At 50.5% G+C, this 57,671-nt stretch carries 45 protein-coding genes (2 of these 45 only partly in view); 27 read left to right on the forward strand and 18 right to left on the reverse strand.

The window, feature by feature from the left end:
• Positions 1-1,113: the 3' portion of a hypothetical protein gene (locus tag Pan161_RS04170; RefSeq protein ID WP_145224330.1), read on the forward strand. The gene continues 78 nt to the left of window position 1, outside the view; the window shows 1,113 of its 1,191 coding nt (coding positions 79-1,191); its start codon lies off the left edge, out of view; the stop codon is at positions 1,111-1,113.
• Between the two features lie 49 nt (positions 1,114-1,162).
• Here Pan161_RS04170 and Pan161_RS04175 read toward each other — a convergent pair whose 3' ends face one another.
• The 4 genes from Pan161_RS04175 to Pan161_RS04190 form a co-directional block, all read right to left on the reverse strand.
• The gene (locus Pan161_RS04175; RefSeq protein ID WP_145224331.1) at positions 1,163-1,720 is read right to left on the reverse strand and encodes an HdeD family acid-resistance protein; all 558 of its coding nucleotides are present in this window, start codon (positions 1,718-1,720) and stop codon (positions 1,163-1,165) included.
• A 432-nt stretch (positions 1,721-2,152) separates the two neighbouring features.
• A complete protein-coding gene (locus Pan161_RS04180; RefSeq protein ID WP_145224332.1) occupies positions 2,153-3,028 on the reverse strand; it encodes a DUF1559 domain-containing protein in 876 nt (291 codons plus the stop codon).
• Between the two features lie 295 nt (positions 3,029-3,323).
• Positions 3,324-4,454, reverse strand: a complete 1,131-nt coding sequence (locus tag Pan161_RS04185) for a prolyl oligopeptidase family serine peptidase (RefSeq protein WP_232103614.1) — start codon at positions 4,452-4,454, stop codon at positions 3,324-3,326.
• A 143-nt stretch (positions 4,455-4,597) separates the two neighbouring features.
• Positions 4,598-5,422 carry a HEAT repeat domain-containing protein gene (locus Pan161_RS04190; RefSeq protein WP_145224334.1) on the reverse strand — a complete coding sequence of 275 codons (825 nt, stop codon included), beginning with the start codon at positions 5,420-5,422 and terminating at the stop codon, positions 4,598-4,600.
• A 183-nt stretch (positions 5,423-5,605) separates the two neighbouring features.
• Here Pan161_RS04190 and Pan161_RS04195 point away from each other — a divergent pair, with 183 nt between their 5' ends.
• Positions 5,606-6,520 carry an alpha/beta hydrolase gene (locus Pan161_RS04195; protein ID WP_145224335.1) on the forward strand — a complete coding sequence of 305 codons (915 nt, stop codon included), beginning with the start codon at positions 5,606-5,608 and terminating at the stop codon, positions 6,518-6,520.
• Between the two features lie 81 nt (positions 6,521-6,601).
• Here the strand turns inward: Pan161_RS04195 and Pan161_RS04200 are convergent, their stop codons facing one another.
• Positions 6,602-8,122 carry a DUF4185 domain-containing protein gene (locus Pan161_RS04200; RefSeq protein WP_145224336.1) on the reverse strand — a complete coding sequence of 507 codons (1,521 nt, stop codon included), beginning with the start codon at positions 8,120-8,122 and terminating at the stop codon, positions 6,602-6,604.
• 194 nt (positions 8,123-8,316) lie between these two features.
• Between Pan161_RS04200 and Pan161_RS04205 the strand changes: the two genes are divergently transcribed.
• Positions 8,317-10,041 carry an FAD-dependent oxidoreductase gene (locus Pan161_RS04205; RefSeq protein WP_145224337.1) on the forward strand — a complete coding sequence of 575 codons (1,725 nt, stop codon included), beginning with the start codon at positions 8,317-8,319 and terminating at the stop codon, positions 10,039-10,041.
• 43 nt (positions 10,042-10,084) lie between these two features.
• Here the strand turns inward: Pan161_RS04205 and Pan161_RS04210 are convergent, their stop codons facing one another.
• A complete protein-coding gene (locus tag Pan161_RS04210; protein WP_145224338.1) occupies positions 10,085-11,212 on the reverse strand; it encodes an NAD(P)/FAD-dependent oxidoreductase in 1,128 nt (375 codons plus the stop codon).
• Entirely contained in the window at positions 11,212-12,570 is a 1,359-nt protein-coding gene (locus Pan161_RS04215) for an SAM-dependent methyltransferase (RefSeq protein WP_145224339.1), read from the reverse strand. The genes Pan161_RS04210 and Pan161_RS04215 overlap by 1 nt, the downstream gene beginning before the upstream one ends.
• A 503-nt stretch (positions 12,571-13,073) precedes the next feature.
• Here Pan161_RS04215 and Pan161_RS04220 point away from each other — a divergent pair.
• From Pan161_RS04220 to istB, 11 genes are all read left to right on the forward strand, one after another.
• A complete protein-coding gene (locus tag Pan161_RS04220; RefSeq protein WP_145224340.1) occupies positions 13,074-14,414 on the forward strand; it encodes a DUF1501 domain-containing protein in 1,341 nt (446 codons plus the stop codon).
• A gap of 112 nt (positions 14,415-14,526) precedes the next feature.
• Positions 14,527-16,365: a DNA helicase RecQ gene (gene recQ, locus Pan161_RS04225; protein ID WP_232103615.1), complete on the forward strand. Its 1,839-nt coding sequence runs from the start codon at positions 14,527-14,529 to the stop codon at positions 16,363-16,365.
• A gap of 353 nt (positions 16,366-16,718) precedes the next feature.
• Positions 16,719-17,606 (forward strand): DUF1559 domain-containing protein, encoded by an 888-nt coding sequence (locus Pan161_RS04230; RefSeq protein WP_145224341.1) that lies wholly within the window; start codon positions 16,719-16,721, stop codon positions 17,604-17,606.
• A gap of 164 nt (positions 17,607-17,770) precedes the next feature.
• Positions 17,771-18,172, forward strand: a complete 402-nt coding sequence (locus tag Pan161_RS04235; protein ID WP_145224342.1) for a hypothetical protein — start codon at positions 17,771-17,773, stop codon at positions 18,170-18,172.
• Between the two features lie 41 nt (positions 18,173-18,213).
• The gene (locus tag Pan161_RS04240) at positions 18,214-18,996 is read left to right on the forward strand and encodes a DUF3386 family protein (protein WP_145224343.1); all 783 of its coding nucleotides are present in this window, start codon (positions 18,214-18,216) and stop codon (positions 18,994-18,996) included.
• 42 nt (positions 18,997-19,038) lie between these two features.
• Complete coding sequence (locus Pan161_RS04245; RefSeq protein WP_145224344.1) at positions 19,039-20,697, forward strand: Kelch repeat-containing protein; 1,659 nt, start codon at positions 19,039-19,041, stop codon at positions 20,695-20,697.
• Between the two features lie 116 nt (positions 20,698-20,813).
• Complete coding sequence (locus Pan161_RS04250) at positions 20,814-21,614, forward strand: hypothetical protein (protein WP_145224345.1); 801 nt, start codon at positions 20,814-20,816, stop codon at positions 21,612-21,614.
• Positions 21,615-21,685: 71 nt separating this feature from the next.
• Positions 21,686-22,114 carry an RrF2 family transcriptional regulator gene (locus Pan161_RS04255; protein WP_197995686.1) on the forward strand — a complete coding sequence of 143 codons (429 nt, stop codon included), beginning with the start codon at positions 21,686-21,688 and terminating at the stop codon, positions 22,112-22,114.
• Entirely contained in the window at positions 22,104-23,447 is a 1,344-nt protein-coding gene (locus Pan161_RS04260) for an outer membrane protein assembly factor BamB family protein (protein ID WP_232103616.1), read from the forward strand. The genes Pan161_RS04255 and Pan161_RS04260 overlap by 11 nt, the downstream gene beginning before the upstream one ends.
• Before the next feature lie 460 nt (positions 23,448-23,907).
• Positions 23,908-25,611, forward strand: a complete 1,704-nt coding sequence (gene istA, locus Pan161_RS04265) for an IS21 family transposase (protein ID WP_145223926.1) — start codon at positions 23,908-23,910, stop codon at positions 25,609-25,611.
• A complete protein-coding gene (gene istB, locus Pan161_RS04270) occupies positions 25,529-26,239 on the forward strand; it encodes an IS21-like element helper ATPase IstB (protein WP_145223927.1) in 711 nt (236 codons plus the stop codon). Before istA ends, istB begins: the two co-directional genes overlap by 83 nt.
• Before the next feature lie 315 nt (positions 26,240-26,554).
• Here the strand turns inward: istB and Pan161_RS04275 are convergent, their stop codons facing one another.
• The 3 genes from Pan161_RS04275 to Pan161_RS04285 are packed head-to-tail and all read right to left on the reverse strand — an operon-like array spanning position 26,555 to position 29,500.
• Positions 26,555-27,997: a hypothetical protein gene (locus Pan161_RS04275; protein ID WP_145224348.1), complete on the reverse strand. Its 1,443-nt coding sequence runs from the start codon at positions 27,995-27,997 to the stop codon at positions 26,555-26,557.
• A gap of 60 nt (positions 27,998-28,057) precedes the next feature.
• On the reverse strand, positions 28,058-28,477 hold the full coding sequence (locus tag Pan161_RS04280; RefSeq protein ID WP_145224350.1) for a hypothetical protein: 420 nt from the start codon (positions 28,475-28,477) through the stop codon (positions 28,058-28,060).
• Between the two features lie 54 nt (positions 28,478-28,531).
• Entirely contained in the window at positions 28,532-29,500 is a 969-nt protein-coding gene (locus Pan161_RS04285; protein ID WP_145224352.1) for a DUF1559 domain-containing protein, read from the reverse strand.
• 371 nt (positions 29,501-29,871) lie between these two features.
• Here Pan161_RS04285 and Pan161_RS04290 point away from each other — a divergent pair, with 371 nt between their 5' ends.
• The 4 genes from Pan161_RS04290 to Pan161_RS04305 all read left to right on the forward strand — a co-directional run bounded on the left by Pan161_RS04290 (position 29,872) and on the right by Pan161_RS04305 (position 33,570).
• Complete coding sequence (locus tag Pan161_RS04290) at positions 29,872-30,321, forward strand: GNAT family N-acetyltransferase (RefSeq protein WP_145224354.1); 450 nt, start codon at positions 29,872-29,874, stop codon at positions 30,319-30,321.
• Positions 30,322-30,489: 168 nt separating this feature from the next.
• On the forward strand, positions 30,490-31,203 hold the full coding sequence (locus tag Pan161_RS04295) for a DUF1003 domain-containing protein (protein ID WP_390620743.1): 714 nt from the start codon (positions 30,490-30,492) through the stop codon (positions 31,201-31,203).
• An 86-nt stretch (positions 31,204-31,289) separates the two neighbouring features.
• On the forward strand, positions 31,290-32,693 hold the full coding sequence (gene rimK, locus Pan161_RS04300) for a 30S ribosomal protein S6--L-glutamate ligase (RefSeq protein WP_145224358.1): 1,404 nt from the start codon (positions 31,290-31,292) through the stop codon (positions 32,691-32,693).
• A gap of 94 nt (positions 32,694-32,787) precedes the next feature.
• On the forward strand, positions 32,788-33,570 hold the full coding sequence (locus Pan161_RS04305; RefSeq protein WP_145224360.1) for a hypothetical protein: 783 nt from the start codon (positions 32,788-32,790) through the stop codon (positions 33,568-33,570).
• 4 nt (positions 33,571-33,574) lie between these two features.
• On the opposite strand, the gene Pan161_RS04310 is transcribed toward Pan161_RS04305, so the two are convergent.
• The 3 genes from Pan161_RS04310 to Pan161_RS04320 form a co-directional block, all read right to left on the reverse strand.
• The gene (locus tag Pan161_RS04310; protein ID WP_197995687.1) at positions 33,575-34,915 is read right to left on the reverse strand and encodes an outer membrane protein assembly factor BamB family protein; all 1,341 of its coding nucleotides are present in this window, start codon (positions 34,913-34,915) and stop codon (positions 33,575-33,577) included.
• 138 nt (positions 34,916-35,053) lie between these two features.
• The gene (locus Pan161_RS04315; RefSeq protein WP_145224363.1) at positions 35,054-35,803 is read right to left on the reverse strand and encodes a 3-keto-disaccharide hydrolase; all 750 of its coding nucleotides are present in this window, start codon (positions 35,801-35,803) and stop codon (positions 35,054-35,056) included.
• Positions 35,804-36,077: 274 nt separating this feature from the next.
• The gene (locus Pan161_RS04320; RefSeq protein ID WP_145224365.1) at positions 36,078-36,524 is read right to left on the reverse strand and encodes an SRPBCC family protein; all 447 of its coding nucleotides are present in this window, start codon (positions 36,522-36,524) and stop codon (positions 36,078-36,080) included.
• 872 nt (positions 36,525-37,396) lie between these two features.
• Here Pan161_RS04320 and Pan161_RS04325 point away from each other — a divergent pair.
• A complete protein-coding gene (locus Pan161_RS04325; protein WP_232103617.1) occupies positions 37,397-38,134 on the forward strand; it encodes an SGNH/GDSL hydrolase family protein in 738 nt (245 codons plus the stop codon).
• A 26-nt stretch (positions 38,135-38,160) separates the two neighbouring features.
• On the opposite strand, the gene Pan161_RS04330 is transcribed toward Pan161_RS04325, so the two are convergent.
• The gene (locus tag Pan161_RS04330; protein WP_145224367.1) at positions 38,161-39,573 is read right to left on the reverse strand and encodes a sigma-54 interaction domain-containing protein; all 1,413 of its coding nucleotides are present in this window, start codon (positions 39,571-39,573) and stop codon (positions 38,161-38,163) included.
• Between the two features lie 526 nt (positions 39,574-40,099).
• On the opposite strand from Pan161_RS04330, the gene Pan161_RS04335 reads away from it, so the two are divergent.
• From Pan161_RS04335 to treZ, 3 genes are read left to right on the forward strand one after another with little or no spacing between them, the layout of a single operon-like run.
• Positions 40,100-42,328, forward strand: a complete 2,229-nt coding sequence (locus Pan161_RS04335) for an HAD-IIB family hydrolase (protein ID WP_145224369.1) — start codon at positions 40,100-40,102, stop codon at positions 42,326-42,328.
• Positions 42,325-44,292: an alpha-amylase family glycosyl hydrolase gene (locus Pan161_RS04340; RefSeq protein ID WP_145224371.1), complete on the forward strand. Its 1,968-nt coding sequence runs from the start codon at positions 42,325-42,327 to the stop codon at positions 44,290-44,292. Before Pan161_RS04335 ends, Pan161_RS04340 begins: the two co-directional genes overlap by 4 nt.
• Positions 44,293-44,308: 16 nt before the next feature.
• Positions 44,309-46,939 (forward strand): malto-oligosyltrehalose trehalohydrolase, encoded by a 2,631-nt coding sequence (gene treZ, locus Pan161_RS04345; protein WP_145224373.1) that lies wholly within the window; start codon positions 44,309-44,311, stop codon positions 46,937-46,939.
• A gap of 13 nt (positions 46,940-46,952) precedes the next feature.
• Here the strand turns inward: treZ and Pan161_RS04350 are convergent, their stop codons facing one another.
• The 3 genes from Pan161_RS04350 to Pan161_RS04360 all read right to left on the reverse strand — a co-directional run bounded on the left by Pan161_RS04350 (position 46,953) and on the right by Pan161_RS04360 (position 50,925).
• Complete coding sequence (locus Pan161_RS04350) at positions 46,953-48,392, reverse strand: alkaline phosphatase family protein (RefSeq protein WP_232103618.1); 1,440 nt, start codon at positions 48,390-48,392, stop codon at positions 46,953-46,955.
• A 65-nt stretch (positions 48,393-48,457) separates the two neighbouring features.
• On the reverse strand, positions 48,458-49,888 hold the full coding sequence (locus Pan161_RS04355) for an MFS transporter (RefSeq protein WP_232103619.1): 1,431 nt from the start codon (positions 49,886-49,888) through the stop codon (positions 48,458-48,460).
• Positions 49,889-50,526: 638 nt separating this feature from the next.
• Positions 50,527-50,925, reverse strand: coding sequence for a DUF1353 domain-containing protein (locus Pan161_RS04360; protein WP_145224375.1), 399 nt, complete (start codon positions 50,923-50,925; stop codon positions 50,527-50,529).
• A gap of 182 nt (positions 50,926-51,107) precedes the next feature.
• Between Pan161_RS04360 and Pan161_RS04365 the strand changes: the two genes are divergently transcribed.
• The 5 genes from Pan161_RS04365 (at position 51,108) to Pan161_RS04385 (ending at position 57,388) form a co-directional block, all read left to right on the forward strand.
• Positions 51,108-51,719: an SOUL family heme-binding protein gene (locus tag Pan161_RS04365; RefSeq protein ID WP_145224377.1), complete on the forward strand. Its 612-nt coding sequence runs from the start codon at positions 51,108-51,110 to the stop codon at positions 51,717-51,719.
• Positions 51,720-51,767: 48 nt separating this feature from the next.
• Positions 51,768-52,208 carry a hypothetical protein gene (locus Pan161_RS04370; RefSeq protein WP_197995688.1) on the forward strand — a complete coding sequence of 147 codons (441 nt, stop codon included), beginning with the start codon at positions 51,768-51,770 and terminating at the stop codon, positions 52,206-52,208.
• Positions 52,209-52,314: 106 nt separating this feature from the next.
• Positions 52,315-53,196 carry an alpha/beta hydrolase gene (locus tag Pan161_RS04375; protein ID WP_145224379.1) on the forward strand — a complete coding sequence of 294 codons (882 nt, stop codon included), beginning with the start codon at positions 52,315-52,317 and terminating at the stop codon, positions 53,194-53,196.
• A 135-nt stretch (positions 53,197-53,331) separates the two neighbouring features.
• Positions 53,332-54,567: a carbohydrate porin gene (locus Pan161_RS04380; RefSeq protein ID WP_145224381.1), complete on the forward strand. Its 1,236-nt coding sequence runs from the start codon at positions 53,332-53,334 to the stop codon at positions 54,565-54,567.
• Between the two features lie 442 nt (positions 54,568-55,009).
• Positions 55,010-57,388: an ATP-binding protein gene (locus Pan161_RS04385; protein WP_145224383.1), complete on the forward strand. Its 2,379-nt coding sequence runs from the start codon at positions 55,010-55,012 to the stop codon at positions 57,386-57,388.
• Between the two features lie 191 nt (positions 57,389-57,579).
• On the opposite strand, the gene Pan161_RS04390 is transcribed toward Pan161_RS04385, so the two are convergent.
• Positions 57,580-57,671, reverse strand: the end of a protein-coding gene (locus Pan161_RS04390) for a PVC-type heme-binding CxxCH protein (RefSeq protein WP_145224386.1). The gene runs 5,068 nt beyond the window's last position; only the last 92 of its 5,160 coding nucleotides appear in the window; its start codon lies beyond the right edge, outside the window; it ends in the stop codon at positions 57,580-57,582.

The raw sequence follows: 57,671 nt of genomic DNA on the forward strand, positions 1-57,671 counted from the left end.
AGAGCCACTAGCCCGGCTCCCGATATCACAGGCACCGAAGACTTGGAGTCTCCCGAAGAACTTCTACAGAAAGTGGAACAGGCGATTGAAGTCGCCCGCCAGCATTATCTGGAATCCGAGCAGCGCTCCCCCTGGGAATTATACCACGGGATGCTGGCATTTCGGAAAGACTATGAGATCAAAAAGGATGGCAAAGTTGTCAATGCGCTGGAGTGGATTTCTACCGGCCCTACTTTTGAAAATGAACCCTGGTTCCAGAAAACCGAGTTTGGTGGCCGCGCACATCCCTATACTAAATCTAATGCCTTTGAGGGTCATAAAAATCAATCACTGGCGATTCTAGCCATGGCTGATGTTCCACTTGATCATCAGTTCCAGACTCCTGATGGGCCCATCACAGTTGCGGATATCGTTGCCAATGCACAAAAAGAAATCCAGGAGAACGAAGAAGTCACCTGGTCACTCTGGGCCCTGGTGCATTATCTTGGCCCCGACGCCGTCTGGGAAGACAAAAAGGGGGAAGAATGGCACATGGAAGATCTGGTTTACATGCAGAATGCCACACTTTCGAACGAATCGGCCTGCGGGGGAACACATGCCTTGTTCGCTCTGGCCTACGCTAGAAACACTTATCAGAATTCAGGACAACGCCTGCGCAGTTACTGGCTGGAAGCCGATCAGAAAATCCAGAAACACATTGAAGAAGCCAAAGCAATGCAGAACCTGGACGGATCTTTTTCTTACGACTACTTCTTCCAGAAAAGTGCCAGTGAAAATTTTCAGGAACGGCTGGAAACGACTGGGCATACTCTGGAATTCCTGATGATGGCACTCCCGGATGATCGCCTCAATGAAGACTGGGTGCGAAAAGCACTTTCATTGCTGGCGAATGATATCATTAACAATAAAGATGAACCCGTCGATTACTCAGCCCTGTATCATGCCATCGATGGCCTGGTAATCTACCGCAACCGGATGTCACCCGATCACACAGCACAACTGGGAAGCAAAAACTTTCCGACACAGGATCAGTCCAAGACGGATGTGAAAGTTCTCAAGCCAGTTGTGCCACCCGCGATCCCCGAACTCCCGGAATTACCCCCCAAGCCGTAAGGGGGACAGTTGAGAGCTGGAGTTTTCCATCCACATCAAGCGTTTCGCGTTACACATCGATTGTTTCTGAAGTCCCGGAACCTCCGCCTGTCGACTGATTTGCCAGGCTGATCAGGAAAAATCCGGTCAGTAGAAAATCGACTCCCACCAGTGTTCCCACTGCCCACATTCCAGAAACAGGCCACTGGCTCCAGATCAGACCTCCCAAGAGTAATGAGATCATTCCACTGAAGAGAATTCGGCTCCAGCCAGCAGCAGGGCGGATTCCCAGCGACATGATAATTTTCCAGACTCCCTCGAAGACAAAAAACATCGCCATCATTAAAGTCAGTAATTCCAATCCATAAAACGGATGGAATAACAGAGTGAGCCCGCCGAGCATGATTAAAGCTCCCAGGATCACATGAAATATTTTCCCTGCGACATCTCCCATCTGCATCGCCTGCAAAACATACAGAATCCCCCCCAGCAGTAAAAATGCCCCAATTATATAAACAACAGTGATACCGGTAATCAGCGGTATCAGCAGAGAAATAACACCAATGACACAAAGAATAATTCCTGTCAGTTTAAAGTCTTTGATCGCAGGCAGGGCGGGTTGAGTCATTTGGAACTCTCTTCCAGTAAAGTAAGTTAAGAAGGATAAAAACTACTGCTATTTGACCGAATCTCCTGTACAAGACAGATAACCCTGTCTTACTGCTGCTTAAAAACAAAGCAGTTTTATGTGTGTCATAGTCAGTTGAAGCTGCTCTTTACTTAGTCGGAACCACTGCAGCCTCGACTGGAGAAAATTCATAAAGTTGTTTTTTGAACTGATAATACCTAAAACGAGGGCCAATTTGAGCTCTTCTGAAAATTTTCGAAAAGTGCTCTGGTTAAGAAAGATGGTTTCTACACAAGTTAAACAATGCCATTACAGCAGATTCGATCTGGCAGACTTAGTTTTGGTTCAAAAATAGAAAACCGGCGCATAAAAAAGCCCGTTGACCACTGTCAGGTTAACGGGCTCAATGATGTTTATAGATTTCGTTAGCAATTAGAATTCGCCAATAATTTCACCTTCCGAGATCGTCCCCAGAGCCGCCCACGTGCGAATACTCATATTCTCACTCAGATATCTGACCGTGCCATCCCCCAGTAGTACATGGGCGCCCCCCGTATGCGTACTGCTGATGGTCCAGGCGTAATTGCCATTGATAATATATTCCGTGTCGCTGGTATATCGGTCTACCCTGGCAACAATATGAGCGATTTCAGTACTGGCTGAACCAACCCAAAGCGCTCCATTCGGAGTCCCCTTGGTTGTCTTTTCACCGATATGAATCGTATTGGACAGGCCATCGGTATAATCTCGAATTCGACGTTTTGAGTTTTCGTAGAATGAAGCGGGGATATCGGCGGTATCAGCTGCATTGGCTGCGCTACGCGTTCCCACATAGTTCGACTTACCATAATTACTAATCTCAGTATTAATCCCCCCCATAGGATCGGAAGGGCACTGAAATACTGTGATAGAAGTCTTGGCCAGGGGAGGATTACCAGTGGTAGCCATAGCTGGCACACCATACCAGCGAATGTTTGTTGATGTCGCCGTCGTGTCAAAAGCACCTGACGCACTGATCTGGTTATACAGATTTGCCTGATCGAGGAAAGGCAGAATCATTGTCCCAAAACCCAGCAGACTTGTTTCAACTCGACCGGGTGGAAACACGCGATGGGTGTCATGGTAATTATGCAAAGCCAGTCCAATCTGCTTCAGATTGTTTTTGCAGGAACTACGGCGGGCTGCTTCACGAGCCTGCTGCACCGCAGGCAGGAGTAAGGCGATCAAGATCGCGATAATCGCAATCACAACCAGCAACTCAATTAATGTAAAGCCTTTTTTCTTTATTGAAAATCCAGACAAATTCATAATTCCTCTCCTGAGACAAAGGTGTTTTAGAGGAAATCAATTTCGCTCGAGCAGCCAGCTACTATGAAGTTCCTATATGAATGTTCTGAATTCTAAACTTACACAACTATAATGTAAAATTAATAATCTAATTTAATTAAATATTACTAATTTTATAACCGGCGTCAATTATCTACATAACTGGCAGGATGTTACTTAAACGCAGCTGGGAGCGAAATCACTCCGTTTGAGAGGAAGGATTCTATCCACAAGTACACAAGACGGTTCTCATGTTTATCTCCAGTCCCTGCACCACTTAGTTGGATTTTATGGGATTGTGCTTGAGCCAGTATTCAAAGAACTGATACATTTGCTCATTCGACTGAGGATTCGGGGCATGATCTTTGCGGTTGGTCATGGCCACACGGTTTTCATAGCCGAGAAAGCGATTCACGGCGATTGTGTGATTCAAAGCCCGCCATTGCTTCGGCCGATCTTCAGCCCCTCCGGAAACCAGGAACGGACGGGGCGCCATCAAAGCATGCAGCTCATGCAGATCGTGCCCCTCTTTGATGAGATCTTTGTACAAACCGGTGCGGGGATTCTCCTTTGTCGGCAAGCCGCGTTTGCGAAAATCGGGGCCCGCATATCCCAAATACCAGGGCTCCCAGTAATTGACACTGGGGCGAGTTTCATCAAACACAATGCCTCCGTCTGACCAGGCAGCACATGCAAATTTGTCATACAGACAGGAAGCAAACATCGCCCATTTACCACCATAGGAATGCCCGACAATCCCAATCCGGTCAGGGTCCACTTCGTTTCGATTTGCGAGAACATGAAATGCATTCGCGGCTCCATAAGCCAGGGCAGACAGCGGTTGAATTTCAGCATGTTCCCGATTGGGATAATACAGTGAGTAATCGTGACCAACAGAAAAAGTCACGAAACCTCGCTTTGCTAACTGCAGTGCAAAATCCCGATTCTCTCCCTTCAAACCGACGCCGGTCTCCGGTTCATAATAAACTACGAGTACTGCGGGCGTACTGTGATCGGGTTTTGCCCCCTTAGGAATTAAGAGATAGCCCGTATTAGGATGACCGGGTGCAATATCAAAACGTACGGTGTATTGAGTGATGTCCCCCCGTTCTTTCTGTTTCAGATATTCCACCTGGGGACGCTCATTCACTGGAGGCCATGCTCCCATCTTCTGATGCCAGGTCTTCAGAATTTCCTGACGGCGCGCCTGCCAGTCTTCCGGAGTCCTCACGGGGCGACCATCATAAAATTTTAACGGAGATTCATAATTACCCAGATCACCTTTGAATTCTGCAGCAGGTTCGAAGAAGGGGGCAATCTGCTTCCAGAGTTGCTGTGCATTTTCAGAATCGGGACTCTTTGATTTCTCACCCGCTTTAGAGCAGGGGGCGGTAGCCAAGAAAATCATGCACACGATTCCACAATAAGTCACGGGTTTCATCTCTATTTACTCCACTCAAGCATATCGAATTGGCTTTTTTTGACAGAATTGCACAGGCTTATCATAACCTGATAAAACAGCAAAAGAAACTACCCAAGAGGAGAACTGGATCACATTGGGAAAGTGTCATTTTCACCATCCTGAAGTTTGTGATGATATCGAATGCACTCAATCGATTCGGCGGCAATCGAGGATACGGTACCGATACCGGGACAGATCTCAAAATCACTTTCAACCAGAAACTCCAGCTGTTCCAACGCCCTTATCTCGTTGAGATATCCTAAAGAATAAGCAGCATCGCCTCGCACCCCTGCGGAATCGTCAGTGAGCAAACTGAGCAGGAATTTCACGCCGCTCCGATAATCTTTTGTCCGCCGATCAAGGTAATCCAGAGAGTGACTCAGACCTTCCGCAGCCATACCCCGACAACTATCCGCATCCTGTCGATCCCGGTCAGTGACAACTTCAGCCGAGGGTCCGTTCTGGGCAATCTCGCCTAATCGCTCTGTCAGAATCCTGGCAGCATCCACACTCAGTTTATCAATCCACTTGAGTGCATATAATACATGATAGTGAATCCTGATCTCAGAATGTTTCGAAAGCAACTTCAGCAACTTTCTGAGAACCTTATCTCCACCAATCCGGCCTAATGAACTTCCACAGAGTCCTGGTAAAAAGGCATCTTGGGAATACAACCCCTGAAACAGAATCGGCAGGGACTTAACAATTTCAAATTCGCCAAAAATGAGGACAGCAACTTGCTGACTTTGGGAATCATACTGATCAAAACGATCAAGTAAATTTTTAATAGAGTCAATCTTCAACTTACGAAAAACGCGTTCGGCTTTTGAGAAATTAATCCCCGAATCTGTCTGTCGAGAAATCTGCTCTTGAAAATACTTTTCTAACAACTCACGTTCGTCGAGTGAACTCATTTCAGCATACTTTTTTAAAATTGATTCAGCAGACAACAGTCTAAACCCAGACTTGCCGTTCGCAAATTATCTGATCAGCATACACATTCACTTTGATTCCGATATAATAAATTTCCAACTGTTTCTGAGAAACAAATTCTATACATTTTATAACTTTCCACTATATGTAAAGGATACGATGACATGCTGCGACTCCTGTTTTCCTTACTGCTGACGATCTCATTTACCTCTTCCGCGATATTCGCAGCTGACAAACCCAAGAATCCTCCGCCGACACAGGCTGACGTTTCTTATGGTCCCGCTAAGATGAACAAGCTGGATTTCTGGCAGGCAAAAGGCGACGGACCTCGTCCGCTTCTGGTTTACATTCACGGCGGTGGCTGGATCGGTGGCGATAAGGACCGAATCAGAAACATTCAGCCCTTTCTTGAAAAAGGGATCTCCATTGCTTCGATCAACTATCGATTAACAGGTGAAGCGCCACTTCCGGCTCCCGTACACGATGCCGCCCGTGCCATTCAGTTCATTCGTTCCAAAGCCGGTGAATGGAACATTGATAAAGAACGCATCGCCTTAACAGGCGGCAGTGCCGGTGCCTGCACTTCAATGTGGCTCTTACTGCACGATGACCTGGCGGACCCCAAAGCCAAAGATCCGGTGCTAAGGGAATCCACACGTGTTACCGCTGCTGCGGTCGCAGCGGGGCAGACATCCATTGACCCTAAAGTAATCGAACCCTGGCTCGGTCCCAACGTCCTTAAACATGCAATGATCTACAAATCGGTAGGCGGAAAAAGCATGCAGGACGTCATGGACAACTACAAACAACACGAAGCGCTCTACAAAGAATTCTCACCTTACAATCACTTGACCACCGATGATCCTCCATTGTTGATGACGTACAACAATAACATGAAGCTGCCTTCTGAAAATGCAGGTCATGGAATCCATCACCCTGTATATGGCGTCAAAATGAAAGAGAAAGCGGACAAAGCCGGAACCGAGTGTCACCTGTTGATCCCCGGCGTCTCAAAATCAAAAAAATACGCGACTTCCGATGAATTCCTGATGGACAAACTTTTAAACAAAGATTCCTGAACACAAACTTCAGAACAATCAGAACACAGAGACGTCTCCACCGATTTCGTCTCTGTGTTTTTTTATTGCTCTCCAGCAGACTCATTTCTCAAATAAGTCTGCCGCCAGACGGGGATCGGATAGATCAAGTTGGTACATGATCTGATTGTAATCATAGCGAGGCGTCTTGACCTCATTTCCTGAAAACAAGGCGGTATAAGTTCCTTCGAAGTAAATCAGACGTCCGTTCTCCCGGGCAAACAGCGGATGCTGCTTCGGATTATAGAAACTGTACTTGTCGTGTGTGACGATTTTCCGTGCCCATTTCCACGGTCCCAGCGGGCTCGCGGCTTCGGAATACCATATTTCTCCCAGTACGGAAGTACCAAATTTCTGTAGTCCGATCATCGTCCATTTCCCTCGATACGTATTCCAGGCTACAGAGCTGTTCTGAATCTCGACTCTCTCTTTTGTTTCAATATCACGAAGTTGAAAATATTGTTCCTGTTTTGTCAGCTGTCCTTGCTGAATCAGTTTTTCCTCCAGCTCGCTGGTTAAAGGGGGAATCTGCTTTCGCCACTTGTAGCGTAACTGTCCCTCTGCATTCCGATCCACAATCCAGTTTTCAGCTTTTGTTCCCGGCTTCAAATAAGAATAAGTTTCATACTGTTTCAAGTCAGCCAGATCAGCAGGATTCGCCGGGACACGAATCAGTGGGGCTGCCAGGCCGAACAGAATATATTCGTCTCCTGACATTTCATATTTCACGGGATGTCCGACCGGATAGAGCGGGGCATTGAAATCAAACACCTCTCGCTTTTCAAATGCTTTCAGCTCATCATTAAATTCGACCAGTCCCCGTTCATAAACGGTCAGAAGATCCTTAATTTTGACGTATTTCGCGAACAGTCGTTCGTTGCCCTGCTCATCACGAATCGCTACCAGGCCATCAATCCAGGTCGGCCCCGTGCCAGGCATATCACAAGTTTTCTTTGCGAGGCCGTTCTGATCCAGAAAATAATTTAGATTGACGCCTTGTTGAATCGGTAGTCCTCCCTGACCTGGTAGATCAGAAACGGCACCTGGCACGGAAAAGTTCCCCAGAGGATAGCTGGGTTTTTTCGTATCCCCCCAGAACCAGTACATCCGATTATTGAACTTCGCATTAACGACACTGTCAGAACCGAGCACGCGTCCATTCAACACAGGCTGCACTATTGGAATCGCAGCGCCTGACAGCAGACTGTCTCGATAAATCCCTTCCCCCGTCACGCGATACAATCGTTCTGCCAGGTTGACCCGCTTCATTTCCAGGACGGCTTTTCCTCCAGGAGTGACCTTAATTTTTTTACCCTTAAATCCAAACCCGTCTGCAGGAAATTCGTATCCGTGACTGCGAACAAAAAAGTAGACTTCCAGATTCATTAATCCTGGTTCGTTGATCGCAGCGATGCCATTACTGTCAGTGACAAACAGAATCTGATTGACCGTCTCCAGTTCAACCAGTGGTATGCCTCTTCGTGACTCTGCATCGATTACCTGGAACTGAAAATATTCCGCAGCTATAATCACGCGAGGTATAGCCATCAACAGTACACAAAGCAGACATCGATTATATTTCATTGAATTTCCTGTTCGTTAATCTCCATATTTTTCCGCTCTTGAACAACCACATCTCCGCATTTAACACTTTCAACAGTCAGGTGAGCCACGATATACTTAAGCTTATGATAAAACAGCAGCTTATAGTGGCTGATCCTCCAGTTTGAGCCCACCTGATCATAATCACCTTCCTTATAGTCTTGAAAATCAATCTCATGAAACGACGATGTTTTTTACAGCAATGTGGTATCTACGGCTCCGGAATCTTCAGCCTCAATTTTCTCCATGCATTAGAATCACGCTCCTGTTCCGCAGCTATCCCACGTGAGCAAACTGCAGACATTGTCATCATCGGCGCCGGGCTGGGAGGCTGTGCTGCAGCGCTGTCAGCCTGTCGCAATGGTGCTCGTGTAATTCTGACCGAACCGACTGACTGGATCGGCGGCCAGATCTCTCAACAGGCGGTTCCCCCCGATGAACATCAATGGATCGAGACATTTGGTCGCACCGAGTCGTATGCAAAGTTGCGTACGCTGATTCGAGACTATTATAAACAATACTACCCGTTGACGAGCAAGGCCCGAAAGACGCTCAACCTGAATCCGGGCAATGGTTCTGTTTCCCGAATCTGTCACGAACCGAAAGTCGGGATTGCAGCACTGCAGTCAATGCTGGCTCCCGCCATCAGCAGTGGCCAACTGACACTCCTGCTGAATACGCAACCGCGGTCTGCCGAACTATCCGGTGATAGAATCACCGCTGTCACCTGTCAGACACAGGGAGCAGGACATCCCGTTGCCCTCTATGGAGCGTACTTCATTGATGCCAGCGAAGAAGGGGACCTGCTTCCATTAACAAAAACAGAGTACGTGCTCGGTGCAGAATCCCAATCAGAAACCGGGGAACCACACGCTCCCGAGAAAGCGAATCCCCAGAACATCCAGTCTTTCACACATTGTTTCGCCATCGACCATCAGGCAGGGGAAGATCATACCATTGAACGCCCCGCGATGTACGACTTTTGGAAAGATCATACACCGCCATTAAAGCCTGCCTGGTCAGGTAAACTACTCTCGCTCGCATATTCCTCACCACGAACATTAGAGCCGAAAGCTCTCTCGTTTGTTCCGTGTGGAAAAGAGACTCCTGCTCCGAAGACCCGGTCTCTGAATCTCTGGCTCTACCGACGGATGATTGACCGCAATAATTTCACGCCGGGATCTTATTCCAGTGATATTACCGTCATCAACTGGCCCCAAAACGATTACATGCTGGGCAACATCACCGATGTCTCTCCTGCCGAACGGGAAAAACATATCACCGCTGCCAAACAACTCAGCCTGTCTCTTTTCTATTGGCTGCAGACTGAAGCACCGCGGCCTGATGGAGGACTTGGCTGGCCAGGTCTGCGTCTACGGCGTGACATCACAGGTACTGCAGACGGTCTGGCTAAATATCCTTATATCCGTGAATCACGGCGTATCCGCGCAGAAACGACAATCAAAGAACAGGACCTGACTCATTCAGAACGCCTCAAAGCTCTGGGCAAAGATCACAAACCACTGCTGGCAAAACCATTTCCCGATACAGTGGGGATCGGCTACTACCATCTGGACCTGCATCCCAGTTCAGGCGGTGACAATTACATCGACATGGGAAGCGTTCCCTTCCAGATTCCTCTGGGAGCCATGATACCAGAACGGGTGGAGAACCTGATCCCGGCTTGCAAAAACATAGGTACCACTCATATCTCGAACGGCTGCTATCGACTGCATCCAGTGGAGTGGTCCATTGGCGAAGCAGCCGGTGTGCTCTGCTCACATGCCATTACCAGTCAAGCAACACCACGGCAGATTCGGAATACACCACAAAGGCTCCAGGAATTTCAGTCAACGCTCACGAAGCAGGGGCTTGAACTCGAATGGTCTCGTCTCAGTTAATATGAATGAATCACTGAATCCGGGATCCGAAAGCATTCTGAATTCAACTGCGTACCAGTGGTGGCAGATGCTGTTGTAAAAACCAGCGTCCCAGCAGAACATTCCGGGTAAACCAGTGTGTGGATATGAGATGTCTGCCTAAGAACTGACGCACAGGCGCGGGGACAATGCTGCCTGCAGGTTTGTCAGGCCAGGGTCCAAAACGATCCAGTATTTTCTGTTGATAATCTGTCAACCGGGATTGGACATACTGATTTTCACACTGTCGCAAAACATCAGCTGCCATCAGTCCAGACTCAATCGCAGGCCGGATTCCCTCTCCACTTTGCGGAGAGGCCAGACCGGCAGCATCCCCAATCAGTATGACTCCATCATCCACAATCGTGCGTTTCTGCAGTCCATACAGTCGATAGGCGTGCCCTTTGAATTTCCCGAGGATCTCCCGGGGAACCCGTCCTTCCAGATCCAGAAACTGAATGAATTCGTCTCGCGCAGCAGAAAGCTGTTTTTCTCCTTCTCGACCGATGCCCACATTGAGAAATCCGTCTTTTAAAAAGCACCAGGCATATCCCCGTAAATCAGGGCTGAAATACAATTCAGGCCGTTCCGGTTGCACACGACAGGCTTTTAACTGTTCCGAAGTCAGTGGAAATTCAGTCTCCTGAGCCAGCACGACAGAATGTTCGGATCCTTTGTCCGGGTTTAACCAGCGGGCCACAGGACAAAAATGTCCCCCCGCACCAATGATGACTTTCGCCCGCAGCGTTCCATTCACCAGCCAGCCAGATTCCGTTCGTTCAAGTGAGTGAAATTTTTCCCCCAGTCGCGTTCTTGCTCCACAACGGTTTAAGAGATACTCATCAAATTCACAACGCCGAATCCCATAACTGACGGTCTGTGTAAACTCTGTTTGAACGGCAGCTCCCCCGATGATCCCGGTTCGAAAGCGGGTTATAGGTTGCAGGACATGAGATTTCTGATAGTCAGATAAATCCAGTCTCAGCAATTCTGCGACTGCTGGTGTGATCCAGCCGGCACAGACTTTATCTCTCGGAAAGGTCGCCTGATCGAGGATCAGAACATCCAGGCCTGAGTCTCGTAAGCCCCACGCGCAGGAGGAGCCTGCCGGACCGCCTCCCACAATCAATACATCACAGCGATCGGTTTGCATCAGGTCTGCTCACCTTGTCTGGACTGTGCTTGTTCTTCCGCATACAGATTAGCACGTGTCCAGGGAATTTTGTTATTTTCCCCGTTTGCAAAAACGACTTGAAACAGCTGCAGCGAACCGGATCGGAATGCGGCAACAGAAGCAGACAGATACAGCCGCCAGGTACGAATGAATTTTTCGTCGAACATTTCACTCACCTCATCCACATGCTGCTCATAGCGTTGCAGCCAGTGTTCCAGCGTGACAGCGTAATGCAGCCTTAGATTTTCCACATCCAGGACGGAGAATTTATGGGGTTCAAATATCTGCATCATTTCACTTAAGCTGGGAACATGAGCACCAGGGAAAATTCGACGTGTCGTCCAGCTATCCAGCGTGCGCGGCGAATTACAACCGATGGAATGAATCAGCCCACGCCCCTGAGGGTTCAAACAATGTGAAATCACTTCACCAAGTTGCTCATAATTTTTCAGTCCCACATGCTCCAGCATTCCGACTGAGACAAACGCATCATAATTCCCAGTAATATTACGCCAGTCATCTTCAACAAATTCCACCTGCTGCGAAAGCCCCTCCCGCTGGGCTCGATCTCGGGCATAAACAAGCTGCTCTCGTGAAATATTAAACGCCCTGACTTTCGCACCATAATACCTGGCCATATGCAGTGCCAGAGCCCCCCAACCACACCCCGCTTCCACGACCGTATCACCGGACTTAAGACCCACCTTGCGACAGACGTGATCCATTTTTGCAATTTGAGCCTCTTCCAGAGTCATCTCCGGATCTGCAAAATAAGCACAGGTATAAGCTAATTGCTCATCCAGCCAGAGCTGATAAAAATCATTGCCAATATCGTAATGATGATGGATATTGCTTCGGGCTGCATCAATGGTATTACGTTTCAACCACTCCAGACTGCTGCGCACCCCGTCTCGATAAAAGTGTTTTGTATCTACAGCATGTGTGCAATGATCGATCGCTTCATTGAAGGCAACCAGACCACCTTCCACCTCGATCAAACCCTGAGCGTAGCCATCTCCAAAATACAGGCTGGGATCGATCAGCATTTTATAGAGCGTACTGCGATTGTGTATCACCGCACGAGCCCGGGGTGGAACAGGAGATGTGCTGATCACTGACCGATCCCAGAGCATGACTTCAATTTCTGGATTGCCAGCCTGATTCAGCATCGTCCGCATCAGCCAGCGGTCAAATGCCGTTGACTTCGATAGAGGGGAAGGGGAATTGCCAGAAAGCTCAGGCAGCATGGTCTGATTTTCCCTGCCCGGCGACTCGTCCCCGGGCTGGTTCTCTCCGGGAGCATGTTTGGGTGTCACTTCCGATTTGGGTGGATTCACTTTTGATCTCCCGAACTGTAACGATCAGAATCTCTCTGTAAATAAACGCTTTCAATTCCCTGTTTTTGAATTAATTATCTCTCTATGCCTGTGAGCTATTTTCGCAGTACTCTTGCGAATTTCAAATTATTTTTAGAATTCTCAACAGGAATCCTCCTTTTTTTATCGTTAGTTACATTTTCTACTTCAATTTTGATCAGATCTGAGGTGCCGGCAATCTTTTGACATTAACGATTGGATAAACTATTTCAGCAATCCTCTATTTTCGGCGAGATCCAGTTCCGCAGTACTGATTTCACATCACCGGTCGATAATACATGAACAATCTGCTAGCGATTATTTTTCTCGCTTCCAGCGACTCTTTTAGTATTTGGGCTTGGAAAGCACTGATCGGAAGTGCTACAATTCAATACATCAATAAACCTTGATCATTGATCCACACCAAAATCGCTCACCACAAAAACTCCACTAAACTCCTGCCTGTCCTTGAGAAAGGAATGCCGATGCTGTCAATCTGGGGACCAGAGAAGAAGCTCTGTGATCGTATTTCGCGGCGGGAAATTCTGAAAATTGGCGCTCTGGGACTGGGCGGAATGAGTCTGCCACAGTTACTTCAGGCGGAGTCACAATCGGGTAGCACTAAACGCCAAAAAGCGGTCATTATGATTTACATGTGTGGTGCTCCCTCGCATCAGGACATGTACGACCTGAAAATGGATGCCCCTGCAGAAATTCGTGGCGAGTTTCGACCGATCGAAACCCGTGTCCCCGGGTTCCAGATCTGCGAGCACCTACCTCGCTTGGGAAACATTGCCGATAAAATCATTCCCCTGCGTTCCGTGCATGGTTCCCCCAATGGTGCCCACGACTCCTTCATCTGCTATACCGGTCGTACCACCCGTAATCAGCCGGCTGGTGGCTGGCCTTCCATTGGTTCTGTCGTTTCAAAACTTCAGGGTCCTGCGAACCCTGCTGTTCCTCCGTTCGTCGGGCTTTCTCCCGACACGAGACATCCTCCCTATGGCTCTCCCGGTCTTCCCGGATTTCTGGGAGTCAGCAACTCCGCATTTCGTCCTTCGGGCCCCTCGCGTAAGAACATGGTTCTGAATGGGATCGATGAATCACGACTGAATGACCGCAAACAACTGCTGGCCTCTTTCGATCAGTTTAAGAGAGAAGCTGACTCCAGCGGTTCCATGCAGGGTATGGACGACATGAATCAGCAGGTGTTCAATATCCTGACTTCCAATCGACTGGTCAATGCACTTGACCTCTCTCAGGAAGATCCTGCCGTCCGCGAGCGCTACGGTAAAGGGGATTCAAGAAACTTCGGCGATGGTGCTCCCAGAAACCTGGAACATTTCCTGATGGCGCGACGTCTTGTCGAAGCTGGTGCCCGCATCGTCACTCTGAATTTCGGACGCTGGGATTTTCACAGTAACAATTTCGGTGGCTTGAAAGATACGCATCTCCCGCAGTTTGATCAGGGCTTAGCCACTTTGATCGAGGACCTGCATGAACGGGGCATGGCGGATGACGTCGCCGTGGTCGCCTGGGGAGAATTTGGCCGGACCCCAAAAATCAATAAAGATGGCGGACGCGATCACTGGCCCGCAGTGGGTGGTGGACTGCTGGCAGGCGGCGGATTTAAAACCGGTCAGGTCATCGGCAGCACCGATCGAATGGGAGCCCAGGTCGCCGATCGTCCCATACACTTCGGTGAAGTCTTCGCCACACTGTATCGCCATCTGGGCATCGATTATAACACTGCTCCCATTCAGGACCTCTCAGGGCGTCCGCATTATCTGGTAGATGGATACGACCCTCTTCCTGAAGTATTTTAAGCCTCTTACCATAGCTCAAGAAATCCATCCTTTAGCTTTTCTGCGCAACCCGTTACGATATGTATCGACACGCTGACTGCCTGAATCAGACGATACAGATAATACGGAATTAATGATGACCCGCGCTGGAATGGATGACGCTTTACTGGATGTGCTGCACGAATACTGGGGCTATGCGGAGTTCCGTCCCCTGCAACAGGAAGCGATGACCGCCGTATTGGATGACCGGGATTCACTCGTCGTCCTGCCTACAGGCGGAGGAAAATCACTCTGCTATCAGGCTCCTGCGCTCTGCAGGGAAGGGACTGCTGTCGTAGTCAGCCCTTTGATTTCACTCATGAAAGATCAGGTTGATGCACTACGCGTTTGCGGCATCTCTGCAGCCTGTCTTAATAGTTCACTGGACCAGGAAGAATCTCGCCAGGTCTTACGCGACGTCCGGGCCGGTAAGATCAAACTCCTGTATGTCGCCCCCGAACGACTGATGCTGGAAAACATGCTCTGCCTGCTGGCAGAGATCAACCTGTCTTATATCGTCATCGATGAAGCGCATTGTGTCAGCATGTGGGGACACGATTTTCGCCCCCATTATCGTGAACTGTCGGAATTAAAAACCATCTTCCCACAATGCGGAATCCATGCTTACACAGCGACCGCGACGGAAGAGGTTCGCTCCGATATCGCCGTACAACTGGGGTTAAAAACCCCCGAAATTCTGATCGGTTCCTTCGATCGTCCCAACCTGACTTATTCCGTCGCACGACGCGCAGACCGCTTTAACCAGGTTTGTACGGTACTGGACCGTCACCCCGGAGAACCTGGAGTAATCTATTGTATTTCCCGCGCTGATGTTGAATCGTTGAGTGAATCGCTTAACGATTCTGGTTACGAAACACGTCCTTACCACGCTGGATTACCGGATGGAGAACGCGCGGCAAATCAGGAAGCCTTTATTCAGGATCGGGTCGACGTCATCGTAGCAACCATCGCGTTCGGCATGGGCATCGACAAGCCCAACGTACGATATGTGATTCACGCCGGTTTGCCCAAATCGCTGGAAAATTATCAGCAGGAGAGCGGCCGAGCAGGGCGAGATGGTCTGGAAGCAGAGTGTGTGCTGCTTTATTCAGAACAGGACGCGATGATCTGGAAGCGAATTCTGGAAGACCAGCCCGATGAATCGAAAACCAGCGCGCTACAGTCACTGCGGGCCATGCAGAACTACTGCCATTCATTTGATTGTCGGCACCGTTACCTAATGCAGCATTTCGGTCAGGATCTGGAACAGGATTGCGAAACGGGCTGCGATCTCTGTCGTGGTGATTTTCAGAAAGTAGAGGATGCTCAGATCATCGGACAGAAAATCCTCTCTTCCATTTTCAGACAGGATCAGAATTTTGGCGCTTCCTACACGGCTGCCGTTCTGAAAGGTTCCAAAGATAAAAAAGTTCTGGCAAATGGGCATAACAATTTAAGTACGTACGGATTGCTCAAAACAGAAAGTCTCTCGACGATCCGAAACTGGATCAATCAACTGGCATCTCAGGGGTACTTAACCAAAACTGCCGAATATCAACAGCTACGCATTACCAAAACCGGCAGGTTACTGCTGAAAGGTGAAATCACTCCCCAGCTCATGCGAACAACAGAGACCGGCAAATCTGAGACGAATCGCAGCTCTAAGAACGATTTATCCAATTTGAACTGGAAAGGTGTCGACCAGGACCTCTTCGAAAGCCTCCGCTTACTGCGCAAGCAGATCGCCGGGGAAAAGGGGATTCAACCGTATATGGTGTTTGGCGATGCGACACTCCGAGAACTGGCACGACACAAACCCCAAACACTGCCTCAGTTCCTGGAAATCTGGGGGGTAGGCCAGAAAAAATGTGACGACTTCGGGCAGCAGTTTCTCGACTGTATTGCTTCGCAGTCAGAACCACACCCTCAATAAGCCCTTTCACTCATTACCTTTATGATAATGCTTCTTCCACCCCATGGTAGCGGGTCGCTTAACGGACACGATTCCTCTTCGGAATGGACGTAACCCGTAGATTCCTTTCCCAATTTCACCAGAGCCGAATCCTTTTTCGATTTTTTCCACAAAATCGATATAGAAAACTTGCAGGACAGGGGATCTCTCTATACGATCCCCTTATTGAGATTGAGTTTCAATTTCAATCAGCCAGCAAGCCAAGATGGCATTTCTCCATTAGTAGCCAGCCAGCCAGACCCAACGGGCATTGAAAGATCCAGCAATCTTTCAAATTCATCACACTGGTAATTTTCTACGAATCAGGAGAAACCATGCTATCCCGCTATCGCAAGAAACGCGCCTTCACACTGATTGAGCTACTCGTCGTCATCGCGATCATCGCAATTCTGATCGCCTTACTGCTCCCCGCCGTCCAGCAGGCACGCGAAGCAGCCCGCCGTAGCCAATGTAAAAATAATCTGAAACAAATTGGCCTGGCGATTCATAATTATCACGATGCTCATACAGCATTACCTCTGGGAGTTCGTTTTCCGAATTTGGTGAGCCCCCTTGTGGCGATCCTTCCTTTTCTAGATCAGGCGAATGTCCAGAATATCTATGACTTTGATTTAGGTTACAGTGATCCATCTAATATCGAAGCAATCAATAAAACGCTACCGGTTTACCTCTGTCCTTCCATGGTAATTCCTCGTGCTGTTCCGACTCAAATCTGTGGTGAAGAAGGGGGGCCTACCAGCTACGGCCTTTCTACTGGTACCGACGAACAAGGCGATGACGGTTTGTTCGAGGGACGCGGCGGAATGGGAACAGGATACATGCCTCCTTATATCACCCGTGTTTATCGCTTCCGTGATATTACTGATGGTATGTCGAACACGATTATGGGCGGAGAGTTTAACTATAATTTAAAAGATTATACATGGAGCAGCTGCAGTGGTGATGCCAGTAAAGTTGGCACAACACGCTGGGGTTATTCACGCTGGTCATCTTCCTACCCGGGTGCTTCATTAGGTAATACTGGTGGTCAATTCAATGCAAAAACAGGATCGGGTATTTCACTCTGGCGAAGCGACCATGTCGGCGGGGGGCATTTTGTCCTGGCGGATGGTTCCGTACGTTTTGTCAGCGAAAATATTGACGCAGGCACACTAGACGCTTTAGCCACTCGTGCTGGTGGTGAAGTCATTGGAGAATTCTAATCAGATCTAATGTGATTTTGATTTAAACTCAGAGATTTGATTGACCGTCGTTTTCCAGTGTGTACAGAATCGATCATTCTGTCAGAGCGAGCAGAGATATGCTTATTATGTTTGATTATCAAAGATCAATAAAATCAGTTTTATTATTTACAGCATTAGTATGCATGAGCTTCAGTTGCAGTGATAGTTCAAGTTCTTCAGTAGAACGCGTCAAAGTATCAGGAACCGTACTCTACAATGGAGATCCACTCTCCAGTGCCAAAATTCTGTTTATCTCTGAAACACCGGAAGGAATCATCAAATCTTCTGGCATCGTGCGACAGGGGATTTATCAGATTCCCGCAGCAGGGGGCCCCCCTGTCGGAAAGGCGCGAGTCGAAATTGTCCCTAGAACTCCGGAGTTAGAAGAATTAACCCAAATTAAGGCAGAAATCAAATCTGGCAAAATTCTTTCTAATCCACTCGATCTCAAAATCCCCGACATTTACAACAAAAAGAGTCAGCTGACTGCGATGATCACAAGAGACGGTCAAAACTCCTTTGAGTTTAAAATTGAATCAAAATAAACAGCCGCCGCTAAACTATTTAACATCTGCGGAGCAAATTTATGAAGTTGTATGAACTAATTCAGAAAGAGTTAAAATGTTGGGGGCTGGCTGGCTTAATTGTCCTGCTCACACTGTCCACAACCATTCAGTGGTCACCAGCCCGGGATCAACCCAGGCTGGTTTCCAATCCCAATAAAGTAGCTGCCACTCAGTTGTACCAGAAAGTCCGGGAAGCCCGGGCCACCTGGCGCGACTTCCCCGGCTTCACAGCCGATGTCCGCGTCCAGTACAATGGTAAAAGTACGACTGGCAAGCTCACGGCTGACAAAGATTTCAAACTGAATCTGACCCTGAAAGACAATTCGTTGTCCGAGTGGAGCCTGCCTAAACTGAACTCCGTGATCGGTCATCGTAAGTACCGCAAGCAGGAACCCATCCCGGCTACGTTTGCTGATGATGAAGTGAATCACCCCCTGGGCCGACTGGTCAACATTGATGGCAAAAGCGTATCGTTTCGACTGCGGGGTGATGTCATGACCGAAGTCCATCGTCGTTCGGACAAATCCTGGTTCACGATTTCCACCTTGGATGTCTGGCGTACGAAAGAAAATGAAATACTGCCCCGCGATACCTCAGTGATCTATCGCGATCCCAAATCAGGGAGCATTACAGGCAATCGCAGCAATACGTTTGCATTCACCCGCATCGGAAACTTCGATCTGCCATCCCACATGCTGACCGTCGAAACCGGTGAGAAATTTGAACGAAATGTCGGTTCAATCACACTCTCCAATCATCGTTTAGCTTCGCCTGAATCATTGTCTCAGGCTCAATCCAGATAAAATTCCTACTACCACTTTCACCCGTTAAAGAAGAGTAACCTTATGAAGACTTTTCAATGGACCGCAGCTGTCATCTGTCTGCTGGCTGCTTCAATTACTAATCAGGCATTCGCGCATTTTCTCTGGCTCCTGCCTCAAGCAGAAGGAAAAAATAATGCCGCCAAGGTTCAACTATATTTCGGTGAAGCAGCCGAACCCGATGATCCGGATCTGCTCAAACCACTGACCGGTATTAAAGTCTGGGAGAAAAACGCCAAAGGCAAGCTGGAAACGTACTCGCTCACCGCCGGTGATGACTCACTGTTCATCACACCAGCCCCCAAGGGAGCAGGACGCGCCGCTTACGGTCTGAGCCACACCTATGGCGTTATCACTCGTGGAGAGAGTCAGTTTCTCCTCCAGTATTATGCCAAAACCTATCCCCAGAAAAGCCAGCGTGTCTGGAGTAAAATCTCCTGCACCGAACAACTGCCGCTGGATATTGTCCCTACCCTCAAAGGGGACGAAGTCACTCTGCAGGTTAACTGGGAGGGCAAACCACAGGCAGATATCGAACTCAAAATCATCGGCCCCAAAACCAGTGATTCCACAGTCACTGCTGCCACCAACGCCAAAGGCCAGCATCAGTTGAAACTGGCTGAAGGTGTTTACTCCATCCGGGCAAAATTCGTCCAGGAGAAAAAAGGCGAACACAAAGAGGACAAATATGATAGCGTGCGTCATTACTCCACTTTGACTCTCCCCTTTGTCGCAGTCGCTGAAAACAACAAAACAGCAGCCGCTTCTGAAGCTGCTAGCGACAGCAAATACCCTCACCTGCCCGAAGGGATTTCCAGTTTCGGTGCCGCCGTCAGTGGAGATTATCTCTACGTTTACAGCGGTCACATCGGTCGTGCTCACGCTCATAGTGCTGAAAACCTTTCGAAGAATTTTCAGCGTCTCAATCTCAAACAACCTGCCAAATGGGAATCACTGCCGATCAAAACCCCGCTGCAGGGTTTAGCGATGGCTCCTCACGGTGAAAGCGTCTACCGTGTTGGCGGACTCTCTGCTTACAACAAAAAAGACGAAGACTCCCTGATGGAATCGCTGCCGACCGTCGAACGGTTTTCTCCTGATAAGAAAGCCTGGGAAGCTGTCACAGACATGCCCACCGGTCGGTCTTCTCATGACTCCGTCTTTTTAGGCGACAATTTATATGTTGTCGGTGGCTGGACCATGCGAAAAGGGGACGAATCAATCTGGCAGGATGAGATGCTGGTTCTCGACGCCACTCAGGAAAAACCAGAGTGGAAAACCATCAAACAACCATTCCAGCGTAGAGCACTCTCCGCAGCTGCACATCAGGGTAAAATCTACGCCATGGGGGGCATCGACGCTGATGGCGACATCAGTCATGAAGTCGACGTCTTTTCTCCTGAAACCGGAAAATGGACCAAAGGCCCTGAGCTTCCCGGAAGCACGATGAATGGCTTCGGAACCACTGCCTGGAGCATTGATGGCAACCTGTATTTCAGTGGCATGGATGGTGGCGTCTTCCAGCTGGATCAGAAAAATAACAGCTGGAAAAAAGCAGGTACTCTGGCCACACCACGCTTTTTCCATCGACTACTGCCTGATGGTAATGGTGGTCTGCTCGCCATCGGCGGTGCTTCCCGAAAAGGACACCTCAAAACTATTGAGCAGGTCAAACTGGATTAGTGCAGACACTCTCTGTTTGAAGAGACAAGAGCTCTGCTCTGGATACGCCCCATTTCCGGGAGCTCTTGTCTCTCCTCTTTTTTGTTACATACTGATTCTTTACCGGAGAGTGCGAGATGGACCATCAAAACACACTACAGAAAGCAATCGGCCTGTTTCGACAGGGTCTGCAATTTCAGGCACTCGAATGCCTCGCAAAACTGTTCGAGGTACAACCTGACTCCGGTAAAGCGTGGGAACTCAAAGGATTGATTGAAGACTCTTTGAGCTGGCAGCATGCTTCCATTCACTCACTTGAAACAGCGACTACTCTGATTCCACTGTCTAGCTCGGGACAGTACATCCTGGCAAAAAACTACCTGGAAACCGGCAAAACGGCTCTGGGAAGTTCTGTCTTCGCAATAATACTGCAACGTGACGATATCCCGACTCGTCTGCTACCAGCCATCGCTGCTTATCTTAGTCGATACCCTGACCTCACCTACCTGGCATTGTCCGCCTGTCGCAAAGCAGTCGAACAGGACCCCGAATGTGGAGACTCCCTGCTGGGTATGGCTTATTTTATGGAGAAGCTGAATTACCCTTATCAGCAGACCGCTGGCGTACTTCGCAAAGCTGTCTCCCTTGATCCAGACAATCGACACTATCGGATGGCCCTTAGTAACATCCTGGTTCAATCAGATCAGCTGGAAGAAGCCTGGCGAACTGCCAAAGAAATCAGCCAAACCCAACTCAAGCAGATTCAATGTTCCAGTTGTCTGAATAAACTGATTCATATTTTTACGGAAGCGGAAGACCACGGCCGACGCGATTACTGCCTGAGCCTCCTGCAGCAACTGTCATCAACAGAGGCAACGTCCCCTCGTAACCCGCTGCCAGACAGTACATCCAGGCCTTATAAATTTCTGAATCGGTGAATTGTTCTCAGCCCGTGGTGGCTGTTCGAATTCGATTCGTATTCAACATGAACCAGGAACAAGTCATTGACATGATATCTCAAACCGAAGCATATGCTCTGCGAGCTATGACCTGCCTGGCATTTCGTTTTCCCGATTATATGACTCGAAATCAACTGTCCGAGGCGGCAGACGTCCCCCATGCCTATCTCCCAAAAATCATGCTGGAACTGAATCGCACTGGCCTGATCCGCTCGCAGCGGGGACAGAATGGCGGCTATGCTTTGATTCCGACTCCACAGGAAATCTCGTTACTCGATGTGATTAAATCAATCAAAGCAGGATCTCAGCGCGAGTTGTATCAGTGGAACTCGGATACTTCGAACGAAATCCGACAACTCGATCAGCATCTGAATCACACTTTTTCCATGTTGGAGACCAGTCTCGAACAGACATCCCTGGCCGACATCTTTAACAATTCAAACCGACCAACGACTGAGGTAACTGATCGTGTTCAATAATAAACACTGCCTGCTCTTAACTACGATCGTCTTGATGAACGCTGCATCTACACAAGCTGCAGACACCTGGACCGGATTCCGTGGCACGGGCTCCAACATTTCCACCGCCACAAATCTCCCATTAAACTGGTCTCCCGCTCAGGGAATCCGCTGGAAGCAGACCGTGCCCGGTTATGGGCAGTCTTCACCCGTCGTCTGGAAAGATCACATTTTCGTCACTTCCATTGAAGGCCCTCAACAGGAAAAATGTTTCATCCAGGCCTTTGGACTGACGAACGGAAAACTGCTCTGGAGCAAAGAATACCCGGCCAGCCAGACTAAAAAGACTTCGTCCATGGTCTCGCGTGCTGCACCCACGCCCGCTGTGGACGAGCAGGGTATCTATGCCTTCTTTGAAAGCGGTGACGTCATCGCCTGTTCGCATGACGGGGAAACACTCTGGCAGCGGTCCCTGGTAAAAGATTACGGTCCCTTTGTCAGTAATCACGGGATCGGCAATTCACTCGCGCAGACGCAAGATCAGCTGATTGTCTTAACCGCCCATGATGGTCCTTCCTATCTCTTGTCGCTCGATAAAAAGACGGGGAAGAATCTCTGGAAAACCGACCGGGAAGAAGGCGTCGCCTGGACATCCCCCGTCATCGCCGATCGTGCTGGCACCCCCGAAATCATCGTCAGTGCCAAAGGGACGGTCACAGGCTACCAGGGAATCACCGGCGAGCTGCTCTGGACTCTGTCCGGAATCAGCGGAAATACCATTCCTTCTGCTTCTGTCTTTGATGACTATATTCTGATCGGTGCCGCCACCGATCGTCGTAACCCCAATGCAGCCAAAGCCAGTGAATCCAACTGCTGTCTGAAACTGGTTACGAAAGATGGTAAACCAACCTATGAAATCGTCTGGAAAGCGGAAAAAGCCGTCTCCTATTACTGCACGCCACTCGCCTATGAGGGCTGTGCCTACTTCGTAAATAAAGTCGGTGTCGTCTATTGCCTGGACCTTAAAACCGGTAAGCAGATCTATGCAGAACGACTGTCCGGCCCCTGCTGGAGTTCGCCGCTCGCCGCTGGTAACAGAATCTATTTCTTCACGAAAAAAGGGACTACTGATGTCGTTAAGCCCGGCTCCGAATTCAAATTGCTGGCCTCCAATGAACTCTTTGCTGACGAACCCGAAAAACCAGCACCCAAAGATAGTTCGCAAACAGGACGCGGCTCAGGAGGCGGTTATCCGCAGCTGGGGCCGACCATTTATGGCGTCGCAGCAGTAGACCAGGCCCTCTTGATTCGTACGGGCACAGAACTCTACTGCATCGAAGCGCAAGGTAAATAACCATCGTCATGCGGAATCCAAATCCACTCTGAAATGTTCAGGGTGTTTTTTTTTGCATCGCTGGATGATCACCACACATTATTGCAGTTGACAGCTCCCCGCGGCTCGAGATACTGCGCAAACTGTGTCGCGCGCGTGTCCACTTTTACAAGAACTGCTTATCGCGAATCACTGAACCGATTCGTCTTGTATTGTACTGGGCATCCATTGTTTTTCTTTTCCTTCAGAAAAATATTCGGTGAATTTACCTGCGGATCAACACACATCCGCCGACATGGCACTGGAATCGTTACCACATCGGCATATATCACCACTATATCGCTTCCTGTCGCCATATGCTTGCTTGGAGATTGGCGTGCAAAGCGGACCCACTTTGGGGGAGTTATTGGCGCGTAAAATGGACCCATCGTAGCAAGTTCCTGATACTGGAGGCTTTTGACCTTCAGTTTCGGGGTGAAGGATGCTTACGGTGGACGATTACGGACGTATACGGCGTGCTCATCGCGACGGGATGAGCATCCGGGAAATCGCTCGGACATTTCATCATTCACGGCGAAAGATCCGCGAAGTATTACACGGTGCAGGGCAACCGCAACAATATTCGCAGCGCCAGACTCAGGCGGCTCCCCGACTGGGCCCCTTCCATGAGACCATCCGACAGATTCTCGCCGATGATGAATCGCAACCACCCAAACAGCGGCACACAGCACAACGAATCTTTGAGCGACTGCGGGACGAGCACGGCTATCTCGGCGGTTACGATGCAGTTTGTCGATTCGTGCGGAAGCACCGAACCAATAAACGTGAAACATTCATCCCGCTTGATCACCAACCGGGCCAACGGCTGGAAGCCGACTTCGGCAAGATTTATGTCGATTTTCCCGACGGACGACGACGGGTTTCAGTGTTGATTCTGGTCTGGTCGTATTCCAACGCCCCCTTTGTGATCGCTCTACCGACGGAACGGACCGAAGCGATTCTGGAAGGCATGGTGCAGGCGTTCGAGTATTTTGATCGCGTTCCCAAAGAAGTCTGGTGGGACAACCCGAAAACGGTAGCCGACGCGGTGCTCAGCGGGCGGAGTCGCAAAATCAACCAACGTTATGCAGCCCTGGCAAGTCATTATGTCTTTGAACCACTGTTCTGCCTGCCGGCCAGCGGGAACGAAAAACCGGTCGTTGAGAATCGCGTGAAGACGTTGCAGCGGAAATGGTCGACTCCGGTTCCCAAGATGGAAGATTTCGAGGAACTCAACAACTATCTTCGGCAATGCTGCCTCCAGGAACAGCAGCGTCTCAGTAGTGGTAAGACAGAAACCATCGGCACACGATTGGAACAGGACAAACAAAACGCCGCCGGGTTGCCCAGGCACCGCTTTGATCCGTGCATCCGCCGGGAAGTAAAGGTCAACAAGTATCAGTTCGCCCGGTTTGAGAACGTGGATTACAGCGTGCCGCGACAGTGTGCGTTTCAGACGGTGAGCGTCAAAGGTTACGTTGACCGTGTGGAAATGGTCTTTAAGGGAACTGTGGTGGCAACCCATCAAAGAAGCTATGAGAAAGGGTGTCAGATTCTTAACCCGTTGCATTACCTCGCAGCTTTGGGGCGGCGACCGGCTGCGTTAGATCATTCCAACGTCTACCGTCAGTGGAAGCTACCGCCGGTGTTTGACGAACTTCGCGAACGGCTGGAAAACCGGCATGGCTTATGTGCGGGAGCAAAACAATATGTACGAGTGCTACAGCTATTGTCCGCACATCCAGTCCAGCGCGTCCAGAAAACCATCGAACAGTTGCGTGGCCCCGAAGGAGCGGATGCCGACCGGATCATTCGCCGGGTCAAACGCAGTACCGCGCATGCCCGCAATCAGCCTGATTTCTCTCCGGCAACTCTGAGCAAAGAAGAATTGAGTCGTCCGGAGGTCTTGTCGGTACAGGTTCCCTGTCCGAGCCTGAACCATTTTGATTTGTTTCTTTCTACGTCAACACAAGGAGATCATCGTGCCCCCACAAACAATACAGAAGAAAAACGATCCGAATCTACTGCTGCAGAGCAATCTCAAGCAGTTAAGGTTACCGGCCATGAATGCGGAGTTCGAGAAGTTGGCCCACGAAGCGGCCAACTCAAATCAGACGTTCGAGCAATATCTGCTGCAGTTGACTGAACTGGAAGTGGCGGCACGGTCCACGAATGCGCTGACCAGCCGGATCAAACAGGCTCAGTTCCCAGTGGAAAAAGGGCTGGAAGATTACGACTTCGCGGCCATGAAATCAGTCAACAAACAGAAGGTGTTGGAGCTGGCCCGTGGTGAATGGGTCCGGCAACATACCAATCTCTGTCTGCTTGGTCAGCCGGGAACGGGCAAAACCCATCTGGCGATTGCACTGGGCCTGGCCGCCTGTCGTGAAGGAATCCGAACGAAATTCTTCACCGCTGCGGCACTCGTCAATCAACTGGAAACCGCGCAACAGCAATACAGTCTGGAGCGTCTCCTGAACAGGCTCGACAAGCTCGATCTGCTGATTGTCGACGAGCTGGGTTATCTGTCTTTCAGCCGTGCTGGTGCGGAACTACTGTTCCAGGTGTTTGCTGATCGTTATGAAAGACGAAGTCTGCTGATCACCAGCAACCTCGCCTTCAGCGACTGGGGCCAGATCTTTCAGGGCGAACGGATGACGGCAGCACTTTTGGATCGATTAACGCACCATTGTGAAATATTTGAGATGAATGGTGAAAGCTATCGGTTCAAAGAGTCGATGAAACAAAAGAAGCCACCTCGCAAAAAAGCCTGAGTCGCTTCCACACTTTGGCATACTGACCACCACGTTACCCCACGTGGTTAACCCAACCCCAGGTGGGTCCCATTTCCGCGCCAAAGTGGGTCCGCTTTACACGCCAATCTCCACTTGCTCTTGACCTGCTGTTGTCCTTAACAAAAATAGTATCCATATCTTGACCTCTCCCTGACAACTGATTCTGACATCGAAATAGAAAACCCGCAACATACCATTCGCGCGGCGCAGGATCGGAAATGATCCACTGGGATTCTACTCGATCTGTCGTTCTCAGCCGTAGATGAAGATTCAGCAGTAGTCGATTGACAACCCTCAGTCTCCCCGATCCTGCTGACCGACCGCGATCACCTTCGTGGGCACGCCTGTCACAGAAAATTCGCCCACCGGTACCAATGTCTTCAGTGACAGCGCTTTAATCATCCCCGTACCCGGCTCCGACCAGAATCCATAGCGGCCCGCCTGATCGAATGCGATCGTGTGATGTCCATAATGCCCCTCCACTTTGCTGGCTCCCACTTTCATTGTTTTCAGTAGCGTGGCATCCTGAAAATTCAGATCTCCATCAGGGTCCAGGTCGATCACACTTAAAAATTCATCCTGATCCAGTTCCTGCGGATGATTGTGAAATACAAACGCCAGCCGTTTCCCCCACGCAGTTTGACAGACCTCTAATGAGACAGGGGCGTTCCCTGCCAGCATTGATAGTGGTATGGAAATCAAAGCTGGTGTATCATGTTTTGCATCCAGCAGACACAGGCGCGCTTCCGGTCCTTTTCCGGATACAAACAGGACATAATTTCGATGCGTTTGGAAGGCCCCCGTACGCTGGGGCTTCTGAGTTTCGGTATCAACACCTAACGTAATATGCTGCACATTTACCTGCTGCTGCTCAGAGGGCAGGGGATTCCGATCTGCTTCACACCAGCAGATCCCATCCGCGGGCGCAAAAAAGACTTTCCCTGCACAGGTCGTCACACCGTGAATGGCCCCCGTGGGCAGCGAGAAGGAATAACAGATCTCCGAATTCCCCTCTGGTAGAACTCGGGTGACATCGATTAGACCTTTCTTTGGTCCACCGCCGGCAATCCAGGACGCGTACCCGGTCGTCCCCTCTACTACCGCCAGAGTGATATGCTGGCCGCCGCCTCGATGAAATCCCGCCATGATCGGTGATTCCGTTCGATCCCGGTATCTTCGCGGGTCAATCCGCGTGTATCCCGAGTTCCGATCGTTGGCCAGGTAATAGACGCCCTGGTAACAATACAGGTGCGCCGGATTCCCCTGTTGATCGTCCAGTTGAGACTCCACAACGCGTGGCTCCTGTTTGAATTTCCAATGCGCGTGGTCTCCGTGAGATTCTTCCTCTACACCCGTTTCCAGAAAAACCCAGCCACTCTGATGGGTCCCGTCCTTCCGATCACGTACCCCGACCAGCATTGTCTGCAAGGAACTTTCCATCTGTACCAGATTCTGCTGCTCCGCATCCAGCCTGGGAAAACCAGGAACGACAGACGGCGTCGACATTTCCAATGTTTCACCTTTCAGAATATCCGCCCAACGGACCGTTTTTCCTGCATGATCCTGAATAAACAGGCGACACACCGTCGGCTTATTGTTCGTGGATTCAGCGATTCCCTCCTTTTCCTTCGTCTCAGCCTTTGATCCTTTCGAGTCGGCATCGGCGGTGACACACCCTGAAATCGTCCATGATATCAGTAACAAAATAGAACATCGCTTCCAGAATCCGGAATTCATTTTGCACCTCTTCCATTGTTTCAAATCTTGTAAATTCAATCTTAAAGATAATTCACTCACTCATTGCGAATCCGACTGATAAGGATTTCCTGTCCCCTCCAGCAACTGATAACGCCCGCGATGAAATTGCACGCACGACCAGAGTGGTTCCTCAGCCGTTCCCTGAATCCAGTAAAACCGCCTGCGATTCTGAATTCCGTGATAGATCACAGGTATGCCTGCGACTGCGGGACTGCCCTGCATTCCGGGTTGTAACTGGAAGAAACGGGATAACACGGCGGCATCGGAACCGCTGAAGCCAGCTTCACGCTGCCAATTCAATCCGTCAGCTTTAAACGTCTCCGGTGCTTCAAATCGGGGAGCGACAGATAAAGTCGTCCTCTCTTCAGCACAACCGCCTCCTGTGAGGAGACAGCCCATCAATAGACAGCCTATTAATAACAGGTCATAACGGAGGGACGGCGCTTGAATTAAAATCATGTTCAACTTTCACTGCTTTCGAATCAGCTCTCTGAAATGAGTTCAAGGGGTCTGTCAAAATTCGCCGAGTACATTCCCGTCCGCACGACCAAACAGGTCACGTAGCGTCTGCAGATGAACATTCTCGCTCACAAACCGCACACTCCCGTCGCAAAGCAGAACATTCGCGCCGCCAATATGCAGACTGCGTGCCCCTGAAATCACCTCCCCATGATGTGTCACATCCGGGTGGGGAGAATTGGGCGGATAATAGCCGTGTACCAGCGTGTTATAGCCCAGAGCACGAATCCAGCTCGCCGCGCGTCTTCCCTCATATTGAGTCGCGCCTCGTCCTGTGAGATCGTCAGATGTTGCAGAGCAGGGGCCACCACCACTCACACGTTTCATTTGACGATCCGCATTCAGCAGAGTCGCCGTATCCGGACCTCGATCTCCAAACAGAGTTTCCGCCATGAAAATCGTGTTCGATGTCCCGTCCGTAATATCGCGAAAGCGGGTAGAAGAGCCGCGCCAGAACAACCCGTCGTTTTCGCTGGTGCAATATGCAAGACTCTGCCCCGAGCCACCATTCACCATATAATTTGATCCGGCCCAGATCGTTCCATTCTCATCAGCGTAAAAAACCGAGCCCGCATCACTGGGACACATAAACACGGGCAAAGCCTGCTGCGCCACGACTTCCAGCGCCGGATTGATCGTCGCCGCCCAGGCAGGCCCCGTTAACAGCGGTTCCCGGAAATCAATCAGATCATGCAGGTTTCCCTGTTCAAGATGAGGCAGCAGCTGCGCCGAAGGAGAATATCCATACAGCGAATCAGCGGCTAATAAAGGCAGACGCGAGTGTGTTTCATGATAATTATGCAGCGCCAGTCCCAGTTGCTTCAGATGGTTCTTGCATTGAGTCCGCCGTGCCGCCTCGCGCGCCATCTGGACAGCCGGCAGCAGTAACGCAATCAGAATCGCAATGATGGCAATCACTACCAGCAACTCAATCAAAGTAAATCCTCTTCGCAGACGTTTCATTTCCCCTCCCGATATCGGTCTATCATTTTTCAGACGGAACCACACAGCACAAACAAATTCTGCCTGTTTCCAGTCCTGACTTCATCACGGGAGACATCCTACAACAAAAACAACAATTGTAAATACAATTGCATTGCATTTACATATTTTATTCATATATTTTTCGAATCCTTGAATTTCTGATGAAAGCGGATCGTTAAGGTTGTCTCTACTCACCGATTTCCAGTAAAAGCAGTCTGCTGCTACTTTTACACAGCTACGATTTGACCAGTTGACGGGGTTGATGTGGTCCCGCTGCAATAGAAGAACGAGTAGATTTCATCAACGTCTGTTTAATCAACCCGCATGAAAACAACTCTATTGAGAGTCCTATGAAACCGATCACCATCAGACAGGCTGTTCTCTCCGACCTTGATGCGCTCGCGCCTCTGTTCGACAGTTATCGTCAGTTCTATGGACGCGCCAGCGACATCACTGCCGCCCGGGAGTTCCTGCTGAACCGCTTTCAACAGGAAGAGTCTGTCCTGTTTCTCGCCAGTCAAGAAGAAAAACGTCTGGGCTTCACTCAGCTGTATCCTTCATTTTCATCAGTTTCGCTCGCCCGCACCTTCCTCTTGAATGATCTGTTCGTGATTCCGGAAGGGCGGCGCAAGGGTATCGCGACGCGACTCCTCTCAGTAGCTGCGGATTACGCGCGCGGTGTCAACGCAATTCGTCTTTCTCTCTCCACTGAGGTCACCAATGCAACAGCGCAAGCCCTCTATGAGTCCGCTGGCTGGAAACAGGATACACAGTTCCTGGTCTATCATTTCCAGCTTTAGTCAGGCCAGAATGCCTCAGAACACAATCAAATAGCATTCGTGTCAAACATATTGATATACTTGATCCCATCGTCTGTGAATACCCGGAGATGCGGGGAAGCAGATGCGAAGATCAGATGGACGGAAATGCTTCTTCAACATAGGTGAATTCCAGCTGCAAGATACCAAATCATGACAAACACCAGAACATACATGTGTGAGGTCTGCTCGAAAACGTTTCACCACCGTGGAGTGATTTCAGCCCCCCTGGTGAGAAAGCCGATCACAGAACTGATCCAGCTTGATTTCCCCAACTGGTCGGACACCAGTTATTTCTGCCATGTTGATTTATCCAGCTACCGCGCGAAGGGTGTGCACACTCTGCTGGAATCGGAACGGGGTGAGCTGAGCCGGCTTGATCGAGAAATCTTAGCCGCGATGCAGAATCATGATCTGATCTCATCGAACGTGGAACATGAATTTGATCAGTCATGGTCGCTAGGCGACAAGATGGCAGACCAGCTTGCAACCTGGGGAGGCAGCTGGTCCTTTCTGATTCTGTTTGCTATCTTTATGACCATCTGGATCCTGCTCAATTCCGTCGTACTGCTCTGGCAACCCGTTGACCCTTATCCCTTCATCCTGTTAAACCTGCTGCTCTCCTGTCTCGCCGCCATCCAGGCTCCCATCATTCTCATGAGTCAGAATCGGCAGGAAACAAAAGACCGACGTCGCGCACAAAATGACTATCAGATTAATCTGAAAGCAGAGCTCGAAATCAAACTGATTCATGAAAAACTGGACCATATCCTCTCCCGGCAGTGGGAAAAGCTGATGCAGATACAGGAACTGCAGATTGAACAGCTCTCTGAGATAAATAATATTAAAAAGCGGTCATCCTGACTGTTCTGGCTGTAAGCAAATCAGCAGACGGCTAAGATGACAACCGATTTCCAATTAGATTATGATAGAAATGAACCATCAGTTCCATGAAAGAGAATCCAACCAAGCAGATTATTGGCTGTGAAGAATGGTGTGCCTTTCCCGACCTCGGTCTCCCGGCAATTAAAGCCCGCGTTGACTCAGGCGCCAAGACGTCCTCCATTCACGCGTTCAACGTGCAGAAATTCCGCAGACAGGGGGAGACCTGGGTCAGTTTTGAAGTCCACCCTCTGCAGAACAACCGCCGGATTGTTGTTCGCTGCGAACGACCGATTGTCGATAAACGGGTTGTCAAAAGTTCCAGTGGCATCTCGGAGACCCGCTATGTCATTCTGGCCACACTTAAAATCGGCGATCAGGCCTGGGAAATTGAACTGACGCTGGCTAACCGCGACTCCATGGGATATCGCATGCTGCTTGGACGCGAAGCCATGAGCGGTCGCATGCTCGTGGATCCCGCCATCAGCTTCTGCATGGGCCAGGTAACCAGCGAGACCCTCAACCAGCATTACGGCAAACGCGAACAGGCCCGCAGTGGAATGAAAATTGCGCTGCTCGCCAGCAACCAGGAACTCTACAGCAATCAACGTATTCTGGAGGCGGGAGAAGAGCGTGGACATGTCATGGAATTTCTGGACATCAAACAGTGTTATATGAAACTCGACGCGGTCGAGCCCGAAGCACATTATCGTGGCGGCTCTATTCTGGATGACCTCGACGCGGTCATTACCCGCATTCGTCCCAGCATTACTTATTATGGTTGTGCACTCGCGCGTCAATTTGAAAGTATGAACGTACTCACCGTGAACAACTCCACGTCGATTACGCAATCCCGTGACAAACTCTATTCGCTGCAACTGATGCTCAAGAGCGGCATCAACATCCCCACCACCGGTTTTGCGAATTCCCCCATCGATACCAACGACCTGATCGAAATGGTCGGCGGTGCACCGTTGATCGTCAAACTGCTGGAAGGCTCACAGGGAAGAGGCGTCGTGCTCGCGGAAACACGTAAAGCAGCCGAGTCGGTCATCAACGCCTTCAAGGCCCTTCGCGCCAATCTACTGGTTCAGGAGTTCATCAAAGAAGCTGACGGTAAGGACCTCCGCTGCTTTGTCATCGACGGGAAAGTCGTCGCGTCGATTCAGCGCGAAGCAGCCCCTGGGGAATTCCGCGCCAACATTCATCAGGGGGGTACCGCCTCGGTAGTCAAAATCACCCCCACCGAACGCCAACTGGCCGTCAAAGCCACCAAAGCCCTGGGACTGATGATCGCCGGCGTCGACATCATCCGCTCCAAAAATGGTCCGCTCCTGCTCGAAGTCAATTCCTCACCCGGTCTGGAAGGCATCGAAGCTGCCACCGGCAAAGACATCGCCGGCATGATGATCGCCGCCATCGAGAAAAAGCTGGAATGGAAGCGAGAACTCAGCGGCAAACGCCATAAATGACAATCTGCTCTCGGCGGATCACATTTCCTTAGTTAAAATAGAACAGAGTTCATCGACTAATGCAGGAGTACTCAGTTTCCCTGGAGCCGATTCCATGCAAAAGACAGCAATCCCGCGTTGGTTCAAATTACTGCTGTTCCTGATTTCTCTGTCTCTGCTGCAGATCACTGTTCTCGCAGCGCAGAAAACAGAGACACCCCCGCGCGAACAAATCGGCACCTGTCTGGGCAAACCGGTCTACCGCGACCAGATCGGGATAAGCCTGGAATTGAGTGAAGAACTACAAATTCTTTTCGGCTATCCTGTTTTCAGCCAGTTTCACCAGGAGCACCAGGCGAAATTCAAACCGACTGAAAAAGAAATCGCCGCCGCAATTGCCTACTACTCCAGAGACGAATCGGTGATTAAAGATTGTCAGGAAATCGATAAATTAACTCAAAGTGAACTCGAAGAAAACAAAAATCAACTGAAGCGTTCTGACCTCAAACCAGCAGAGCGAAAGCGACTCGAACAAAAACAGCAACAGCTGCAAAGGGAATTAAAGAATGGCGCTCTCAAATGGATGCTGCTCGGAATGCTGGAATACTGGAAATTCGAAAAGCACCTGTATCTCACTCAAGGCGGCGGTCGCATTCGTTCAATGATGTTCGGAGAAGAAGCCTTCGATGCACGATTCAAATGGCTGGAAGCTCAGGAGAAACGGGGAAAATTCCAAATCACCGACCCCCAACTCCGTACCACATTTTTTGAATTTTGGACTGACAAAAATAATCGAGGCTATAACACAACCAGTCAGGAATCGATTCAGGAGTTTCTCGAACCTCAGTGGCAGAAAGAACTGAATGCGGATAAACCACTTACAGCAAAAAAGCCTTGACCGCTCACTCGGCTGATTTTTCGGTTGGGTTTTCCGGTGTTTCGGCTGCGATACACACCAGCTGTTCCTGGCGTTTGTCGCCGACCTGTTTGCCAACCCGGAGAAAGATTTCACCATCGACTACAGCCGGACTGGCGTAGCTGTCGTCGCCAAGCTTGTTGAACGCGACCTCCTGATAGCTGTCCGGACTCGCCTTAAATACGAAGGTTTCGCCTGACAGGTTCGAAACATAAATCAGTCCGTTACACAGAATCGGAGAGCCACTGAAGGAACCCCGCAGACGATTTCGCCAAAGCACATCTCCTGAGTCGATCGACCAGCAGTATGCGATCCCGTCATCGGTCACGCCATACAGTTGCCCGCCATCCACCAGCATCGACGGTTCATAAATCTTGGTCTCGTTCGACCACAACAGTTTTCCATCGGCAGAAAGACAAACCGTCTCCCGTTTGGGATAGCCACCGCTGGCAAAGATTTTATCGGCACTGGTCACAATCGTGCCACATGTCGCTTCGGCCAGACAGGGGGTGCTCCAGATTTCTTTCCCGGTCGCCGGATCATAGCTGGCGACTTTATCACAGCCGCTGATCAGTAACTGGTCGCGGCCACCCACATGCGCCACGATGGGGCTGGAATACGTACTGACCGCAGGCCGCGATACACGCCAGGCAATGTCTCCTGTTTTGCGGTCGAGCGCCGCCAGGTAACCGCCGCCCCGATTGTCTGCCGCAATAATCACAAATGATTTGTAGAGCAGGGGGGAAGGGGCATAGCCGAACTTGGAATTAAATGCTCCCAGTTCCTTCTGCCAGACTTTCTTACCTTCCAGGTTGAGGGCCGTCGCAATGATTTTCCCTGAGTTCAGAAAGACCGCGTAAATCTGATTCCCGTCAAACAGGACAGTCCCGTTGGCATTCGTCCCTTTTTTATGCAGTTCCCCTGGTCCGGGAAAGCCTCCTTCATGCAACACCGTTTCCCAGCGCACCACACCGTCCGCGCGATTATAAGCGATCACCATCTGTTCCTGATCCTGGTCATCCGCAGTGGCCAGGACCACCATGTCTTCCGTAACGACAGGGGAACTGTGGCCGCGCCCGGGGATATCCGTTCGCCATTTGACATCTTTTGTCTCGTTCCACACGGTTGGCAATGGCTGATCAGGCACATGACCATTTCGCTCAGGTCCACGCCAGCCAGGCCAGACATGGGACAGATCAGGCAGGTCGGCATCTGTTAAAGAGACGCCACTCGCTTTCACCGAGATTTCTTCGACCGGGGTCGTCTTCGTACAGCCGACTACCAGCAGCATTCCCAGCAGGAACCATCTGTGTGACATGCGAACCATACGTGAACTCCTCCGTGATCGAGTTGAGTGATATTGAAATCAAATTCCAGAACACACAACCGGTATCCCATCCGGTCGGCACTCACCCTGCCGGAGCGACAGAATGAGTGTTTTTCCAGAATCCGTTTTCTGTCCTGTTTATAGTTTTTTCAGAAAGACATTCTTGAAGCGAATCTCGCCGCCATGTGTCTGTAACTGAATCGGACCCGTTTCATAAATCGGATCGTCCTTCTCATAATAATTATCCATCTTTTTGTTGTCTACCACGAGTTTACCATTCATGTAAACGGTAACCTTGTCTCCCTTCATGATAATCCGGAAATGATTCCATTCACCAAAAGGTTTGTCGGCGTGGACCAGCGGATATTTTCCTTCGCCTTTATTATTAAATAATCCTCCCGATCCCAGATTGGCTTTGCGGTCCCATTTGCCACCTTCTTTTGTGGTATCCCAGATCTGAACCTGTGGCACGCCACGCAGATAGATCCCGCTGTCCGCTTTCGCTACGGTTTTGTAATCCAATAGCAGTTCAAAATCGCCAAAGTCTTCTGCAGTCGTCAGGTAAACCCCATGTCCGTCGTTGACCAGTTCGCCATCTTCCACCGACCAGTGTTCCAGTACATCTTCCCAGTTCTTTTTCAACAGTTCTTTCCGCTCAGCGGCAGGCATGTTCTTGACAGCCACAGGGCTTTTGCCTTTGACTTTGTGGTAGTTCATTCCAATCCAGCCAGACAGGTCTTTCCCGTTAAACAGAGCAATAAAACCTTCCGGAGGCTGATTCAGCTTTTCCGCTTCCTTTTTATCCCCGGCAAAACCAGGGGCACTCCCCAGCAGGGAAAAAACCAGCAGGGAATACAGACTCTGTTTGATAAACGACGATGGATTCATTATTTGTTCCTCTTAATGCCCGCTGTTGCGCAACAGCGAATTAATTCAGACCAGCCGAAGATTCAGCAACCTTCCTAAGTAATTACTCTAATTGGGCCAGTGAGGAAATACAATGAGTCTGTGAAAAACAGTGGGATTTTTCGAAACCCGCAGTTGAACCAGCAGCCTCTCTGTCTTTACGGGCTGGAGCGCATCACATTTCACGATAGCGACTCTCAATCTAATATACTTGAGCCAAACAGCCCTGGAGATGCTACAGTCAAACTGGACCAGTCTAATCTGTTATTTCTGGTTCGACCAGTTTCGCCAGATGAACCAGTGAATCCTGCCAGCCCAGATAACAGGCCTCCGGGGGGATCACCTCCGGAATGCCTGACTGCTCAATTTTGATCTCTGTGCCACACGAAACCAGTTTCAGATCGACGCTCGTTTTCATTTCACCAGGCAAGTTGGGATCGTCAAATTTCGACGTATAACAAATGCGGGTATGGGGTACGAGTTCGAGATACGTGCCTCCAAAAGAATGGCCGTGGCCAGTAGTAAAATTCGTAAAAGACATTTTATAGCTCCCCCCCACCTGAGGATCCATTTCGTATACTCTGGCAGTGAATCCATCTGGGGGAAGCCAGCGGGCCATCGCATCTTCTTCCAGAAAGGCACGGTAGATTTTTTCAGGCGTCGTTCGCAAAACGCGGTGCAGTCGGACGGTATTGTTGGACATGATTTCATTCCCATTCTTAGAGTGATGGTGAAAATCGGGTTAATGCCAGCAGGCAACGTTATGTAGTCGCTGAGTAATCGCCGGTTTCGACAACTTTCTGTCAATAATCATGGAATCTCAAATTTAATTTTATTGGGGAGCCGCCAGTACCTGCAATCGACAGTACCCAAAGTGCAACAGATTGCACCCCTCATGCAATTTATTGCAGATCCAAACCTGGTATTGCAGATATTTCACCAATTTCTGGAGAAACAAAACCAAATATTTCTATTAGTTTACCAGCCTGCAATCGCAGAAACTCACTACTTCGGCGTCTTTTTTTTCAACTTATACTCAACTGGTATGCGAATTGCCTTAACAGGCTTCGTGCATTCGAAATTGAACGGGAGATGGGTAATCATTTCCGTGATCTGGGAATCAAAGGCTTTACCTGTATGAATTGCTGAAGGCAGGGTCACCAGCAGGTCTATGATGAGCCATTCCTACGTCACTCACAGACACGCATCGAAATCATCACAACTGATGAGGTCGCTGATGCCATCGTCGACTACAGCCGTCAAGCTCGTTTTGAAAAACATACAGTCGCCGCTTACCTGGAATCGGTACGCGTGCGCGATACCGCTCAATTTATTGCCTGATCAATCTTGTATTTCACCATCGGACAGGATTTAGCGTAGTTTGTCAGTCACCTTCATGTGCTTACTTTGGCGGGTAGCTAACATGATGGGTGACTGACAGCTTCGCAATTCCTGTTGCAGATTCTGAGCATCACTTGCGAACTCATTTTTCAGATTCTATGCTGATGGAACCGAGAGGTAATGAAGGGTATCGGAGTAATTCTCTATTGATCCACATCAACGAGAGAGCCACGTATGATGAAATACACGCTGACAGAAACTCGTTCCCTTAAGTGGTTCTCCCTGTTCGAGATGGCTATGTCATGCACACTCGCCCTGATCTTCCTGACGACGGTTGCCCAGGCCAACGAGCCCAAAACAACCCCCACCTTTCAGAAAATATTATTCCTGGGCAACAGCATCACGCTGCATGGTCCCTCAAAGAAGATCGGCTGGGACGGCAACTGGGGAATGGCGGCCAGCAGCCAGAAAAAGGACTACGTCCACATCGTCACAGCTTCTCTTTCGAAATCTTCTGTCGTCAAACCGAAAATTCTGGTAAAGAACATCGCTACCTTTGAACGACAATATGCGACTTACAACCTGAAAGAACACCTGCAGGATGCCTTCACGTTTCACCCTGATCTGGTGATACTCACAATTGGAGAAAACGTCCCGCAACTCAAAACAGCAGAAGAACAGGCAAAGTTTCAATCCAGCGTGGAACAATTGCTCAAGCAACTGCAGAAGGACCATCATCCGACCATCATCGTACGCAGCAGCTTCTGGCCAAACAAGTTGAAAGACGAAGCATTACGCCAGGCCTGCCAGAAAGCAGGCGGGACGTTTGTCGATATCCGCAGCCTCAGTAAAGAGGAAAAGAACTACGCTCGCTCAGAACGTGAATTTCAACACGCCGGCGTCGCCGCCCACCCCGGCGATCAGGGTATGCAGGCAATCGCTGACGCAATTCTAAAAGCAGTTCAACCCTGATAACTGGTATTTTGAAAGCGGTTCTCTCACGATTTGAATTTCTGTTTATCAATCCCGTACTGTTTCATCTTCCTGAGCAATGTTCGTCGGCTGATACCCGCTTCCTCAGCCGTCTCAGCCACCCGGCCTGAATGCTGTTTGAGCTTTGCCTGCAGATATTCCCGCTCCAGTTCTTCGAGCACCGGGTCCAGGTTCTCCTGCAGGGAACGGGCAGGGTCCACACTATTCCGCCACACAGCCTGTTGCTTATGTTCCCGAGTCCCTGTTATCTCCACCAGATTCGTATTCCACAGCTTGTCGAAATCGCGGGCCGTCAAGGCGGACTGCGAACGTTCCAGCACCAGTCGTTCACTGAAGTTTTCCAGTTGGCGTACATTGCCCGGCCATTCGTACTCTAGCAATGCGTCTAAAAAACTGTCTGTAAAAGTCGGAGGTTCAAGACCATAATGTTTCGCCAGTCGTTTCGTGAAATGACCAAACAGCAGAAATACATCTTCCGGACGCTGACGCAGTGGAGGCACATTCACACGAATCACATCCAGCCGGTAAAACAGATCCTCGCGAAAGTTACCGTCACGCACTGCTTCATCCAGCAACACATTCGTCGCCGCCACGATACGTACATCGATCTCCGTCTCTACCTGGCTGCCCACCGGTCGAATCCGTTTTTCCTGCAGCATACGCAACAGACACTGCTGCGCCTCAGGAGGCATGTCGCCAATTTCGTCCAGAAACAGTGTCCCCTTATTCGCATGCATCACCAATCCCTTCTTAGCCCGATCCGCTCCGGTAAACGCACCTTTTTCATGACCGAAGAGTTCGGAATTGATCAGGTCAGGGGGGATGCTCGCACAGTTGGCCGCCACAAACCGCCCCTCGCGTCCGGAGCGTCGATGCACGGCCCGCGCCAGTAATTCCTTGCCCGTGCCGGTCTCACCGACAATTAACACGGTCGCATCAGTCGGTGCCACACGCGCGCAGAGTTCAAACAGGTCCCACATTTCGGTGCTGCGACTTAACATCGATTCAAATCGCGCCCCCTTATTTCGTTGACGACCCAAGTCATGTATCCGTGGCAGAAACTTCTGATTCTGCAGTGTTGTCTCAATCACTTCCACCAGCTTCGACTCCTGCCGCTGCAATACGACATCATGAGCGCCTGCCTGAAAGTAAGTCCGCACAGTGCTCCCCTCCGCCTGTGGTGCCCACACCAGCACATCTGTCAAAGGCCATTGACCGCGCAGAGAAAGTACTACTGCCCGCGTCGCGTCATAATCGGGAGGGACCGTCTGAATCACAAACAGCCGAGGCGGTCGGGGGAACTCTGTTGTCAGTAACTGATCCGCAGAAGGCAACCGGAGAAGCTCACAATCCAGCGACTGTAGTGCCCCTTTTGAATTGCGGTTCAGCAGACTGCAGACTATCAATGGTTTTTGCATCTCACCTCCCGGGTAGCCTCATTAGAGATTCCCTGAGCGCATATAATGTGAAATGCGTAAGAAACGACTCAAATCAGGAATCTCAGAATGCGACACCAGCTTCCCATTCTATCAACACAACCAGATATGAGACAAGCCTGTCACATATTTTGGGTCACACATGTCTCATTCCATCGTTTCGACTGAACCCGGTATTGGCATGCCCTTTGCTACCTTAATCAGACACAACATCGGCTCGAGGATGAACCAGTCAGGAGAAGTAAGATTAACAAGACTTGTCGTAACTCCCCTCTGGGAATCAGGAACTCTTGTCACCGGCTGTTGAGCAATCAATCTGATCGCTCAGCGTACGCTATAAGTCCGCTGCCTGAATCATCGGTGATCAATTTTGAAACAATTCAGAAAACAATCAATCACTCTTTTAAAACGTCTCGCCCCGTCCTTACGAATACACAACCACCAAGCCCACGTGTATTCACCACCCCAAATATTCACTCTTTGAATTTGAACTAACAGGACTAATCAAATGGCCCGAAATGTGTTAAAAAAAACGTCACAAACAGAGTCCAGTGCCGCCAGGCTGACCAGAAATAAACACGGCGATCTCAAAATCACTCTGATCAGTCTGCATGGCCTAATCCGCGGACATAATTCGGAATTAGGCCGCGATGCCGACACAGGCGGTCAGGTTAAATATGTGCTTGAACTGGCCCGCGAACTGGCAGCGCACGAACATGTCCGCGAAGTCGAACTGCTCACCAGACAGATTATCGACCCCAAGGTAGATGACGATTATGCCCAGGTCGAAGAACAGATTTCCGAAAACGCCAAAATCATCCGCATTCCATTTGGCCCCAAACGCTACCTTCGCAAAGAGTCGCTCTGGCCTTTTCTCGAACTGTTTATCGATCAGACTCTGCAGCATTTCCGACGCACTGGACTGCCAGACATCATCCACGGCCACTACGCCGATGCGGGAGCCGCCGGTGCACAGCTGGCGCGACTGTTGCATATTCCCTATGTTTTTACCGGACATTCGCTGGGACGCGTCAAACGCCAGCGGCTCTCTCTGGGAAAAGAAGAGAATCAGGCCATCGAGCGACTGGAAAGCAAATACAAATTCACAACCCGCATCGAAGCCGAAGAGCTGGCGCTGGAAACCGCTTCCATGGTGGTCACCAGCACCAACCAGGAAGTCCAGCAGCAATACGAACTCTACGATCATTACCAGCCCGCCCGCATGGAAGTCATCCCACCTGGTGTAGACCTCACGAATTTTTCGCCCGCAGGAAAAGACTGGACCACGCCGAAAATTGCCGAAGACTTGAACTGTTTTTTACAGGAACCAGACAAACCCATGATTCTTACCATGGCCCGCCCCGATGAGCGTAAAAACCTCGAAATGCTGGTCCGCGTATATGGTGAGAGCGAACAACTGCAAGAGATGGCAAATCTCGTTCTGATCATGGGAACACGTGATGATGTGCGCGACCTTCCCAAGGCGCAGCGTAGAATTATCAATCATATTCTGTATCTCATTGACCGCTACAATCTCTATGGGAAAGTCGCTTATCCCAAAACACACAAACCCGATGATGTCCCCGAACTCTATCGCCTGGCGACTTCGCTGAAAGGGGTCTTTATCAATCCGGCGTTGACCGAACCGTTTGGACTCACACTCCTCGAAGCCGGTGCCACCGGGCTCCCCATTGTCTCAACCAATGATGGCGGTCCGCGTGATATTATCGCCAACTGTAAAAACGGTCTACTCGTCGATCCGCTCGATAAAGCAGATATTGAACATGCACTGCTCCGCGTGTTAACAGAGCCCGAGCAGTGGGCCGAATGGTCTAACAACGGTATCAAAGGGACCCGCGAACATTATTCATGGCATCAGCATGCAGAGCGTTATCTGCGTGACCTGGATGATATTCTTGAGCATTCGCCCGCTCCTGTTCTGGCAGAGATGGCAGACAAATCGACGATGCGTCGACTTCCCGAATTTGATCGGTTGATTATCACAGATCTGGACAATACACTGACCGGTGACGACGAGGCACTCAAAGAATTCATTGAGCTGATTCGGGAACATGATCACATTGGTTTTGGCATCGCCACAGGTCGGCGACTCGATTCAGCAATGGAACTCATTAAAGAACTGGGGCTTCCTCAGCCAGACCTGATCGACACAGATGCCGGAACACAGTTACACTACGGCGAAAAGCTCACACCGGACCTCAGTTGGCGGAAATCAATTGACTATGCCTGGAAGCCGCAGGAAATTCGTGATGTCCTTGACTTGCAACCCGGTTTTTATCCCCAAATTGAAGAACATCAGTCAGAATTTAAGATCAGTTATGAACTCGACACGAGTGTCAGCCCCAGTATTTCAACCATTAAAAAAATTCTCCGGGAGGCAGGATTACGTGCTAAGGTTATTATGTCACTCGGCATGTACCTCGATGTCATTCCGGTGCGCGGTGGAAGCGACCTGTCCATGAGGCACGTACTCTGGAAGTGGGGATTCGCCCCCGAGCATGTCCTCGTTTCAGGTGATTCCGGCAACGATGCCGGCATGCTGCTGGGCCGTACATTGGGTGTGGTCGTCGGCAATCATAGTGAAGAGCTCGAACGTCTCCGCAACCGACCCCGCGTCTATTTTGCAGAGGCATCCCATGCGGCGGGCATCCTCGAAGGCATCAAGTATTACAACTTCTTAGACAAGATTACTATTCCCAACGATCGGATCGAATGAGCATCGCGCAGGATGAGATTGACTTCAAAGCGGATCTGACACTGCAGCGCCTGCAGCCTCAGTTGCAGGAAGTCTGGCAAACCAGCCAGATTGATGATGTCAAAATACATGAATTTGAATCAAGACTGAATGAGCACTGGCGTCCTCTGTTTGGACTGCTGTTTCAGCTTTATAGCTCCCGGTACGATTTCTTTTATCACATTGAACAGGTTCTACTGACCGCGGCCCGGGGCTGGGCTGAGCGCCCCGAGGATCTTTGCGCGCTCGACCGTCATCGCATCAATGAACCCAACTGGTTTCAGTCAGAACGCATCAGCGGGGGCGCCTTGTATGTGGACCTCTTTGGGGAAAACCTCAGTAAACTCCGCGAGCAAGTCAGCTATTTCAAAAACCTGGGACTCACCTACCTGCACTTAATGCCTCTATTTGCGGTCCGCCCCGGTAACAATGACGGCGGTTATGCCATCAGCACGTATCGTTCTGTCGACCCGCGACTGGGAACCATTGATGACCTCCGCCTACTGGCAGCAGACCTCCGGGAAGCGGGGATCTCACTGGTGCTCGACTTTGTGTTTAACCATACCTCCGACGACCACGAGTGGGCTAAACTGGCTCAATCGGGAAACCGCGAGTATCAGGAATACTATTATATTTTCCCCGATCGGGAAAAACCCGAACAATACGAACGCACGCTGCGGGAAATCTTTCCCACCGTCCGCCGAGGAAATTTCACCTGGCACGATGGGATGCAGCAGTGGGTCTGGACCTCGTTCAACAGTTTCCAGTGGGACCTGAACTACACTAATCCCGCCGTCTTTCGCGCCATGCTCGAAGAAATGTTTTTCATCGCCAATACCGGCATCGACATCCTGAGACTCGACGCCGTCGCCTTTATCTGGAAACAGATGGGCACCAACTGCGAAAACCTGCCCGAAGCTCATACCCTGATCCAGGCCTTCAATCGCCTGGCACGCATCGCAACTCCTGGCCTCTTGTTCAAATCCGAAGCCATCGTGCACCCCGATGATGTGGTGAAATACATCAGCGAACACGAGTGCCAGATTTCTTACAATCCCACACTCATGGCGCTGCTCTGGGAATCGCTGGCGACGCGGAATGTCTCATTGCTCGTCCAGACGCTCAGACATCGCTATAAGCTCCCCAAAAACACCGCCTGGGTGAACTACCTGCGCTGCCACGATGACATCGGCTGGACCTTCGATGATGCCGACGCCCAGGCCATCGGTATCAATGCCTATGACCATCGCAAGTTTCTCAACGATTTCTATACAGGTCAATTCCCCGGATCCTTTGCGCGAGGCGTACCGTTTCAGGAAAACCATGAAACCGGGGACATGCGAATTTCCGGCACGATGGCGTCGCTGGCCGGACTGGAACAGGCGATCGAAGAAGAAAACGAAGAGAAAAAAGAACTGGCACTGCGCCGCATGCTGCTGCTGCATGGTGTCTCTCTCAGTATTGGGGGTATCCCGCTCCTGTACCTGGGAGAAGAGTGGGGTATGCTCAACGATTACGATTTTGTGAAAGATCCCGCCAAAGCGGGAGACTCCCGCTGGATTCACCGCCCCAAAATGCAGTGGCAGTTTCTCGAAGAACTGGACGACCATATCAAAGCCGGGAATGGTTCTATCCGCTCAACGATCTTTCGGTCCACACAGAAACTGATTGCCCTGCGAAAATCGTTGCCCGCTCTCGCTGGTCAGGATATGGAACTCATCGCCACAGCCAATGAACATATTCTCGGTTACGTCCGTCTCTATGAAGGCAATCGCCTGATTGTCCTCGCAAATTTCTCTGATGAAGCGCAGGTCATCGAAGGCAACAAACTCCGTACCGCAGGACTCGGACGGTTCTTTCAGAACGTCATCGACGATAAAACTTACGCCACGTCAGAGCAACTGGTTCTGGCACCGTACCAGATCCTCTGGCTGAACCGCGTTTAATTGAAGGAGCGTTTTGATGGCCACTCAGAATTCTGCCGGAAATACTGCTGCGCAACTCACACAACAGGTCCTTGCCACCGATCTGGATGGAACTCTGATTCCCCTAAATCAGAATCCCCAAAATCAATCAGATCTGCGTCTACTGGCTGACCAGTTTCAAGCCCGTGGCAACTCCCTGATCTTTGTGACTGGCAGACATTTCCAGTCGGTCTCACAGGCGATTGAAGAGTTTCAACTCCCCATACCGGAGTGGGTCATCTGCGATGTCGGCACTTCCATTTTTCAACGACAGGAATCAGGCGAGTTTACACTGGTCACTGCCTACCAGGACTATCAGGATCAGATCATCACCTCCATGCCCATTGAGACATTGCGCGATCAGTTAGAAACAATTGACGGACTCCGTCTGCAGGAACCCGTCAAACAAGGCCGTTTCAAACTCAGTTTTTATACAGACGCTGCCCAACAGGAAACGCTGGTCGATCGCGTTCAGGAAATCCTGACTCAGACCGATGCCCCGTATTCGATCATCCATAGCGTCGATCCCTTTAATGGTGATGGCCTGATTGATCTTCTGCCGGCAACTGTTTCCAAAGCACTCGCGCTGGAATGGTGGACCGAAAACAATGGATACGACGCAGGAAACATTGTCTTCTCCGGCGACTCCGGTAATGACCTGGCGGCACTGACCGCCGGCTATCGCACTATTCTGGTAGGAAACGCAGACCGCCAGTTGGCGCAACGCGTTTACAATCTTCACCGGACGTCGGGTTGGAAAAACCGACTTTACCTCGCGCAGGGGACGGCAACTTCAGGTGTGCTGGAAGGCTGCCGCTGGTTTGGTCTCGCAGAACAGATTCAAACTGACCAGCTAAGACTGGGAGCGACTCCACTCACCGTTGATTCCACCTTCTTTCGAGTCTGGGCACCGCATCGAAAGCAGGTCGTTGTGGAATTACTGACAGGGGACCAGTCTGATCAAAGTAGTTTCACATTGACTCGCAATCAACATGGTTACTTTGAAGGCACGCTCACCCACGCCCGCCCGGGAGACTACTACCTGTATCACCTTGATGATCAGGTCTCGCGACCCGATCCTGCTTCACAGTATCAACCAGAAGGAGTACACGCTGCTTCTCAAATCTGTGATCCGCTCGATTTTCCCTGGTCCGACCAGAACTGGCAGGGAATTGCGAAACAGGCTCTGGTCATCTATGAATTACACGTCGGCACCTTCACAAGAGGGGGTACGTTTCAGGCCGCCATCGAACGCATTCCGGAACTGATTGAACTCGGCATCACGGCGGTTGAACTCATGCCGGTCGCTCAGACTCCGGGTCGCTGGAACTGGGGTTACGATGGAGTTAACCTGTTCGCTGTTCGCAACACGTATGGTTCTCCTGACGATTTCAAGGACTTCGTTGATGAATGCCATCGCTCTGGTCTCGCCGTCTTTCTCGATGTTGTCTACAACCATCTGGGTCCCGAAGGTAATTATCTTTCGGAATTCGGCCCCTATTTTTCAGACAGACACCACACTCCGTGGGGAGAAGCCCTGAATTATGACGGCCCCGATTCCGAATACGTCCGCCGATTCATCACCGAAAATGCAGTCTTCTGGCTGGAAGAGTATCATCTGGATGGCCTGCGACTCGATGCCGTACACTGCATGTATGATGACAGCCATTTCCATATCCTCGAAGAAATCAGGCAGGCTGTCTCAGAGCACGCCGAAACAACGAACTGGCCTGTACATCTTTTTGCTGAAACCAATGTCTATAACCACGACCTCATCACAGCTGATAAGAACAGGGCAGCCTACACAGGCATCTGGTGTGACTGCCTGATGTATTCCCTCTATTCTCATGCACTTCCCAACGTGCATCTCACCCATCGAACGTACCATGGCGCCACCGATCTCACAGAAACGCTGCAACACGGTTACATCTATGCCGGTCACGAAAACACGCGGGTGACAGCATCTCAACGAAACACCGATCAAACCAATCAGCATCTGCCGTCCCTGGTGATCGCACTTCAGACCCACGACAGTGTGGGAAATCATCCACACGGCAAGCGCATTCACCAGTTGACGTCCAAATCCTTTCAGAAAGCTGCTGCTGCACTCGTCCTGCTTTATCCCGGCATTCCGCTGATCTTCATGGGAGAAGAATTCGCGACATCCGCCCCATTTCCATTCTTTGTCGACTTCGAAGACCGTCACCTACGCGACGCCGTCGACGTCGGTCGCCGGGGAGATTACCCGCCTCATATCTGGCAGGACGCGCTGCTTCCCTCACAAGCCGAAGCGTTCTTCAATGCGAAATGGAACGAAGCGCCACTACAGGACCCCGGCATGTTTCACTGGTACCAGCGGCTACTTCAGTTACGAAAACAGGGTATCAATGACGGCTGGCTTTCACCAGTCAACCTGCAGACAGCTTATGACAGTCAGTCCAGTCTCTTTACCCTGCAGTACCAGGACATCCGGATTCAGGCACGCCTGACGCCCCAGGCAGACATGCAGGCACAACCACTGCCCGTCCCGTTGACAGGTACAATACTCCTCACATCAGAACCAGAGCCTGTCATCGAGAATAACCAGATTCACCTCGCCCCCAATCATACCATCATCACTCGATTGTAACCGGGCTCTGCGTTCAGTCGTTCTGCAACGCGGACATTAACGGTTTTCCCTGTGCCGTTGGCAATTCAACACCCAGTAACCGGGCCATCGTAGGCGCTACATCAATACTCTGTACTTTGCCCAGCTTCGTTCCCGGTTTGATACCAAATCCGTTGATCACCAGCGTCGCCAGCATATCAGGTTGATCGGGCAGATAACCATGCGTGCCGCCAGGCGTCTTTCGCGGCGCGACGACATCATCCCCCGTTTCACTGTTCGTGAATGAATACCCCGACTTCGCCGACAGCCAGAAATCAGGTGCATGCGAATCTTCCGCAGGAGTGGGTAGTCCCAGTTTCGTATATTCAACCTTATCCAGAACGGCGTGAATCCCTTCCACGGCAGCAAACTTTTTCTTTAGTTCTTCCTTCATTTCGTCCCGCTTCGCGTCATCCAGCAGATAGACCATACATCCGCCCCCCTGCGACAGACAGTATGCCTGCTTCTTTTCTTTAGACAGCAGTCCTGCCTGTTTCAAGATCACGTTCGGACGGATGTCTTTCGAAATCGGGAAGAATCCATGATCGCTGGCCACGACCAGCGTCGTCTTATCACGATGTGGTGATCGCTCAATTGCATCCACAATATCCCTCAGACGGTCATCGGCGTAGCTGACGGCCCAGTACGCTTCCGGGCTGCGTGGACCATATTTATGCTCCACATGATCAACTTCGACGAGGTGAATCATCAACAGGTTCGGCGGATGTTTTTCAAACAGCTGCCGGGCCATCCGGGTATATAGCCAGTCCCGCTTCACGCCGCCCCCACTCTCTCCCGTCCAGTCTCCATGCAGATCCACAGGCAGTCCTGCAGCTCGCAGTTCTTCCAGCCAGATCGGCGTTCCGTATTTTGGCCAGGCTTCTTTGCCGAACATGTCAGGCACGGTCCAGTCCAACGTCCGTGCGTTTCGCGTTGCCGGCCAGACAATCCCCGCAGTCACCAGTCCCGCATTATGAGCGGCATCGTAGATCGTCGGTACTTTGACGATCTGGTCTTTATCGAACAGGGGATCAGGAATGAAAGCGACCGACGTAGCACTTTTGCGATCCAGATAGTTATTCCCGATCACGCCATGCTTCGCAGGCGTCGTGCCGGTCACCAGCGTAGTGTGGTTTGGCCAGGTCACCGTCGGAAACGAACAGACCATTCCGTCGGCCCGCGCCCCGGTTTTCGCCAGCTTTCTCAACGTTGGCATATCCGCCAGGGGATCATCCAGATAAAAATTGGCCAGCCCGTCCACGCTGACCAGAATCACACACCGGTCCTCATGAGGTTCGACGGCCCGGGCACTGTCACCCGGATTAAACAGCCACACCATAGCCAATAGAGAAGCAACAATCGTCCCGCGCATGGAAGAAGTCTCCAGATGATAGTCTAACAAAAGCGATTCCCGGCCTGAAAAACAGACCGGCATCACTCCATTCTGAATGACCATCGGCAACAATGCAACCACGTAAAGCCAAACTGGCAGCGGTCAGGTCAGGTCGGTTCTGTTTTGGCAGCGATTTCCGGCTGTTTGAGTTCACGTTTGCCTTTACGGGATTTGCCCCGCAGTTCATCGGGTCGGAAAGAACGATACAGCCCGACAGGAAATCGCAACATGCGGAACGGTGTAACTCCAACCAGCTTCATGACCACTTGAGATGTCCAGTGTGAGTCAGGCTCGCGAATGGTCCGGGCATAGACGGCGGCCACCAGCCGCATTAGCAGACTGATCGCGAAGATCATGTGAAAATTGTTGTATTCAGAGCCAAAGATGGTCACACTCCAGCCGGAAGCGAGTACCAGAAATCCACCTGCCAGAATAGAAGTCACGCCTCCTACCAGTCCTGCAAAGGCGGTTCCCGCAGCGATATACATCGTCCGGTTTTCGGAAGGGGAATTCTTCAGCATGAACCCGTTATTGGCAATGGCGATACCCGCGTTGAGCAGAGAATCCACAATAAATACTGGTACCATAATCCAGAACGCCAACGTGGGGTCGCGTGGCAGAAAGAGCAGCCCGATCATGTTTGTCGACTTAAAAGCCGTACACAAAATTAACACGGGCCGGTTGCCGTAATGGTCGGCCAGTGAGCCCAGATGCTTCGAAAAGACAGCTCCCCCGAGCCATGCACACGTCCAGAGCAGCAGCAGACGGAACACATCCATCCCGATATAATCCAGCAGGTAATAGCTGATGAAAGGAGCTCCCAGCATCGCTGCAAAATGCCAGAAGCAGGTAAACGAAATGAAAGACCGGAAATTCGGATCCTGAAAAGGCGTCAGCAGTACCTTTTTCAGTTTGGGTTCTTTTACTTTGGTGACCGGCGGTTCTTCGATCTTCAAATAGAACAGAATATCAAACACGCCGAAGAAAGCACCGATGCCGACCAGCCAGGCAAATCCATCTCCGATCTCCAGACCACTCTTCGCCAGAAAGATCGCACCGCCCAGCAGCGAAATCGCACCGGTCCAGTACATCCAGACCTGACGATATCCCCAGTAATGATTGAGCCCTTTGTGAGGTAGATAATCACCCAGCCACGACAGCCAGAGCGGCGTTGTAAAGTGGATCAAGGCATGGTTTACAGCTGTTAACCCAATCAGCCACCACAGTTCGGCTGCGTTAGACATGTCAGGCAGCAGCCACGCCATCAGCGCAATCGGAATCAGAATCAGCCTCTGCAGGATTGAGATCGGCAACCAGAGCCAGCGGCGGTACTCCAGGTGATTCGCCACCACAGCCGCCAGAAACTGGAAAAACAGCATCATTGTCGGCAGTGCACCCAGAATCCCGATATGCCAGCCTGTCGCGCCCAGGGAACGGGCGAACTCTATCGTCGCTGGCGACATTGTGAACTGAGTATAAATCATCGCCATACAACCGGCGGCGATTAATGCCCGTTGTGCTGCTTTCAGAGACCACACGTAAAATCTATCCTTGAATTAGGGTTTGCTATTTGAGACGACCCTGTTGTAGTCCACACTCCAGTCGAACTCTCGCGGGAATTCTGCGCGTTCACTCACGGCGGGATTGGTGCTGAACGGAGGGTTAGAGCGCATCAGGTTTAACCATAGCGTCACTCAATCTATCATGCTCGGTTCAAACAGCTCTGGAGACGCTACAGTAAAACTGGACACAGTCTAAAATATGGGGCAATAGGTGTGGCCAAGATCTAATTGTTGTTGCTTGCGATTCATCCACGTTTGTCAGCAGATGGCCATTACCGCGCATCATATCATCGTTACCATTCTATTGCGACCGTGATTTTTGCAGGAATATTCGTGCAAACAACATGCCACGAAATTGTGTTTTCACCAGCGTTTGGAAGACTGTTTCGCAGGCAAATCAAGTGAAACCCCAGTCTCTGGCAACAGAATCGCCAGCAATTGAGCGGGTATGACAAATTGACCATTCCAGTCTGTGTGGGACTAGTGGAGTGTCATTTTTATAATTTGGGTTGATAGATATCACGAGAGTGCGACAACGGAGCACGTAAACAACACCCCCCAACCCTCAATTTGCAGCTTGACAAAGCACTAGACAGCTGGGATGAATCGCGAGTTCACAGCAATCGGCTCTTTTTCCGCGCCCGATCCCAGGCGAATCGTGCCCCCAGTCGGATCAGCAACCACCCCAGCCACGCTTGAAACAGATTGGCATGACACTCACCAGACTGAGCCATCAACCGCCAGATTGTATCCGTTTCGCAGCGCGTGAATTGACCTGTCACATACAACCGGTCATGAATTACCCCCGCCAGATCAACCCGGGCAGAGTCGATCAGAATCTGGCTGAGAAGGGGCAGGGAGCTGAAGTCAGAACTAAAACCTGCGGGAACCATAATCTCTTTGTCACGTACTTTTACTTTAATAGAACGCAATAACCTGCGGCTCCCATCGGGGAGACGCTCTGTCTGCAGGGGACCACTTACCAGTTGCACCGTGCGGCCTGACTCATTCATCTAAAACTGCCCCCCACTCAAGAAATCCTCTGGCAAACGAGTTTCGTTCAAAATTACCAATTGCCAATCGCGCAGATCTGTCTAAAGTCTTTATAGACGGCTCTTTCTGATTTTTGTAGACAAAAAAAGGCAGCACAACTGTGAATAATCAGACTAAAAAGCTCACGCGAAAGAGAAAGTGGATGATCTATCCTGCCATTGCTGCAGTTCTGGTCTTGTTGTTCTATTTCGGCTGGAAGCTTACAGCTCGAAACGCCTACGAATCAGCCCGGTACACAGTCATTGAAACCGATGGCTCCTACCAAATCCGCGAGTATCCTGATTTAATGCTCGTATCAACAGACAGCAAAGCACAGGCTGTAGACCGGGACGGACGATTTATGCGTTTGTTCCGCTATATAGATGGTGCGAATCAGCAGGAGCAGAAAGTCTCCATGACGACTCCTGTATTTATGGATCCCGAAAACAAACCTTCTGACAGGCAGATGTCGTTTGTGATCCCCCAACAGACCGCAGCACAGGGAATACCGGTTCCCACGGGTGAAAACGTCCGCATCCAGCAACGCAAGGGGGGACGATTTGCCGTCTACCGCTTCAGCGGACGAATGAATCAGGCCACCACTGCCAAAGCCGAGCAGAAGCTGCAAGACTGGATGAAACAGAAAGGATTGAGCCAGACAGGCAGCGTCGAATCAGCCGGCTATGATCCCCCCTGGACACCAGGTCCGTTGCGTCGCAACGAAGTTCTGATTCGACTGGTACAACCTGAAAAGACAAATTCGGTCTCTGAATAATCCAGCCAGAGCGTACTAAGGCGTCCTTCACTCGGAGCACCAGATGTCGTGAAAATCCTGTTCCTGCTGCAACTGGTTTCTACTTTCTATATGGTAGGCCTGATCTGGTTCGTACAGATCGTGCATTATCCGCTGTTCGCCCTGGTCGGTCGCGCCCGCTTTACCCGCTACCAGCAGGCTCACCAACTCCGCACAACGTTCGCCGTTGGCCCGATGATGCTGACCGAAGCGGCCACCACCATCGCTATTGTGTACTGGCCTCCCCCCGGCATGGGCTCCGCCTTCACCTGGACCGGCGTCGGTCTGCTGTTTGTCATCTGGTTCTCCACAGCTCTCCTGCAGGTTCCCCGGCATCATGTGCTCGCGTCCCGCTTTTCCCCAAGCCATCTCCGCAGACTGGTAATCTCCAACTGGGTTCGTACTATCGCCTGGACCGCGCGAGGTGTGTTACTGCTGATTTATCTCTTTCAGGTTTTCCCGGATCAGTAAAGATTCGGCGAGTCCAGATGCCCGTCCGGTGTTATTCGCCAGAGCAGGGGATTACAATCGATAGTCCTCTAACCCCGGTCCCGTATGTCAACTGAAAGAGACGTCAATGAGAAATCGCTACTCGCTGAGCCTGTTTCTGCTGCTGTCACTGTTCTCTGTCCCGGAAAGGAGTTTTGCTGTGAATTCTTACCAGCAGATCACTGACATTGAATACGCAACCGCCGACAACCATCGACTCCTGCTTGATCTCTATCTGCCGAAAACCAAACAGCATTCGCCGCTCCTGGTCTGGATTCACGGCGGTGCCTGGCGCGCGGGCTCCAAAGCAAATATGCCACTCATTGAACTGGTACAACACGGCTTCGCCGTCGCCAGCGTCGATTACCGTCTCTCACCCGTCGCGAAGTTCCCAGCCCAGATCCACGATATCAAAGCCGCCATCCGCTTCCTGCGGGGCTCTGCTGAGAAATATGGATACAATGCAGACAAGATCGGCATCCTCGGTTCTTCCGCCGGCGGCCATCTCGTTGCCTTAATGGGTGTCACCAACGACAACCAGCAACTCGAAGGAGATCTCGGCAACTTCGACAATGAATCATCCAGCGTGCAGGCGATCGTCGATTATTTCGGACCGACCAACTTCATGACGATCCTCCCCCAGTCCACGCCGCACGGTTTAAGCGTCCGCATCCCTGCGCTGGAACTCTTACTCGGCGATCGACCGGAAAAAAAAACCGATCTCGCCCGACTCGCCAGCCCGGTCTTCCATGTCGATGAGCAGGACCCGCCTCTGTTAATCATTCACGGCGATCAGGATCCACAGGTTCCCATCAACCAGTCACACGAATTACAAGGCAAATACGAACAGCGTCAGCGCGACGTCACCTTCAAAGTCATTCACGGCGGCGCACATGGCGGCCCGGAATTCTTCGACAAAGAACGCATGCAGCTCGTCGAAAAGTTTCTGCGAAAACACCTTACCCCTTAGAAATCGTCATTCTCAACTCATATTGTCCATTTTGCCAGACTGGACGTCCCTCTCTATTTCTGCCGAAGATAAGAGTACACAACTCTGAATTTTCATACCGTTATCGAAAACGTTGCGCAAACAGGGAGCGTAACTGTGCGGCTTAAGGTCTTCCTTTCATACATGTTCCTGCTGGTGGCGCTCCCTGCCTACCAGTCAGTCGGGCAGGAATGCGCGGTAGAAAATGTCGTAGCAGAGGACGCCTCTATAGGTTGCGTGTCCAAAAGTGAATCAGCAGACACACCAGAACAGATTTTTCTCGATTCTATACTGTATTCAGATGACGGTATCACGTTCCAGCCGGTCTACTATGGTGAAGTTTTCACCAACGCACACGGCGGAATATCAACCAGTAACTCAACACACTATGAAGGACTGCTCGATCTTTCTCTCTCGTTTGACCTCGAAAAGCTCAACGCCCCCATTCCAGGTCAGATCAATGTGCTGTTTCAAAATACACATGGTCGAGGGTTGGAACAGAATGTCGGCGCCACGCAGATCATCAGCAGTATCGACTCACTCAACAACATTACTCAAATGAGCGAACTCTGGTGGGAAGTCGATCTGTACGAAACCGGAATCACCATGCGCATCGGCAGACAGGATCTTAATTCTGAATTTGTCACCATGGATACCGCCAGCGACTTCATTAACTCTGCTTTTGGCCTGTCCCCCTCAGCCGGTCTCCCTTCATTCCCAGCTCCCAGCCCGGCGGTTGTACTCATGAAGGACCTCTCTAATGAAGTGACCGTCAAAGCAGGAATCTGGGATGCCTACCGCAGCAATGAAGTCGGTATTTTTTCCAATAATGGTTCCGCCCTCTTGATCGGCGAATTCGAATATCGCTACTCTACTCCACTCAGGCAACTCCCCGGCATCTTGACTGCAGGCATCACCTATGAAACACCCGGAGAACTCCCCTCCGGTGCTATACCCAGAGCATACGGCTACTATTTCCAGTACGAGCAGATGCTGATTCGTGAAGCAGGCTGTGACACAGACAACCCGCAAGGCCTGTCCGCCTTCGTCCAGCACTTTCCCACCTACAGCAGTGGAAACTCTCCCTTCCCGCTGATACCGCGTGACGCATTGGCCGGCATCACCTATACCGGCCTGATCCGCAATCGCGACGCAGACGTTACCGGTGCCGGTGCAGGCTGGGTCGACCTTGATCAGGGGGGCACCGACCAGGAAGTGATGATCGAAGTCTTCTACAAGGCAATCGTGAATGATAATCTGATCATTCAGCCCGACCTGCAGTACATCACCACCCCTTCTGGCATCTACCCCGACGCCTTCGTCGCCGGCATCCGTTTTCAGTTGGATCTGTGATTTCCCTGGGGCAGACTCTTCTGGCTGCCAAATGACGCCATTCACACAGCTTCGTGTTTAATTATCTTGGCCTCTCTGCTCGCGCGTTTGCGCTGGACGTTCTCATCACGAAAAACAGAGATTCCCCCATTGACCGCGAGAAAGCCTACACATTATCGAGCAGGCGGTAAACTTCAAGAAAGTTCATTAAAACACTAACAGCTGACAGATTGTCGCAGTCGTTCTCTGGGTGCTCCCACGAATAGTGGAAGACAGGCGTTATGTCCTGGACGTGTTTCTTTTATCAATGCCTTATTCAGTGACGACATTACCCCTCAATAATTAGTCGCATCCCCATCCTTAGCACTATTTTTCAAATGGGTTGTTGAATTCTGCAATCGGACTCCATAAACTGTACAAAGTCTGAGATGTGATTGTTACTTTTTTTGACGGAGATCTGTGCGTGACTGACACGGCCCGTATCTCTGCTCACATGCTCAGAGAGGGGCGACGAAGTATCGCGGAAACCATTTGCTTGCATTTGGAGTCCTCGTCTATTGTGAATCAGGGTGTCTCTCCTGTTGAAAGACTTGAACAGTCTGAGACCCACATTCATATTCTCGCTGCCTGTATTGAATTCAAAAGCCCGGTTCTACTGAATGATTATGTACAATGGGTAACCCGGCTTCCCCAATCAGTTTCCCCTTATTTTTGTGAGATCTCTCACTTTCTGGACGAACTGGTCTGCATCGTCGAAGCAGAGTTTCCACAAGAAGCCGCTAGCGTCGTTAAACATTATATAGACACGGCCAGAAAATCGCTTCTCGTAGAATGCCCTCCAGAGCCCCCCGCGCGTGCCAGTCCCCCGCAGGCACAGCTCCAGAGTAATTATCTGGCAGCATTGCTCGACACTCGTCGCCACGATGCACTAAACATGGTGCTGAAAGCCATGGAAGCAGGGGTAGAAATTGAATCAATCTACCTGAATGTCATTCAACCCGCGCAACACGAACTGGGCCGTTTGTGGCAGACGGGACAAATCAGCGTGGCCCAGGAACATTATTGTACCGCCGCAACGCAGTTTGTCATGTCCCAGCTTCAGCCCTGGTTTCTCACAACATCTTCCGCTAACCAGACACTCGTCGCAACCTGTGTGGGCGATGAGTTGCATGAAGTGGGTCTGCGGATCGTCGCTGATCTCTTCGAAGTCAGTGGCTGGAATACCATTTACCTGGGAGCAAACGTACCACCGGAAAGCATTGCGGAGACTCTCGCTTCCAGCAGCGCACAAATACTCGCTATTTCCTGCACGATGACACAGCATTTGTCGGGCATGGCTGATGTCATCCGCATCGTACGTTCCTACCCGGGATGTGAACGGGTGAAGATCCTCGCAGGAGGCTACCCCTTTAATATCGATCCCTATCTCTGGAAACGTATCGGAGCCGACGCTGATGCCCTGGACGGAAAAGCCGCGATACGCGTCGCCAGTCGACTGATCCAACCCCAAAATCAGGCTGACAGACAACCACCTTCGTCTTCAACTCCTCAACAGGTAGAATTCCAGGCTCCTGCCGGACTCCACCAGACGGACGATGATCTCAGCCGTTTGAATAACAGTCTGATCACTCTGCAACGTAAGCTGAATAAAGCGAATGTGGAACTGGCTGCGTTGAATAAGACGAATCAGGAGAAGGCAGAAGCCTTACAGCAGGCCGACCGTCGTAAGGATGAATTCCTTGCCATGCTGGCCCATGAATTGAGAGGTCCACTGGCACCTATGGAACTGGCCATGGGACTGCTGCAGATGGATGATCTCAATCCGTCTCTCATTCGTGAGTCTCGCGAGACCATGCAGCGACAACTTCATCAAATGAAACATCTGATCAATGATTTACTGGATGCATCCCGAATTGCACACGGCAAGATTGAATTAAAAAAAGAAACACTCGACCTGACGAACGTTCTCTATCGTGCCATCGAAACCGTTCATCCACTCATTCGAGAGAAACAGCAGAATTTGAAGCTGCATCTGTCAGACACACCGATCCAGATTGAGGGAGATGAAATTCGGTTAACACAGGTGTTCGCTAACCTGTTGACAAATTCCTCGAAATATACAGACAACGAAGGCACTATCCGGCTTACCACAAAACAGGATAGGGATACTGCCGTAATCGAAGTCTGCGATAATGGATTTGGAATTGATCCCAATTTACTGCAGGACGTCTTTACTACATTCACACAGGAGCAACGCTCGAAATTGCATTCTAATGGAGGGCTCGGCTTAGGACTCAGCCTGGTAAAACAACTGGTCGATCTCCACCAGGGAAGTGTCTCGGCAGATAGTGAAGGCGCGGATCGGGGCTCTACATTCTCCGTCAGACTGCCCGCTCTGGAACTGGAGGAGATCAACACTTTTGTGGAACCCGAGTCAACACCTTCGTCTTCTGAGAACATTCGCTCCCGTCGAGTTCTTATCATAGAGGATATGGTCGGGATTTCCCGTATGCTATCTCTCCTGTTTGATAAACTGGGACACGAGCCGCTGGTGGCTGCCAACGGCGTCACTGCCATCCGAATGTTTCAGGAATATGCGCCGGAAATTGTCATATTGGACCTGATGCTGCCAGACATGAATGGCCTGGAAGTTGCCCGGGAACTACGACGCCTTGATCAAAATAACACAACACTCATCGTTGCTTTAACCGGACATAGTGACGACCTACGCCGTCATCAGGCGCGAGAACACGGTTGTGATGAGTTCTTCGTAAAACCCATCGATATACAGGACCTGCAGGAACTGGCGACGCACCCGAAACTGATGTCAATTAACAGATGACATCAGGCGAATAGAGACGCCCTCTTCAATGCAAGGCATAGACTTCGTCCACAAAGCCTGTAGCAGTACTAACCTTGCTCTGGTATCCTTGTAAATATCATGGAGAAAATGCGTGGCGCGCCAGTGTGATCAGTTACAATCACATTCGCGTCGCCACTTCCATTCGATCACAATTTTAATACGGTTCGCGGTTAATGATGATGATGGAAGGCCGCATCTTTAGCGTTTCCACCTGAGAGCACATACGCGAGCAGATCGAGAATTTCTTCTTTGTCCAGCGTAT

The sequence above is a fragment of the Gimesia algae genome (assembly GCF_007746795.1).
GTDB classification, from domain to species: domain Bacteria; phylum Planctomycetota; class Planctomycetia; order Planctomycetales; family Planctomycetaceae; genus Gimesia; species Gimesia algae.

What these genes read in the sequence shown, in the direction of transcription:
- Pan161_RS04175 (WP_145224331.1), bottom strand. Translation starts at nt 1,720, where the DNA reads ATGACTCAACCCGCCCTGCCTGCGATCAAAGACTTTAAACTGACAGGA.
- Pan161_RS04180 (WP_145224332.1), bottom strand. Translation starts at nt 3,028, where the DNA reads ATGAATTTGTCTGGATTTTCAATAAAGAAAAAAGGCTTTACATTAATT.
- Pan161_RS04185 (WP_232103614.1), bottom strand. Translation starts at nt 4,454, where the DNA reads ATGATTTTCTTGGCTACCGCCCCCTGCTCTAAAGCGGGTGAGAAATCA.
- Pan161_RS04190 (WP_145224334.1), bottom strand. Translation starts at nt 5,422, where the DNA reads ATGAGTTCACTCGACGAACGTGAGTTGTTAGAAAAGTATTTTCAAGAG.
- Pan161_RS04195 (WP_145224335.1), top strand. Translation starts at nt 5,606, where the DNA reads ATGCTGCGACTCCTGTTTTCCTTACTGCTGACGATCTCATTTACCTCT.
- Pan161_RS04200 (WP_145224336.1), bottom strand. Translation starts at nt 8,122, where the DNA reads ATGAAATATAATCGATGTCTGCTTTGTGTACTGTTGATGGCTATACCT.
- Pan161_RS04205 (WP_145224337.1), top strand. Translation starts at nt 8,317, where the DNA reads ATGAAACGACGATGTTTTTTACAGCAATGTGGTATCTACGGCTCCGGA.
- Pan161_RS04210 (WP_145224338.1), bottom strand. Translation starts at nt 11,212, where the DNA reads ATGCAAACCGATCGCTGTGATGTATTGATTGTGGGAGGCGGTCCGGCA.
- Pan161_RS04220 (WP_145224340.1), top strand. Translation starts at nt 13,074, where the DNA reads ATGCTGTCAATCTGGGGACCAGAGAAGAAGCTCTGTGATCGTATTTCG.
- recQ (WP_232103615.1), top strand. Translation starts at nt 14,527, where the DNA reads ATGATGACCCGCGCTGGAATGGATGACGCTTTACTGGATGTGCTGCAC.
- Pan161_RS04230 (WP_145224341.1), top strand. Translation starts at nt 16,719, where the DNA reads ATGCTATCCCGCTATCGCAAGAAACGCGCCTTCACACTGATTGAGCTA.
- Pan161_RS04235 (WP_145224342.1), top strand. Translation starts at nt 17,771, where the DNA reads ATGAGCTTCAGTTGCAGTGATAGTTCAAGTTCTTCAGTAGAACGCGTC.
- Pan161_RS04240 (WP_145224343.1), top strand. Translation starts at nt 18,214, where the DNA reads ATGAAGTTGTATGAACTAATTCAGAAAGAGTTAAAATGTTGGGGGCTG.
- Pan161_RS04245 (WP_145224344.1), top strand. Translation starts at nt 19,039, where the DNA reads ATGAAGACTTTTCAATGGACCGCAGCTGTCATCTGTCTGCTGGCTGCT.
- Pan161_RS04250 (WP_145224345.1), top strand. Translation starts at nt 20,814, where the DNA reads ATGGACCATCAAAACACACTACAGAAAGCAATCGGCCTGTTTCGACAG.
- Pan161_RS04255 (WP_197995686.1), top strand. Translation starts at nt 21,686, where the DNA reads ATGATATCTCAAACCGAAGCATATGCTCTGCGAGCTATGACCTGCCTG.
- istA (WP_145223926.1), top strand. Translation starts at nt 23,908, where the DNA reads ATGCTTACGGTGGACGATTACGGACGTATACGGCGTGCTCATCGCGAC.
- istB (WP_145223927.1), top strand. Translation starts at nt 25,529, where the DNA reads ATGAATGCGGAGTTCGAGAAGTTGGCCCACGAAGCGGCCAACTCAAAT.
- Pan161_RS04275 (WP_145224348.1), bottom strand. Translation starts at nt 27,997, where the DNA reads ATGAATTCCGGATTCTGGAAGCGATGTTCTATTTTGTTACTGATATCA.
- Pan161_RS04280 (WP_145224350.1), bottom strand. Translation starts at nt 28,477, where the DNA reads ATGATTTTAATTCAAGCGCCGTCCCTCCGTTATGACCTGTTATTAATA.
- Pan161_RS04285 (WP_145224352.1), bottom strand. Translation starts at nt 29,500, where the DNA reads ATGAAACGTCTGCGAAGAGGATTTACTTTGATTGAGTTGCTGGTAGTG.
- Pan161_RS04290 (WP_145224354.1), top strand. Translation starts at nt 29,872, where the DNA reads ATGAAACCGATCACCATCAGACAGGCTGTTCTCTCCGACCTTGATGCG.
- rimK (WP_145224358.1), top strand. Translation starts at nt 31,290, where the DNA reads ATGAAAGAGAATCCAACCAAGCAGATTATTGGCTGTGAAGAATGGTGT.
- Pan161_RS04305 (WP_145224360.1), top strand. Translation starts at nt 32,788, where the DNA reads ATGCAAAAGACAGCAATCCCGCGTTGGTTCAAATTACTGCTGTTCCTG.
- Pan161_RS04310 (WP_197995687.1), bottom strand. Translation starts at nt 34,915, where the DNA reads ATGGTTCGCATGTCACACAGATGGTTCCTGCTGGGAATGCTGCTGGTA.
- Pan161_RS04315 (WP_145224363.1), bottom strand. Translation starts at nt 35,803, where the DNA reads ATGAATCCATCGTCGTTTATCAAACAGAGTCTGTATTCCCTGCTGGTT.
- Pan161_RS04320 (WP_145224365.1), bottom strand. Translation starts at nt 36,524, where the DNA reads ATGTCCAACAATACCGTCCGACTGCACCGCGTTTTGCGAACGACGCCT.
- Pan161_RS04325 (WP_232103617.1), top strand. Translation starts at nt 37,397, where the DNA reads ATGATGAAATACACGCTGACAGAAACTCGTTCCCTTAAGTGGTTCTCC.
- Pan161_RS04330 (WP_145224367.1), bottom strand. Translation starts at nt 39,573, where the DNA reads ATGCAAAAACCATTGATAGTCTGCAGTCTGCTGAACCGCAATTCAAAA.
- Pan161_RS04335 (WP_145224369.1), top strand. Translation starts at nt 40,100, where the DNA reads ATGGCCCGAAATGTGTTAAAAAAAACGTCACAAACAGAGTCCAGTGCC.
- Pan161_RS04340 (WP_145224371.1), top strand. Translation starts at nt 42,325, where the DNA reads ATGAGCATCGCGCAGGATGAGATTGACTTCAAAGCGGATCTGACACTG.
- treZ (WP_145224373.1), top strand. Translation starts at nt 44,309, where the DNA reads ATGGCCACTCAGAATTCTGCCGGAAATACTGCTGCGCAACTCACACAA.
- Pan161_RS04350 (WP_232103618.1), bottom strand. Translation starts at nt 48,392, where the DNA reads ATGCCGGTCTGTTTTTCAGGCCGGGAATCGCTTTTGTTAGACTATCAT.
- Pan161_RS04360 (WP_145224375.1), bottom strand. Translation starts at nt 50,925, where the DNA reads ATGAATGAGTCAGGCCGCACGGTGCAACTGGTAAGTGGTCCCCTGCAG.
- Pan161_RS04365 (WP_145224377.1), top strand. Translation starts at nt 51,108, where the DNA reads ATGATCTATCCTGCCATTGCTGCAGTTCTGGTCTTGTTGTTCTATTTC.
- Pan161_RS04375 (WP_145224379.1), top strand. Translation starts at nt 52,315, where the DNA reads ATGAGAAATCGCTACTCGCTGAGCCTGTTTCTGCTGCTGTCACTGTTC.